55 protein-coding genes and 1 tRNA gene (2 of these 56 cut by a window edge) are annotated in these 55769 nt (G+C 69.0%); 29 read left to right on the plus strand and 27 right to left on the minus strand.

Annotated elements, in window-relative coordinates:
* On the plus strand, positions 1 to 177 hold the 3' end of the coding sequence (locus ACFP3H_RS00280; protein WP_378597925.1) for an SDR family oxidoreductase. Its footprint begins 627 nt before the window's first position; only the last 177 of its 804 coding nucleotides appear in the window; its start codon lies beyond the left edge, outside the window; it ends in the stop codon at positions 175 to 177.
* 94 nt (positions 178 to 271) lie between these two features.
* Positions 272 to 487: a hypothetical protein gene (locus tag ACFP3H_RS00285; protein WP_378597927.1), complete on the plus strand. Its 216-nt coding sequence runs from the start codon at positions 272 to 274 to the stop codon at positions 485 to 487.
* Between the two features lie 64 nt (positions 488 to 551).
* On the opposite strand, the gene ACFP3H_RS00290 is transcribed toward ACFP3H_RS00285, so the two are convergent.
* Positions 552 to 968 (minus strand): acyl-CoA thioesterase, encoded by a 417-nt coding sequence (locus ACFP3H_RS00290; protein ID WP_378597929.1) that lies wholly within the window; start codon positions 966 to 968, stop codon positions 552 to 554.
* A gap of 7 nt (positions 969 to 975) precedes the next feature.
* Positions 976 to 1908, minus strand: coding sequence for an AraC family transcriptional regulator (locus tag ACFP3H_RS00295; protein ID WP_378597931.1), 933 nt, complete (start codon positions 1906 to 1908; stop codon positions 976 to 978).
* A 159-nt stretch (positions 1909 to 2067) separates the two neighbouring features.
* Here ACFP3H_RS00295 and ACFP3H_RS00300 point away from each other — a divergent pair, with 159 nt between their 5' ends.
* The 4 genes from ACFP3H_RS00300 (at position 2068) to ACFP3H_RS00315 (ending at position 7033) form a co-directional block, all read left to right on the plus strand.
* Complete coding sequence (locus tag ACFP3H_RS00300) at positions 2068 to 2916, plus strand: NAD(P)H-binding protein (RefSeq protein ID WP_378597933.1); 849 nt, start codon at positions 2068 to 2070, stop codon at positions 2914 to 2916.
* Between the two features lie 136 nt (positions 2917 to 3052).
* Positions 3053 to 4207 carry an MFS transporter gene (locus ACFP3H_RS00305; protein WP_465263746.1) on the plus strand — a complete coding sequence of 385 codons (1155 nt, stop codon included), beginning with the start codon at positions 3053 to 3055 and terminating at the stop codon, positions 4205 to 4207.
* Between the two features lie 60 nt (positions 4208 to 4267).
* Positions 4268 to 5830: an MFS transporter gene (locus ACFP3H_RS00310; protein WP_378597935.1), complete on the plus strand. Its 1563-nt coding sequence runs from the start codon at positions 4268 to 4270 to the stop codon at positions 5828 to 5830.
* 66 nt (positions 5831 to 5896) lie between these two features.
* On the plus strand, positions 5897 to 7033 hold the full coding sequence (locus ACFP3H_RS00315; RefSeq protein ID WP_378597937.1) for an isochorismate synthase: 1137 nt from the start codon (positions 5897 to 5899) through the stop codon (positions 7031 to 7033).
* A gap of 155 nt (positions 7034 to 7188) precedes the next feature.
* On the opposite strand, the gene ACFP3H_RS00320 is transcribed toward ACFP3H_RS00315, so the two are convergent.
* From ACFP3H_RS00320 to ACFP3H_RS00330, 3 genes are read right to left on the minus strand one after another with little or no spacing between them, the layout of a single operon-like run.
* On the minus strand, positions 7189 to 8607 hold the full coding sequence (locus ACFP3H_RS00320; RefSeq protein ID WP_378599559.1) for an NAD(P)(+) transhydrogenase (Re/Si-specific) subunit beta: 1419 nt from the start codon (positions 8605 to 8607) through the stop codon (positions 7189 to 7191).
* A 17-nt stretch (positions 8608 to 8624) separates the two neighbouring features.
* A complete protein-coding gene (locus ACFP3H_RS00325) occupies positions 8625 to 8927 on the minus strand; it encodes an NAD(P) transhydrogenase subunit alpha part 2 (RefSeq protein ID WP_056818017.1) in 303 nt (100 codons plus the stop codon).
* Positions 8927 to 10045: a Re/Si-specific NAD(P)(+) transhydrogenase subunit alpha gene (locus ACFP3H_RS00330; RefSeq protein ID WP_378597940.1), complete on the minus strand. Its 1119-nt coding sequence runs from the start codon at positions 10043 to 10045 to the stop codon at positions 8927 to 8929. The genes ACFP3H_RS00325 and ACFP3H_RS00330 overlap by 1 nt, the downstream gene beginning before the upstream one ends.
* A 378-nt stretch (positions 10046 to 10423) precedes the next feature.
* Here ACFP3H_RS00330 and ACFP3H_RS00335 point away from each other — a divergent pair, with 378 nt between their 5' ends.
* From ACFP3H_RS00335 to ACFP3H_RS00345, 3 genes are read left to right on the plus strand one after another with little or no spacing between them, the layout of a single operon-like run.
* A complete protein-coding gene (locus ACFP3H_RS00335) occupies positions 10424 to 10873 on the plus strand; it encodes an HIT family protein (protein WP_378597942.1) in 450 nt (149 codons plus the stop codon).
* Positions 10870 to 11712 carry a maleylpyruvate isomerase N-terminal domain-containing protein gene (locus ACFP3H_RS00340; protein WP_378597944.1) on the plus strand — a complete coding sequence of 281 codons (843 nt, stop codon included), beginning with the start codon at positions 10870 to 10872 and terminating at the stop codon, positions 11710 to 11712. The genes ACFP3H_RS00335 and ACFP3H_RS00340 overlap by 4 nt, the downstream gene beginning before the upstream one ends.
* Positions 11712 to 12353: a Type 1 glutamine amidotransferase-like domain-containing protein gene (locus ACFP3H_RS00345; protein WP_378597946.1), complete on the plus strand. Its 642-nt coding sequence runs from the start codon at positions 11712 to 11714 to the stop codon at positions 12351 to 12353. The genes ACFP3H_RS00340 and ACFP3H_RS00345 overlap by 1 nt, the downstream gene beginning before the upstream one ends.
* A 69-nt stretch (positions 12354 to 12422) precedes the next feature.
* Here ACFP3H_RS00345 and ACFP3H_RS00350 read toward each other — a convergent pair whose 3' ends face one another.
* Both ACFP3H_RS00350 and ACFP3H_RS00355 read right to left on the minus strand, forming a co-directional pair.
* Positions 12423 to 12914: a GtrA family protein gene (locus ACFP3H_RS00350; RefSeq protein WP_378597948.1), complete on the minus strand. Its 492-nt coding sequence runs from the start codon at positions 12912 to 12914 to the stop codon at positions 12423 to 12425.
* A gap of 56 nt (positions 12915 to 12970) precedes the next feature.
* Complete coding sequence (locus ACFP3H_RS00355; protein ID WP_378597950.1) at positions 12971 to 13282, minus strand: hypothetical protein; 312 nt, start codon at positions 13280 to 13282, stop codon at positions 12971 to 12973.
* A 395-nt stretch (positions 13283 to 13677) separates the two neighbouring features.
* Between ACFP3H_RS00355 and ACFP3H_RS00360 the strand changes: the two genes are divergently transcribed.
* Positions 13678 to 15003, plus strand: a complete 1326-nt coding sequence (locus tag ACFP3H_RS00360; RefSeq protein ID WP_378599562.1) for an FAD-binding oxidoreductase — start codon at positions 13678 to 13680, stop codon at positions 15001 to 15003.
* Positions 15004 to 15092: 89 nt separating this feature from the next.
* On the opposite strand, the gene ACFP3H_RS00365 is transcribed toward ACFP3H_RS00360, so the two are convergent.
* Positions 15093 to 15872: a VOC family protein gene (locus ACFP3H_RS00365; RefSeq protein ID WP_378597952.1), complete on the minus strand. Its 780-nt coding sequence runs from the start codon at positions 15870 to 15872 to the stop codon at positions 15093 to 15095.
* Positions 15873 to 16046: 174 nt separating this feature from the next.
* Here ACFP3H_RS00365 and ACFP3H_RS00370 point away from each other — a divergent pair, with 174 nt between their 5' ends.
* Positions 16047 to 16331 carry a GNAT family N-acetyltransferase gene (locus ACFP3H_RS00370; protein WP_378597954.1) on the plus strand — a complete coding sequence of 95 codons (285 nt, stop codon included), beginning with the start codon at positions 16047 to 16049 and terminating at the stop codon, positions 16329 to 16331.
* 7 nt (positions 16332 to 16338) lie between these two features.
* On the opposite strand, the gene ACFP3H_RS00375 is transcribed toward ACFP3H_RS00370, so the two are convergent.
* From ACFP3H_RS00375 to ACFP3H_RS00385, 3 genes are all read right to left on the minus strand, one after another.
* A complete protein-coding gene (locus tag ACFP3H_RS00375) occupies positions 16339 to 17013 on the minus strand; it encodes a hypothetical protein (RefSeq protein WP_378597957.1) in 675 nt (224 codons plus the stop codon).
* A 247-nt stretch (positions 17014 to 17260) separates the two neighbouring features.
* Positions 17261 to 18418 (minus strand): acyl-CoA dehydrogenase, encoded by a 1158-nt coding sequence (locus tag ACFP3H_RS00380; protein ID WP_378597959.1) that lies wholly within the window; start codon positions 18416 to 18418, stop codon positions 17261 to 17263.
* 171 nt (positions 18419 to 18589) lie between these two features.
* A complete protein-coding gene (locus tag ACFP3H_RS00385) occupies positions 18590 to 19249 on the minus strand; it encodes a TetR/AcrR family transcriptional regulator (RefSeq protein WP_378597961.1) in 660 nt (219 codons plus the stop codon).
* 184 nt (positions 19250 to 19433) lie between these two features.
* Between ACFP3H_RS00385 and ACFP3H_RS00390 the strand changes: the two genes are divergently transcribed.
* Positions 19434 to 19892: a helix-turn-helix domain-containing protein gene (locus ACFP3H_RS00390; RefSeq protein WP_378597963.1), complete on the plus strand. Its 459-nt coding sequence runs from the start codon at positions 19434 to 19436 to the stop codon at positions 19890 to 19892.
* Complete coding sequence (locus tag ACFP3H_RS00395) at positions 19892 to 20449, plus strand: PIN domain-containing protein (RefSeq protein WP_378597965.1); 558 nt, start codon at positions 19892 to 19894, stop codon at positions 20447 to 20449. Before ACFP3H_RS00390 ends, ACFP3H_RS00395 begins: the two co-directional genes overlap by 1 nt.
* 40 nt (positions 20450 to 20489) lie before the next feature.
* On the opposite strand, the gene purE is transcribed toward ACFP3H_RS00395, so the two are convergent.
* Both purE and ACFP3H_RS00405 read right to left on the minus strand, forming a co-directional pair.
* Positions 20490 to 20996, minus strand: coding sequence for a 5-(carboxyamino)imidazole ribonucleotide mutase (gene purE / locus ACFP3H_RS00400; protein WP_378597967.1), 507 nt, complete (start codon positions 20994 to 20996; stop codon positions 20490 to 20492).
* Positions 20997 to 21137: 141 nt separating this feature from the next.
* The gene (locus ACFP3H_RS00405; protein ID WP_378597969.1) at positions 21138 to 22361 is read right to left on the minus strand and encodes a 5-(carboxyamino)imidazole ribonucleotide synthase; all 1224 of its coding nucleotides are present in this window, start codon (positions 22359 to 22361) and stop codon (positions 21138 to 21140) included.
* Between the two features lie 39 nt (positions 22362 to 22400).
* On the opposite strand from ACFP3H_RS00405, the gene ACFP3H_RS00410 reads away from it, so the two are divergent.
* Positions 22401 to 22943 (plus strand): GtrA family protein, encoded by a 543-nt coding sequence (locus ACFP3H_RS00410; RefSeq protein WP_378597971.1) that lies wholly within the window; start codon positions 22401 to 22403, stop codon positions 22941 to 22943.
* Between the two features lie 2 nt (positions 22944 to 22945).
* Here the strand turns inward: ACFP3H_RS00410 and ACFP3H_RS00415 are convergent, their stop codons facing one another.
* The 3 genes from ACFP3H_RS00415 to ACFP3H_RS00425 are packed head-to-tail and all read right to left on the minus strand — an operon-like array spanning position 22946 to position 25518.
* A complete protein-coding gene (locus ACFP3H_RS00415) occupies positions 22946 to 24253 on the minus strand; it encodes a sensor histidine kinase (RefSeq protein ID WP_378597973.1) in 1308 nt (435 codons plus the stop codon).
* 3 nt (positions 24254 to 24256) lie between these two features.
* Entirely contained in the window at positions 24257 to 24955 is a 699-nt protein-coding gene (locus ACFP3H_RS00420) for a response regulator transcription factor (protein WP_378597975.1), read from the minus strand.
* A gap of 29 nt (positions 24956 to 24984) precedes the next feature.
* A complete protein-coding gene (locus ACFP3H_RS00425) occupies positions 24985 to 25518 on the minus strand; it encodes a PH domain-containing protein (RefSeq protein WP_378597977.1) in 534 nt (177 codons plus the stop codon).
* A 128-nt stretch (positions 25519 to 25646) separates the two neighbouring features.
* Between ACFP3H_RS00425 and ACFP3H_RS00430 the strand changes: the two genes are divergently transcribed.
* Entirely contained in the window at positions 25647 to 26609 is a 963-nt protein-coding gene (locus ACFP3H_RS00430) for an acyl-ACP desaturase (protein WP_378597979.1), read from the plus strand.
* A 70-nt stretch (positions 26610 to 26679) separates the two neighbouring features.
* On the opposite strand, the gene ACFP3H_RS00435 is transcribed toward ACFP3H_RS00430, so the two are convergent.
* Entirely contained in the window at positions 26680 to 27465 is a 786-nt protein-coding gene (locus ACFP3H_RS00435) for a biotin--[acetyl-CoA-carboxylase] ligase (RefSeq protein WP_378597981.1), read from the minus strand.
* 170 nt (positions 27466 to 27635) lie between these two features.
* Here ACFP3H_RS00435 and ACFP3H_RS00440 point away from each other — a divergent pair, with 170 nt between their 5' ends.
* From ACFP3H_RS00440 to ACFP3H_RS00450, 3 genes are all read left to right on the plus strand, one after another.
* Positions 27636 to 29276 carry an acyl-CoA carboxylase subunit beta gene (locus ACFP3H_RS00440; RefSeq protein ID WP_378597983.1) on the plus strand — a complete coding sequence of 547 codons (1641 nt, stop codon included), beginning with the start codon at positions 27636 to 27638 and terminating at the stop codon, positions 29274 to 29276.
* Positions 29277 to 29414: 138 nt separating this feature from the next.
* Positions 29415 to 29738, plus strand: a complete 324-nt coding sequence (locus tag ACFP3H_RS00445) for an acyl-CoA carboxylase subunit epsilon (protein WP_378597984.1) — start codon at positions 29415 to 29417, stop codon at positions 29736 to 29738.
* Positions 29739 to 29740: 2 nt separating this feature from the next.
* Positions 29741 to 30376, plus strand: a complete 636-nt coding sequence (locus ACFP3H_RS00450) for a Maf family protein (protein ID WP_378597986.1) — start codon at positions 29741 to 29743, stop codon at positions 30374 to 30376.
* On the opposite strand, the gene ACFP3H_RS00455 is transcribed toward ACFP3H_RS00450, so the two are convergent.
* Positions 30302 to 31054 (minus strand): helix-turn-helix transcriptional regulator, encoded by a 753-nt coding sequence (locus ACFP3H_RS00455; RefSeq protein WP_378597988.1) that lies wholly within the window; start codon positions 31052 to 31054, stop codon positions 30302 to 30304. The two genes, ACFP3H_RS00450 and ACFP3H_RS00455, sit on opposite strands and share 75 nt — an antisense overlap.
* A 148-nt stretch (positions 31055 to 31202) precedes the next feature.
* Here ACFP3H_RS00455 and ACFP3H_RS00460 point away from each other — a divergent pair, with 148 nt between their 5' ends.
* The 4 genes from ACFP3H_RS00460 (at position 31203) to ACFP3H_RS00475 (ending at position 35828) form a co-directional block, all read left to right on the plus strand.
* Entirely contained in the window at positions 31203 to 32141 is a 939-nt protein-coding gene (locus tag ACFP3H_RS00460) for a sulfurtransferase (protein WP_378599565.1), read from the plus strand.
* Positions 32142 to 32329: 188 nt separating this feature from the next.
* Positions 32330 to 34129, plus strand: coding sequence for an acetyl/propionyl/methylcrotonyl-CoA carboxylase subunit alpha (locus ACFP3H_RS00465; RefSeq protein ID WP_378597990.1), 1800 nt, complete (start codon positions 32330 to 32332; stop codon positions 34127 to 34129).
* A 216-nt stretch (positions 34130 to 34345) separates the two neighbouring features.
* Entirely contained in the window at positions 34346 to 35317 is a 972-nt protein-coding gene (locus ACFP3H_RS00470) for a patatin-like phospholipase family protein (RefSeq protein WP_378597992.1), read from the plus strand.
* Between the two features lie 166 nt (positions 35318 to 35483).
* Positions 35484 to 35828: a hypothetical protein gene (locus ACFP3H_RS00475; RefSeq protein ID WP_378597994.1), complete on the plus strand. Its 345-nt coding sequence runs from the start codon at positions 35484 to 35486 to the stop codon at positions 35826 to 35828.
* Between the two features lie 16 nt (positions 35829 to 35844).
* Here the strand turns inward: ACFP3H_RS00475 and lat are convergent, their stop codons facing one another.
* Both lat and ACFP3H_RS00485 read right to left on the minus strand, forming a co-directional pair.
* A complete protein-coding gene (gene lat, locus ACFP3H_RS00480) occupies positions 35845 to 37185 on the minus strand; it encodes an L-lysine 6-transaminase (protein ID WP_378597996.1) in 1341 nt (446 codons plus the stop codon).
* Between the two features lie 66 nt (positions 37186 to 37251).
* Positions 37252 to 37704, minus strand: a complete 453-nt coding sequence (locus ACFP3H_RS00485; protein WP_378597998.1) for an Lrp/AsnC family transcriptional regulator — start codon at positions 37702 to 37704, stop codon at positions 37252 to 37254.
* Between the two features lie 126 nt (positions 37705 to 37830).
* On the opposite strand from ACFP3H_RS00485, the gene amaB reads away from it, so the two are divergent.
* Positions 37831 to 39354 carry an L-piperidine-6-carboxylate dehydrogenase gene (gene amaB / locus ACFP3H_RS00490; protein WP_378598000.1) on the plus strand — a complete coding sequence of 508 codons (1524 nt, stop codon included), beginning with the start codon at positions 37831 to 37833 and terminating at the stop codon, positions 39352 to 39354.
* Between the two features lie 52 nt (positions 39355 to 39406).
* Positions 39407 to 39480, plus strand: a tRNA-Met gene (locus tag ACFP3H_RS00495).
* Between the two features lie 41 nt (positions 39481 to 39521).
* Here the strand turns inward: ACFP3H_RS00495 and ACFP3H_RS00500 are convergent.
* A complete protein-coding gene (locus tag ACFP3H_RS00500) occupies positions 39522 to 40058 on the minus strand; it encodes a histidine phosphatase family protein (RefSeq protein ID WP_465263747.1) in 537 nt (178 codons plus the stop codon).
* A 145-nt stretch (positions 40059 to 40203) separates the two neighbouring features.
* On the opposite strand from ACFP3H_RS00500, the gene ACFP3H_RS00505 reads away from it, so the two are divergent.
* Together ACFP3H_RS00505 and ACFP3H_RS00510 are read left to right on the plus strand one after the other, a co-directional pair.
* A complete protein-coding gene (locus ACFP3H_RS00505; protein WP_378598004.1) occupies positions 40204 to 45171 on the plus strand; it encodes an Lhr family ATP-dependent helicase in 4968 nt (1655 codons plus the stop codon).
* A gap of 4 nt (positions 45172 to 45175) precedes the next feature.
* Positions 45176 to 45949: an Fpg/Nei family DNA glycosylase gene (locus tag ACFP3H_RS00510; RefSeq protein WP_378598006.1), complete on the plus strand. Its 774-nt coding sequence runs from the start codon at positions 45176 to 45178 to the stop codon at positions 45947 to 45949.
* A gap of 114 nt (positions 45950 to 46063) precedes the next feature.
* On the opposite strand, the gene glpD is transcribed toward ACFP3H_RS00510, so the two are convergent.
* Positions 46064 to 47854, minus strand: coding sequence for a glycerol-3-phosphate dehydrogenase (glpD, locus tag ACFP3H_RS00515; RefSeq protein ID WP_378598008.1), 1791 nt, complete (start codon positions 47852 to 47854; stop codon positions 46064 to 46066).
* A 335-nt stretch (positions 47855 to 48189) separates the two neighbouring features.
* On the opposite strand from glpD, the gene glpK reads away from it, so the two are divergent.
* Positions 48190 to 49686 carry a glycerol kinase GlpK gene (gene glpK, locus ACFP3H_RS00520; RefSeq protein WP_378598010.1) on the plus strand — a complete coding sequence of 499 codons (1497 nt, stop codon included), beginning with the start codon at positions 48190 to 48192 and terminating at the stop codon, positions 49684 to 49686.
* Positions 49687 to 49834: 148 nt separating this feature from the next.
* On the opposite strand, the gene ACFP3H_RS00525 is transcribed toward glpK, so the two are convergent.
* Positions 49835 to 50305, minus strand: coding sequence for a hypothetical protein (locus tag ACFP3H_RS00525; RefSeq protein ID WP_378598012.1), 471 nt, complete (start codon positions 50303 to 50305; stop codon positions 49835 to 49837).
* 133 nt (positions 50306 to 50438) lie between these two features.
* On the opposite strand from ACFP3H_RS00525, the gene ACFP3H_RS00530 reads away from it, so the two are divergent.
* Entirely contained in the window at positions 50439 to 50666 is a 228-nt protein-coding gene (locus ACFP3H_RS00530; RefSeq protein ID WP_378598014.1) for a type II toxin-antitoxin system VapB family antitoxin, read from the plus strand.
* The gene (locus ACFP3H_RS00535; RefSeq protein WP_378598016.1) at positions 50663 to 51097 is read left to right on the plus strand and encodes a PIN domain nuclease; all 435 of its coding nucleotides are present in this window, start codon (positions 50663 to 50665) and stop codon (positions 51095 to 51097) included. The genes ACFP3H_RS00530 and ACFP3H_RS00535 overlap by 4 nt, the downstream gene beginning before the upstream one ends.
* On the opposite strand, the gene ACFP3H_RS00540 is transcribed toward ACFP3H_RS00535, so the two are convergent.
* The 4 genes from ACFP3H_RS00540 to ACFP3H_RS00555 all read right to left on the minus strand — a co-directional run.
* Complete coding sequence (locus ACFP3H_RS00540) at positions 51094 to 52284, minus strand: aminotransferase-like domain-containing protein (protein ID WP_378598018.1); 1191 nt, start codon at positions 52282 to 52284, stop codon at positions 51094 to 51096. The genes ACFP3H_RS00535 and ACFP3H_RS00540 overlap by 4 nt on opposite strands.
* Positions 52285 to 52375: 91 nt before the next feature.
* Positions 52376 to 53347, minus strand: coding sequence for a DUF8176 domain-containing protein (locus tag ACFP3H_RS00545; protein WP_378598020.1), 972 nt, complete (start codon positions 53345 to 53347; stop codon positions 52376 to 52378).
* A 570-nt stretch (positions 53348 to 53917) separates the two neighbouring features.
* Positions 53918 to 54931, minus strand: a complete 1014-nt coding sequence (locus ACFP3H_RS00550) for a hypothetical protein (RefSeq protein ID WP_378598022.1) — start codon at positions 54929 to 54931, stop codon at positions 53918 to 53920.
* 285 nt (positions 54932 to 55216) lie between these two features.
* Positions 55217 to 55769 carry the 3' portion of an NAD(P)H-quinone dehydrogenase gene (locus ACFP3H_RS00555; RefSeq protein WP_378598024.1) on the minus strand. Its footprint extends 848 nt past the window's final position, so the window shows 553 of its 1401 coding nt (coding positions 849–1401); its start codon lies off the right edge, out of view; its stop codon occupies positions 55217 to 55219.

The raw sequence follows: 55769 nt of genomic DNA on the forward strand, positions 1-55769 counted from the left end.
GCGGGAGCGGTGTTGACGCCCGAGGAGGTCGCCGACACGGTGGTCGCCGCGATGGCCGAGGAGCACTTCCTGATCCTGCCGCACCCGGAAGTTCTGCAGATGTATCGCAACAAGAGCGGCGACTACGACCGGTGGATTTCGGGCATGCGCCGGTACCAGAGCATGCTCGGCGGGTGAGAATAGCTGCGCGATCGCTCGATTCCTGTCACGATGGTCATCAGCCGCCGATCACGATCCGCTGACCGGCGGAGGTCTACGCGGAGATCCGGCGATGGCGAAACTGATGTATTTCAAGAAAGTTCGTGACGAACGCACCGAAGTCGAATATGTCTGGGGTCCGAGCCGAGAACAACTCGACTACTCCCTGGTGATCGACAAGACCACCTTCGCCGCGCTACCCGGGCCACCGGGCTCCCCGGCGGGCCAGATCATCCTGCGCGCCCGCAGGGGAAGTGAGTGGCCCGAGGTGGGCGTTATCGCGTCCTGAGAGGCCGACAGACCGGGCCCGGACGAGACATTCCCCAGAAGTTGGAGTTATCGCGTCCTGAGCCCTATTCGGTGACGAGTTCCGCGGCTGCCGTGCGCACCACGTCGGGAATCGCCACCGGTTTGCGGGTCTCGGCGTCGACATAGACGTGGACGAACTCGCCCGTCGCGGCGAGTTCGAGACCCTCCGCGCCCGTGCGGAAGATCGCCAGGTCGTAGGTGATGCTCGAGGTGCCGAGGCGCGCGATGCGCAGGCCGACCCGCAGCTCGTCGGGGAAGCTCACCGAACCGTGGAATCGGCACGAGGTCTGGGCGACGACGCCGATCGCGGGCAGCGCGGTGATGTCGGTGCCGGTGGCGCGCATCAGCCAGGCGTTCACGGCGGTGTCGAAGTAGGAGTAGTAGGTCACGTTGTTGACGTGGCCGTACTGATCGTTGTCGGCCCACCGGGTCGGCATCGGCCACAGGACGGGATAGCTCATCGGGCCATCATGCCGCGCCGCGCTGTCGGTGATCGCGCGGACTCACACCGAAATGGCGCTTGAACGCGGTACTGAGGGCGAACGCGCTGCCGTAACCGACCTGGTGGGCGATGGCCTCCACGGTCGCGTCGGATTCGGCGAGCAGGTCCGCGGCCAGCGAGAGCCGCCATTCGGTCAGGAACGTCATCGGCGGTTCCCCGACGAGTTCGGCGAACCGGCGCGCCAGGGCCGCCCGCGACATGCCGACCGCCTCGGCCAGCGCCACCACCGTCCAGGGGTGGGCCGGATTGTGTTGCAGCAGGCGCAATGCCTTGCCGATGAGCGGGTCGCTGTAGGCGTGGTACCAGGCGGGGGCGTCGTCGCGGGCGAACCAGGCGCGCAGGGCGGCGATGAGCAGCAGGTCGAGCAGGCGGTCCAGGACAGCGGTCTGGGCGGGCAGGTCCTTGGTGGCCTCGTCGACGAGCAGGTCGAGCAGGCGGGTGTCGAGTTCACCGCGCGCCAGCACCGCCACCGGCGGCAGGGCACGCAGTAGTCGCCTGCTCACCGCACCGGCCGACTCGTAGGTTCCGGTGACCATGAGGGTCTCGCCGTCGGGGTCGGTACCCCACTGGCGCACGCCCAGACTCAGTGTCTCGCACAGGATCTCACCGTCGGGCGTGGTGGTGACCTGCCCCGGTCGGATCACGATCTGCGGCTCGGTCGCCGGGTCGTCGGCCACCGTGTAGGGCGCGGGCCCACGGAACACCGCGACATCACCCGCGCGGAGCTGGCGCGGCGGCCCGGAATCGGTACTGACCCAAGCGTTTCCACGAATCATCGCGAGCACCGTCAACGGCGCCTCGTCCTGCACGCGCAGTGACCACGGCGGGTCGAGCAAGGAACACATGAGGAACGCACCCCGTGCCCGTGGACCTTCGAGTAATGCCGCTAACGCATCCACTGGCTGTTCCGCCTCTCCGTGATTCCCGGCCGGACCACGTACCGCCGTCGTGTCGTGGGCGTCGGCGAGCCGCACCCCGAAATCCACGGTAGACGAAGGCGCATGTTCGTGAGCGTCGCGACGATGTTGCCGCGACCTTCCCGACGGTGTACTTATCTCATGACCAACAACGCTTCTGACCAGCAGCTTTCCCTCATCACCGGCGCGACGGGCAAGACCGGCGGCCGGGTCGCCGCCCTCCTCGAGGCCGGGGGCCATCGGGTCCGACGCGGGTCGCGCACCGCCGCGATCCCCTTCGACTGGACCGACCGCGACACCTGGGCACCCGCTCTGACCGGCGTCGACTCCGTCTACCTCGCCTTCCAACCCGACCTGGCCGTCCCCGGCGCCCCGGACGTGATCCGCGCGTTCACCGCCGCCGCCCGTGCCGCCGGGGTCGGCTCGGTGGTGTTGCTGTCGGGTCGCGGGGAACCCGAGGCGCTGGAATGCGAAGCGATCGTGCGGGATTCGGGTCTGAGGTGGACCATCGTGCGGTGCAGCTTCTTCGCCCACAACTTCAGCGAGGGCGCCTTCCTCGACGACGTGCTGGCCGGAACCGTCGCGCTGCCCAACGGCGAGGTGGGAGAGCCGTTCGTGCACGTCGACGACATCGCCGAAGTGGCGGCGGCCGCCCTCACCGACCCCCGCCACGCCGGCGAACTCTACGAACTCACCGGCCCGCGCGCCCTCACCTTCGCCGAGGCCGTGGGCGAGATCGCCGAAGCCACCGGCCGCGACATCGCGTTCGTCCCCGTCACCCGCCCCGAATTCGTCGCGGCCCTGACCGAATACCAGCTCCCCCAGGATGTGATCACCCTGCTCGACTACCTCTTCGGCACCGTCCTCGACGGCCGCAACACCCCCACCGCCGACGGCGTCCAGCGCGCCCTCGGCCGCGCACCCCGCGACTTCGCCCGCTACGCAAAAGAAACCGCCGCCACCGGCGTCTGGACCCCGCTGGACAACTGATCACCACGCTCTGGTGGCGCAATCCACCGGCATCTCGCGCCACCAGAGCGTGGTGATCTTGAACCCCCGGCCGGGAGCGGGATGCCGTTCGGCGTATCGCGGAATGGGGGTGGGGTGGGGCGGTAGCGTCGAATCGGTGAGTGGCGCGTGGGGGCTTCGGCTGAGTCGGGTGGCGGTGTTCGGGGCGTTCACGTTGAGCGGCATTCTGTTGGCGCTGTGGGTGGTGCACATTCCGGCGATCACCGCGCAGACCGGTGTATCGCCGGCGACGCTCGGGGTGCTCGTGCTGCTCATGGCGGGCGCGGCGCTGGTGGGGATGCGCGCGGCCGGGCCCGCGGCGGACCGGTTCGGCAGTCGGACGCTGGTGGGGGTGGCGGCGGCGACCGTGTCGGTCACCATCGTCGGGCCCGCGCTGGCCACGGATGCTGTCACGTTGGCGATCGCGTTGGCGTGCTACGGGATCGGCAACGGTGCGCTCGATGTGTCGATGAATACCCAGGCGGTGTTCATCGAACGGGCCTACGGGCGACCGATCATGTCCGCGTTCCACGCCATGTTCTCCGGTGGGGCGTTCGCCGGTGCGCTGCTCGGCGCCGCCACCCAGCGGGCGGGCTGGTCACCGCAGCTGACGTTGACCTGCGCGAGCGTCGCGGGGCTCGTCGTCACCGTGTTGCTCGTGCCGCGCTTGGTCGCGCACCCGGACGCCCCGGCACAAGCGCTCGACAGCGGGACGAAACGCCCCGATCGCAGCCGGAAAGTCCTGGCCTTGGGTGCCGTCGCGTTCGTGCTGCTGCTCGCCGAAGGCGTCGCGGCGGACTGGAGCGCCCTGCAGGCCCGCGACCACCTGGGCGTGTCCGAGTCCGATGCCGCCCTGGCGTTCGGGGCCTTCTCCGCCACCATGACCCTGGGTCGTTTCCTCGCCGATCGGGTGAGCGCCGCGATCGGTCCGGTGGCCGTCCTGCGGTACGGAAGTCTGCTCGCCGCAGGCGGATTCGCTGTGATCATCGCCTCACCGTGGCTGCCGCTGACGCTGCTGGGATGGGCGCTGTGCGGGCTCGGTCTGGCCGGTGGTGTGCCGCAGATCTTCACCACTGCGGGCAACCTCGGCGGCACCACCGCGGCGACGGACATGTCGCGGGTGTTCACCATCGGTTACCTGGGACTACTGGCCGGACCGGCGTTCATCGGCTGGCTCACCGCACTGGTCCCGCTCACCGCGGCGCTGACCGTGCCGCTGATCCTGACGCTGGCGTGCGCGGGCGCGGCGCACATCGTCACCCCCCGGGGGTAGGTCGCGCCGGGGCGAGAAACTCGCTGGCACGCCCGCCCGATTCGTCGGTACCTTCGTGGGGTGACCTCGACCGAGCACGAGCAGACCCCGTCGGAAGCCACCACGAGGGCAGGCGTCAAGGAATGGATCGGGCTGGCGGTACTGGCCCTACCGACCCTGCTGATCTCGATGGACCTGAGCGTGCTCTACCTCGCGATCCCCCGGATCAGCGAGGCGCTCGAGCCCAGCAGTTCGCAACTGCTGTGGATTCTCGACATCTACGGGTTCCTGGTCGCCGGATTCCTGATCACCATGGGCACCCTCGGCGACCGCATCGGCCGCCGCAAACTGCTGATGATCGGCGCGGTCGCGTTCGGCGTCGCCTCGGTGCTCGCCGCCTACTCGACCAGCGCCGACATGCTGATCGCCACCCGCGCGCTGCTCGGCGTCGCCGGCGCGACCCTGATGCCCTCCACCCTGGCGCTGATCCGCAACATGTTCCACGACGACCGCCAGCGCACCACCGCGATCAGCGTGTGGATGACCAGCTTCATGGTCGGCATGGTGATCGGCCCGCTGGTCGGCGGCGCGATGCTCGAGCACTTCTGGTGGGGTTCGGTGTTCCTGGTCGCGGTGCCTGCGATGGTGCTGCTGCTGGCGACCGGGCCGTTCCTGCTGCCCGAGTACAAGGACCCGAACCCGGGCAAGCTCGACCTGCTCAGCGCGCTGCTGTCGCTGCTGTCGGTGATGGCCGTCATCTACGGCATCAAGGAACTGGCCAAGGACGGCTGGTCGATCGAGGCGCTCGGGGTGCTGGTGGCCGGGCTCGTGCTCGGCACGGTGTTCGTGCTGCGGCAGCGCCGCCTGACCAATCCGCTGATCGACCTGCACCTGTTCGCGAATGTGCGCTTCAGCGGGTCGCTGGTGGCGTTGATGGTGGCGATGCTGGCGATGGGCGGGCTGTTCCTGCTGCTGTCGCAGTATCTGCAACTGGTGCTGGGGCTCTCGGCCTTCCAGGCGGGACTGTGGACGGTGCCGCAGGCCGTGGCGATGGTCGTCGCCGCGGGCCTGGTGAGCGCGGTCGCGCCCAAGGTCCGACCGGCGTATCTGATGACCGGTGGCCTGGTGCTGGCGATGGTCGGGTACGCGCTGTTCACCCAGCTCTCCGGGAAGGACGATCTCGCGCTGATCGTCACCGGCATGGTGGTGTTCTCGCTGGGGCTGAGCCCGATGTTCGTACTCGGCCTCGACCTGATCGTCGGCGCGGTCGACCCGGCCCGCGCCGGTGCCGCCTCGGCGATCTCCGAGACCGGCCAGGAACTGTCGACGGCCCTGGGCGTCGCGGTGATCGGCAGCATCGGCACCGCGGTGTATCGCGGTCAGATGGAAGGCAGCATCCCGGCGGGACTGCCTGCCGAGGCCGCCCATGTCGCGGAGGACACTCTCGCGGGCGCCCTGCACGTGGCCGCGTCGCTGCCCGAGGCGCTCGGCGCCGAGCTGACCACGGTGGCCCGACAGGCCTATACCCATGCGCTGCAAGTGAATTCGATCGTCGGCATCGGACTCACCGGGATCGCCGCCGCCCTCGTGATGGTGCTGCTGCGCCATATCCCGGCCCCCGACGAAGATACCGCCACAGAATGAAATCAGGTTAGGCTAACCTCCACGAGTCGACGCCGGGCGGCTCGACCCCTGGAGGAGTTGAACGCAATGTCGAGGACCAGCAACACCACCGGCGCGGACCCCGCGTTCGTGCTCTCGCGCCCCCAGCGGATGGTGTCCGCGTCGGCCGGGGCGACGATGTTCCGCTCCGCGCACGAGGCCGTCACCGCGCTGCGCAGCGGCCGGATCAGCCACATCGTCGGGGCCCTGCCGTTCACGCCGGGCGCACCGGCGGCCCTGTGGGCGCCGGATTCGGTGACCATCACCCAGACCCCGCACGAGCCCGGCGCCCCCGCCACGCCCCGATTCGACCTCGACGCCGCGCTACCGACCCCGCAGGAGCACCGGCAGCGGGTGGCCACCGCGGTCGAGCTCCTGGCCGACCCGGCCCATCCGGTGCGAAAGGTGGTGCTGGCCAGGGCGGTTCGCGCGGCATCGCCCGAACCGGTTCGCGCGCAAGACATCCTGGATCTCATGGTCGCCTCCGACCCGCTGTCGAACGGCTTCCTGGTCGACCTGTCCGTCGCGGGCGGACGCTATCGCGGCACCACACTGGTCGGGTCGAGCCCGGAGATCCTGGTGCGCCGCACCGGCAACGAGGTGCTCAGCCACCCGCTGGCAGGCTCCGCGCGCCGCGTCCTCGACGACCCCGCCGCCGACCGCGCCGCCGCCGAAGCCCTGCTGGCCTCGAGCAAGGACCACGCCGAACACCGCTTCGTCACCGACCAGGTCGGCGCCGTGCTGCGCGAGCGCTGCGCCGACGTCGACACGCCCGCACCGGAACTCACCTCCACCCCTGCCATGTGGCACCTGGGCACCCCCATCACCGCCACCGTCCCGCTGGCCGGTCCCTCGGCGCTGGAACTGGCCATCGCCCTGCACCCGACCCCCGCCGTCTGCGGCACCCCCACCGCCGCGGCAGCCAGGGTGATCGCCGAACTCGAGGGCGAACGCGGCTTCTACGCGGGCGCGGTGGGCTGGTGCGACGCCGACGGCAACGGCGAGTGGATGGTCAGCATCCGCTGCGCCGAACTGGCCGCCGACGGCACCGCGCTGCTGGCCTACGCGGGCGGCGGCATCGTCGCCGAATCCGACCCGGCCGCCGAACTGGCCGAGACCACCGGCAAACTCCAGCGCATCCTCGGGCCGCTTGGCATCACCGAACTGCCGGTCGGCGTCGGCTGAGAACACCCGCTATCGAATAGGGGCCGGTGCCGTCTACGGACGGTAGCGACCCCTATTCGTGTCTCGGCCCTACCCCGGAAACGACGACGGTCGCCGCAACCTCTCGGATCGAGAGTGTTGCGACGACCGCGTGTGCCGACGCTGATTCGCCTGTCCTACAGCGCTTTCAGTTCCTCGGTGACCGAGCTGACCGACTTCTTCGCGTCGCCGAACAGCATCGAGGTGTGGTCGGCGTAGAACAGCGGGTTGTCGATACCGGCGAAACCGGAGTTCATCGAGCGCTTGAGCACGATGACGCTCTTGGCCTGGTCGACGTTGAGCACCGGCATGCCGTAGATCGGGCTGGACTTGTCGTCGCGGGCGGCCGGGTTGGTGACGTCGTTGGCGCCGATGACCAGGACCACATCGGTGCGGTTGAACTCACCGTTGATGTCGTCCATTTCCTTCATGGCGTCGTAGGAGACCTCGGCCTCGGCCAGCAGCACGTTCATGTGACCGGGCATCCGGCCGGCGACCGGGTGGATCGCGTACTTGACCTCGACACCCTTGGCCTCGAGCAGCAGCGCCATCTCCTTGACCGCGTGCTGGGCCTGCGCCACGGCCATGCCGTAACCGGGGACCACGATGACCTGGTTGGCGTAGGCCATCTGGATCGCGGCGTCGGCGGCCGAGGTGGCCTTGGCCGACTTCGCCTCACCGTCACCGGAGGCCGCCGCCGCGCCGCCGCCACCGAAGCCACCGGCCACGATCGCGGGGATGGAGCGGTTCATGGCCTTGGCCATCAGGTTGGTGAGGATGGTGCCCGAGGCGCCCACGATCATGCCCGCGACGATCATCGCGGTGTTGTTCAGCGCCAGACCCGCCGCCGCGGCCGACAGCCCGGTCAGCGCGTTGAGCAGCGAGATGACGACCGGCATGTCCGCGCCGCCGATCGGCAGCACGACCATCAGGCCGAGCACACCGGCGAGCACGAGCAGCCCGATCATCCACAGCTGCGAGACGCCGCCGTTGTCGGCGCCGAGGCCGATCACCACGGCACACACGATCGAGCCGACGAGCAGGATCAGGTTCAGCGGCTGCTGCAACCGGCCGACGCTGATCGGCTTGCCCGACAGGATCTCCTGCAACTTCGCGAAGGCGATGATCGAGCCCCAGAAGGAGATCGAACCGATCACCGCGGCGAACAGCGAACCGATGATGATGTGGATCGTCGGCTCGGAGTGCAGCTCGGAAAAGCCCGCGCTGTCGACGAATTCGGCCCACGCGATCAACGCGACGGTGCCACCACCGACACCGTTGAACGCCGCGACCAGCTGCGGCATCTCGGTCATCTTGGTGCGCACGGCGGGCGGAACACCCAGTGCCACACCGACGATCAGACCCGCGCCGATCAGGATCCAATTGAGCAGGGCCGCGTGCCGCACCGAGATCAGGGTGGCGACGACGGCGATGGCCATGCCGACCGCGGCGATCTGGTTGCCGCGCACGGCGGTCTTCGGGCCGGTCAGGCCCATCAGACCGTAGATGAACATGGAGAAGGCCACGATGTAGAGGCCGTTGACCAGGTAGGTCATGTTGTCGACTGCGTGCATCACTCGGCCGCCTTCTTCTTACCCTTGAACATGCCGAGCATGCGGTCGGTGACCACGAAGCCGCCGATGACGTTCAGCGTGCCGAACACCACCGCGACGAACAGGATCACCTGCACCAGCAGCGACGGGTCCTTGACATTGCCCAGCGTCACCAGCGCGCCGAGCACGACGATGCCGTGAATGGCGTTGGTGCCCGACATCAGCGGGGTGTGCAGGGTGTTGGGGACCTTGGAGATGACCGCGAAGCCGACGAAGCCGGACAGGACGAGAATCGCGATATTGGCGAGAAGTTCGGTGTACATCAGGCTTCCACCTCACGGGTGACGCAGGAATCCGCCAGCACCTGATCCTCGAAGTCGGGCGCGAGCTTGCCCTCGACCAGCATCAGTTCCAGCAGCGCCGAGATGTTCTTCGAGTACAGCTCGGAAGCGTGCTCGGGCATCGAGGCGGGCAGGTTCAGCGGCGAGGCGATGGTCACCTCGTGCTTGACGACGATCTCGCCGGGCTCGGTGAGCTCACAGTTACCACCGGTCTCGCCGGCCAGGTCGACGATCACACTGCCGGGCTTCATGCCCTCGACAGCGGCGGCGGTGACCAGACGCGGCGCGGGACGACCCGGCACCAGCGCGGTGGTGATCACCACGTCGAAACCCTTGATGGCGTTCTCGAGCGCCTGCTGCTGCTGGGCCTTCTCCTCGTCGGTGAGTTCGCGGGCGTACCCACCCTCACCGGCGGCGTCGATGCCCAGGTCCAGCCACTGCGCGCCGACCGAACGCACCTGATCGGCGACCTCGGGTCGCACGTCGTAACCGGTGGTCCGACCGCCGAGCCGCTTGGCCGTGGCCAGCGCCTGCAGACCGGCGACACCGACACCGAGCACCAGCACGGTGGCCGGCTTGACGGTGCCCGCGGCGGTGGTGAGCATCGGGAAGAACCGGGTCGACTCCGAGGCGGCGAGCAGCACGGCCTTGTAGCCGGCCACGTTGGCCTGCGAGGACAGCGCGTCCATCACCTGCGCGCGCGAGATGCGCGGAATCGCCTCGACCGCGAACGCCTGCACACCGGCGGACTTCAACGCGCCGATCTGGTTCTCGGCATTACGCGGGGCGAGGAATCCGATCAGCGTCTGCCCGGCGGACAGCTTGGCCACCTCGGCATCGCTGGGCGGGGCCACCTTGACGACGACCTCGGCCGACCACGGATCACCGATGGTCGCACCCGCCTCGACATAGGCAGCGTCGGGAATGAGCGCGCCGAGACCCGCACCGGCTTCCACGATCACCTCGACACCCTGCTTGGACAGGGCGGGAATGATCTTGGGCACCACAGCGACTCGCCGCTCACCCGGGCCGGACTCGCGAACGACTCCGACACGCGCTCCGCGCGGCGATCCCTCGCCCACGTTTTGCGTTGTCTCCACTAGTCAGACTTCCTTCTTCGTGCTGGCTTCGAGCCTGGGAACAACGGGTCAGCCGACGTTACCCGTGAGTAGCTTCAGCTGAAATCCTGGCAACTGTACTCGGCTCGCGGTGAGCCTAGCCGAGATGCCCGTCACAACCGAGAACTGGACCGAGGACCACAAAACGGACACCTCGGACCTGATCAGCCGTGACAACGGGTTCTCTCGATCCGGCGGGCACCGATCAGTGCCCGCGCTCAGATATGTCGCCGCTGGTAGGGGCGCACAAGACCGGCTCCGGGTCGCGCTCGGTCGAATCGGACGATACGTGACCCGCCTCGGGAACCCAGCACCGTCAGGGCTGTTGCGCGACCCAGCTCACACCGTAGGGTCGAGGCCGTGAACGACTGCGTCTTCTGTTCGATCGTGGCGGGTACCGCACCGGCGACCATGATCTACTCCGATGACGCGGTGTGCGCGTTCCTCGATATCCGCCCCATCACCCGTGGTCACACGCTGATCGTGCCCAAGGTCCACGCGACCGAACTCGTCGATCTCGACCCCGATCTCGGCGCCCGACTCTTCCGCACCGGCCACCGCCTCGCCCGCGCGCTGCGGGTGAGCGGACTGGCCAGCGACGGCGCCAATCTCATACTCAACGACGGCACCGCCGCCTTCCAGACCGTCGGCCACGTCCACCTGCACGTGGTCCCCCGCCGCCACGGCGACAAACTCAGCTTCGCCAAGGGCTTCCTGCTGCGTCGCCCCCACGAACCGCGGTCGACCGCGGCGGCGATCCGCGCGGGCATCACCGCGCTCGAACAGAGCGATCAAGGAGCACAGGGATGACCGAGCCGACGCCGGGTCGCGAACAACTCACCGACCTGCTCGCCGAACAGTGGGAGGTCATCGGCCTACTCGTGGCCGACCTGGACGAGAAGGCCTGGCGCCGACCGTCCCCGCTGCCCGGCTGGACCCTGTTCGACGTGGTCGCGCACCTCATCGGCACCGAATCCTGGCTGCTCGGCGAGACCCCGCCGCCGCACGATCCGCTGCGCCCCAAGGCCGATGTGCGCACGCTGCCGCATGTGCGCAACGAGATCGCGGTGCTCAACGAGATCTGGGTCGACCGGTTGCGCCCGCTCTCGGGCAAACGCCTGCTCGCGCTGTTCGACGAGACCACCGACCGCCGCCGCGCCGCCCTGGCCGCCATGGACGACGACGCCTGGGCCGCCACGACGGTCTCCCCGGTCGGGCAGGTGGCCTACGGGCGGTTCATGCGGGTGCGGCTGTTCGACTGCTGGATGCACGAACTCGACCTCGCCGACGGGATCGGACGCAGCGTCACCGAGGGTGGGGCGCGGGCCGAGGCGGCGTTCACCGAACTCACGCTCGGGCTCGGGCGCGCGGTGGTCAAGGGGGCCAAAGCGCCCGACGGTTCGCTGATCACGCTGGACCTCACCGGGCCGGTGACCCGGCAGGTCCACCTCGCGGTGGCGGGCGGACGCGGGTCGGTGCTCGACACGGCGCCGGGTGAGCCGTCGGCGGTAATCCGGTTGGACTCAGGGCTTTTCGCGCGGCTGCGGGGCGGTCGAACCACGGTGGACGCGCATCCGGGCGAGGTGGTGCTCGAAGGCGATACCGTCCTCGGTGAGCGGCTCGTGCGGAATCTGGCGTTCACGATCTGATGCGCCTGTTCCTGGCGTCGTACCGGTTCGGGGAGTTCGCGGATCGACTGGCGGGACTGGTCGGGACGCCGGGGCGCGTCGCGGTGATTCCGAACGCGTGTGACGCGTGGCCGCGGATGTGGTCCTCGGCGGTGACCAGCGACGTGGTTCCCCTTCGGCAGCACGGGTATTCGCCGGAGGTGCTCGATCTGCGCGAGTACGTCGGGGAACCCGAACGCCTGGAGCGGGACCTGCGCGAGTTTCCGATGGTGTGGGTGCGCGGCGGGAACACGTTCGTGCTGCGGGCCCAATTCGCCCGCAGCGGAGCCGATTCCGTGCTGGCGCGGCTGGTGCGCGAGGACGCGCTCGTCTATGCGGGTTACAGCGCGGGAGCCTGTTTGCTCGGGCCCGACCTGCACGGGTTGGAAACCATGGACGATCCGGCCGAGGTGCTGCCCGCCACGGGGGTCGAACCGCGGTGGGACGGACTGGGATTGGTGGATCGACACCTCGTGGTGCACCTCGACTCCCCCACCGACCCCGACGGTGAGTCGGCCGCGATGCTGGCGCGCTACGTGGCCGACGGAACGCCACACTGGGCGCTCACCGACCGCGATGTCGTGCTGGTCGACGGCGACCGCACCGAGGTGCTGCGGGCCTGAACGGTCGCCGCAGCCCAGTGCGGGGGGATCGCGGCACTACCGGGTCGAACCGGCGCACTGAGCCGCGCCTTACCGCGAGTTCGCCGTCGACAGCGTGCGACCGAAGACGATCCAGCGCATCGCGCAATACATGTACACGGCCTCGCAACCCCCCGCGAGCACCCTGGCCAGGTGGTATTCCAGGCCGAGCGCGGTGAGTCCCGAGCCGACGCCGAGGATGAACGCCAGGTAGTTCACCACGATCACCACCGCGTACACCGCGGCCTGCTTGCCCATCGGCGCGTGCGAGTGGAAGTTGAAGGTGCGGTTGAGCACGAAGCTCAGCCCGAACGCCGCGATATAGGCGAGCGTGATCGACAACCACAGCGCCACCCCGAGGCCGCTGTGCAGCAGCGTGAGCAACAGCAGGTCCACGCCGAAGGTGAAGCTGTTGATCAGCGCGAACCCGAGGAACGTCGCGGGCACGTACCGGTCAAGGCCCCACGGCAGCCGGGCCACGACCGCTTCGCACCATCGCGTGAACCGGTCTGCCACCGACTCGGTGACGCTCGCATGTTCCACCCGGCCAGCCTGCCAGCGGCAGGTGACGCGCAGGTGAGCAGCGGGCGAAGTCGCCGCTAGCCGCCCACCGCGGCGATCGGACGGGTCTCGAAGGACGTCCACGCGGCATGACAGCGGCGGCGGGTGAGCTCGTCGGCGTCGGCGAGCAGCGCGTCACGCAGCAGGCGCGGGTCGGCGGCCCAGCTCTTCGTGATCTCGGCGAGGGCGCGCAGCCCGAACACGCCGGTCGTCTCCAGGGCCTGCGCCCATTCGTCGTGCGCGCCGAGGTAGACGCGGCGCATCGCCTCGATGTCGATGCCCGCGTCGGCGAACTCGGCGGCCAAGAGTGCGCCCACCAGCTCACTGCGGCCCTGCGGTTCCTTCATCATCCGGTCCTCCTTGCGAAAAACGGTGCGACGCATAGACGTCGCGGGATAAATGCGCAGGCACGCGCACCCTGGAGCGGAACTCGAAACGCGCTGGGCAGCGACGTGATTCACCGTCGAACACACCCTGTCCCCGCATCATGACGGATTCGACGCCGTATACACCACCCGAACGCGCCAGATCACAATCATGCGGAAATTGACTTGTTCGGATACACATCACACCTGGTCACTTGATCACCACGCGCTGGTGGTCGAATTTCCGGTCGATGCGTACCTGAGAGCGTGGTGATCACGCGACCAGCGCCGAGTGGCCACGGGAGTGGGGGTGCGGGAGTTAGCGTGGGTGGGTGGACGAATGCGGTGTGGACCTCGGGGGGTTGGTTTCCTGCGTATCGGTGGGGGCGGTGGTGGTGGATCCTGATGTGCTGGTGGGGTATCGGCAGGATTGGGCTCGGGATCCGGCGGCGGGGACGCCGGTGGCGGTGGTGCGGGCTCGGAGTACGGCCGATGTGGCGGCGGCGGTGGGGTGGGCGGCGGCGCATCGGGTGCCGGTGGTGCCTCGGGGGGCCGGGTCGGGGTTGTCGGGTGGGGCTACGGCGGTCGACGGCGGGATCGTGGTGAGTACCGAGTTGATGCGGGAGATCCGGGTCGACGCGGTGACGCGGACGGCGGTGGTGCAGCCGGGGTTGCTCAATGCCGAGGTGAAGCGGGCGGTCGCGGCGCAAGGGCTGTGGTATCCGCCGGATCCGTCCTCGTTCGAGATCTGTTCGATCGGCGGGAACGCGGCCACCAACGCGGGTGGGCTGTGCTGTGTGAAGTACGGCGTGACCACCGATTACGTGCTCGGCATGGAGGTGGTGCTGGCCGACGGGACCGTGGTGCGGCTCGGCGGGCCCCGGCTCAAGGATTCGGCGGGGTTGTCGCTGACCAAGCTGTTCGTCGGCAGCGAGGGGACGCTGGGGGTGATCACCGAACTGACCCTGCGGCTGCTGCCCGCGCAACCGCCGCAGTCGACCGTCGTGGCGAGTTTCGGCTCGCTCACCGCCGCGACCGACGCGATCCTCGCGATCACCTCGACCCTGCGCCCGGCCATGCTCGAGTTCATGGACAGCGTGGCGATCAACGCGGTCGAGGACGAGATGCGGATGGGGCTGGATCGTTCGGCCGCCGCGCTGCTCGTGGCCCGCTCGGACGCACCGGGCGAGTTCGCCGCGCACGAAGCGCAGGTGATGCTGGGGCTGTGCGAGAAAGCCGGGGCGACCGAGGTTTTCGCGACCGACGATCCCGACGAAGGGGAAGCGTTCACCGCCGCACGGCGATTCGCGATCCCGGCGGTGGAGAAGATCGGGCCACTGCTGCTCGAAGACGTCGGCGTGCCACTGCCCCGACTCGGCGACCTGATCACCGGCGTCGCCGCCATCGGCGCGCGCAATGACGTGCTCGTCTCGGTCATCGCGCACGCGGGCGACGGCAACACCCACCCGCTGATCGTGCACGACCCCACCGACCCCGACAACACCGCGCGCGCCCACCGCGCCTTCGGCGAGATCATGGACCTGGCCATCGCGCTCGGCGGCACCATCACCGGAGAACACGGGGTGGGGCGATTGAAGAAGGCGTGGCTGCCCGATCAGGTGGGGCCCGAGGTCATGGCGTTGACGCGGCGGATCAAGGACGCGCTCGATCCGGACGGGATTCTCAATCCCGGTGCGGTGCTGTAGAAGTCGACTCGGGGCACCGCCGCCGACGCGCCGAGGAGGTTGCCGCCTCGGCGCGACCGGCGGCGGCTACCCCGCCATGATGTACCGGTCTAGGAGGTCGTCGCCCGGTCCACCACGCTGAACACCTCGCCCTGCGGGGCGCGCAGCACACCCGCGCGACCGGTCGGGCTGGTCTTCGCGGGCAGCACGACCTTCGCGCCGAGCTCGGTCGCCGTCTTGATGGTGGCGTCGACATCGCCGACCTGGAACCAGGCCAGCCAGTACGGCGGAGTGTCGAGCTTCGGGGCCTGCGCGACGCCGCCGACGCGCTCCTTGGGGGCCTGCGGGATACCGAAGATCGAGTAGACGACCTCCTTGCCGTCGCCGACCTCGGTGTAGGTGTAGTCGTAGATCTTCTTGTAGAAGTCCTGCGCGGCCTTGTACTCGGTGGTGTGCAGGTCGTTCCAGGTCAGGGCGCCGTCGACATTGACGATCTCCACGCCGATGCTCTTGCCCGCCTGCCAGAGACCGAAGATCGCGCCACCGGGATCGGCGGCGATGGCCATGCGGCCGGCCTCGCCCACGTCCATCGGCGCCATCGGCACCGAGCCGCCCGCCGCGGCGATCTGGCCCGCGACCGCGTCGACATCATCGGCCGAGATGTAGGTGACCCAGGCCGAGGGGGCGGACGCGGACTGCTTGGGCCCGATGCCGGCGACCGCGCGCCCGTTCAGGGTTGCCATCAGGTAGCCACCCGAGTCGGGACCGGCGTCCTGGATCTCCCAGCCGAACAGGGTGCTGTAGAAATTGCGGGCGGCGGTGGTGTCGTCGACCTGGACGTCGACCCAACACGGCGTGCCCGACGCCCAAGCGCTATCACGGGTTGACATGAAAGTGTCCTCCTTGGCGATGCGTGGAAAGACCGGCCAGTCGACCGGCACATCGCCCATCTAAACACCGCGCACCGACAGACCTCGGCCCTCACACCCGCCCCGCCAACAGGAATATTGCTACTTCACAGCAACACTCCGGGTGGACCGCATCGACCCACTACCATCCCAACCATGACCACCAGGCTCGAGCACAACATCGCCGACACCCGCTACGAGATCTACCACGACGACGTCCTCGCGGGATACGCCGACTACGCCCAGCGCGACGACCTCGAGATCCGCGACTTCCACCACACCATGACCTTCCCCGAGTTCCGAGGGCGCGGGGTGGCCGCCGAGGTCGTGAAATTCGGGCTCGACGACTCCCGCGAACACGGCTTCAAGGTCATCCCGACCTGCTGGTACGTGGAGAAGTACATCGTCGAGCACCCCGAATACGCCGGGCTCGTACCGTAATTCGAAGTCACCGGGTCTCGGCGGTCAGCCGGTCGACCGCTATCTGGAAGACCCGGGCCAGCACGTCGAGTTCGGCAGCCAGACCCTGCTCGGGCATCGGTGAGAGCATCACCAGCGCCGAGAGGACGTAGTTGCCCACGCGGGCCAGGAAGCGCTGCTGGGCGATCGGGGTCCGCGTCGGCTCGGCATCGCCGACGCGCTTCTCCTGGGTTCCCGTCGTTCGGATCGCGATGCTTTCCGCCGCAACGGTTTTCGGCACGTTCGCCGGGGCCACCGTCATCCGCAGGGTGCTGTTGCCCGATGTCGCCTCGACGTCGGCGCACCGCCGCACGAGGTCGGTCAGCTCGGCGATCGCCAGGTCGGATTCGACGATCTGCACCAGGAACACCGCCGGATTGGTGCCGGAGGCGACCGATTCCCGCGCCCCCGCACCGACCGGATTCTCGATCACCGGCCGACACCGGTCATCGACGAACGTCAACGGCATCGCCGTCCCCGGATCCTCGGCACTGATGCTGCCCGGCTGCTCGAGCAGCGAATACCCCGCCGGGTACTCCGCCAACCGAGGCAACGACGTCAACGCGACGATCGCGGGCCGCTCCGCACCCCCCGAACACCCGGCGAGCGCGACCACCCCGGCCGACACCACCGCGAACCACCGACCACGCCCCACCACAGCCATCCTCGACCACCTCACGACCCGGAATCTCCGAACCACTCGGCCGAACGCTAGTGAGGCTTTCCGCCCCCGTCCGCGCCATGACCCCGACTTGGGTCATCTACCAACGTTTCCCGAGATTTCGACGTCAGCGGCCCAGCCGTCACCACCGGACGCCCAACTCAGACACGCCGTGCCTTGCCGGCTCGACAACGAGCGCGGCCCCCCGAACGAATTCGGGGGGCCGCGGAAACCGTTGCTGGAGAAAGGATCAGCGCAGGATCTGGCGGGCCATGACCAGGCGCTGGATCTGGTTGGTGCCCTCGTAGATCTGGGTGATCTTGGCGTCGCGCATCATGCGCTCGACCGGGAAGTCGGTGGTGTAGCCGGCGCCGCCGAAGAGCTGGACGGCGTTGGTGGTGACCTCCATGGCCACATCCGAGGCGAAGCACTTGGCGGCGGCGGAGATGAAGCCCAGGTTCTTCTCGCCGCGCTCGGCGCGGGCCGCGGAGGTGTAGACCATCAGGCGGGCGGCCTCGATCTTCATGGCCATATCGGCCAGCATGAACTCGGTGTTCTGGAAGCTGGCGATCGACTTGCCGAACTGCTTGCGATCCTTGGTGTAGGCGATCGCGGCGTCGAGGGCACCCTGTGCCAGGCCGACGGCCTGCGCGCCGATGGTCGGGCGGGTGTGGTCGAGGGTCTGCAGCGCGGTCTTGAAACCGGTGCCGGGCTCGCCGACGATGCGGTCGCCGGGGATGCGGCAGTTCTCGAAGTACAGCTCGGCCGTCGGCGAACCCTTGATGCCCAGCTTGTGCTCGAGCGGGCCGACCACGAAGCCCTCGTCGTCCTTGTGGACCAGGAACGAGGAGATGCCGTTGGCGCCCTTGTCGGCGTCGGTCACCGCCATCACGGTGTACCAGGAAGACTTGCCGCCGTTGGTGATCCAGCACTTGGAGCCGTTGAGGATCCAGTCGTCGCCGTCGGCCTTGGCGCGGGTGCGCATGGCGGCGGCGTCGGAGCCGGCCTCACGCTCGGACAGCGCGTAGGAGGCCATCTCGCCGTTGACGATGTCGGCCAGGACCTTGGTCTTGAGCTCCTCGGAGCCGTTGAGGATCATGCCCATGGTGCCGAGCTTGTTCACGGCGGGGATCAGCGAGGACGAGCCGCACACGCGGGCGACTTCCTCGATCACGATACAGGTGGCGACCGAGTCGGCGCCCTGGCCGCCGTAGGCCTCCGGCACGTGCACGGCGTTGAAGCCCGCGGCGTTGAGCGCGGTCAGCGCCTCCTCGGGGAAGCGGGCATTGCCGTCGACGTCCTTGGCGTAGGGAGCGATCTCCTTCTCGGCGAGGCCACGGATCGCGCCGCGCAGCTCGTCGTGGAAGTCCTCGAGCTTGAACAGGTCGAAATCGGGGTTTCCAGCCATCGGGGGCACACTCCTGGTCGTGGTCGTGATCGCTGCGGTCCTCACAGCGCGGTGTCCGTCGGCACGCAGTGCCAAGCTACGGAGGATTATACGCGCCGCACTCGGTCGCTACATGCGGATATGGGGGTGGCACTCAGTGTCACTGTTCGGGCGGGGTTGGGTGTGTGGCGCTCACAGGCTACCGAGGCGGGCGGCGAGGAGATCGGCCAGCTTGCGCGGCGGCATGTCGCGCGGGAACACGGCCACCACCAGCTCCTCCGGCTCGGTGCGAGCGGGTCTGCCGCGCGGGATCAGATCCAGTTCTGCACGCAGATCGACCACCGACGCACCCGACTCGCCGCGCACCATCCGACGCAGCAGGTAGTTGTGGGTGGCGGTCACCGCGGCGGTGAACTGCACCCGCGCCAGATCGGGCACCTCGGGCAGGCGCTCGCGCAGGAACTCGGTGAACAACCGCTCGTAGCGGAACACCGTGACGATCTCGCGCTCACGCAACGCGGGCACCCGCCGCACTACCTGATAGCGCCGCACCGCGATGTCACGCCACTGCGTGAACCGCTCGAACACCCCGATCACGGCCTCGCACACCGCATCCCACGCATCCCCCTCGACCCCGGCGAGAAACTCCTGCGCCGAGGCCAACTGGAACTCGTGATCAGCGAAGATCACATCCTCCTTCGACCGGAACTGCCGAAAGAACGTCCGCCGCGAAATCCCCGCCGCCACCGCGATCTCATCCACCGTCGTCGCCTCATACCCCCGCTCGGCGAACAACCGCAACGCCTGATCAACCACCGTAAGCCGAAACTGCGCCGCGTCATCGTGTGCCACGGGGGTCAACCGTAGTCACCTCCCCACCGCCCCTTCACCTGACGCCGAACAACACCCCATAGCCACCCGCGCCACCGAGCGCGGGCAATTCGATCCCACCCGCGATTTTCGTTTCGCTTGTTTCGAATAATTCGTATACTGCGAATAGGGTCAGCGCTTCACGGCACCCGAACAGGAGGCAACGATGTCTGGAATTCGATCGGCTAAACGCACCGAGCCCGGCGCGATCGACGCCGCCGTCGCCGACCGTGCCATGCGGCGGATCAAGGACTACCTCATGCGCCACCCCGACGAGGAGCTCATTCCGGTCACCGGCGAGATCGGCAGTGACGAGGCGCTGGCGCTGCCACGGGAAGCCGTCAGCCTGCTGGCGTTCATCCTGGCGCAGGCAGCGGAGGGGCGGGGTGTATCGGTCGTTCCCTCACATGCCGAAATGACCACCCAACAGGCTGCCGACATGCTGAATGTCTCACGGCCATATCTGGTCAGTCTGTTGGAAAACGGCGAGCTACCGTTTCGCCTGGTCGGTCGGCACCGCCGCGTCCGCTTCGACGACCTGAAGACATACGCCCAGCGCAGCGAGGCGACCAGCCGAGCAGCCGCCGACGAACTCACCCGCCTCGGACAGGAACTCGACCTCTGATGGCGTTCATCGTCGTCTATGACGCGAATGTTCTCTACGGCAACGTAGTTCGAGACCTGTTCATCCGCCTCGCCCGCGCCAAGGTCGTCCAGGCGAAATGGACGGACCAGATTCTCGACGAGGCCCTGGGCAGCCTCGCAGCCAAGCGACCCGACATTCCGACCGAGAAAATCGAGCTGCTTCGGCGAATGATCGTGGCCGCTGTTCCCGACTGCCGGATCGAGGGCTACGAACCGCTGATCGAAACTCTGAAACTGCCCGATCCCGGCGACCGCCACGTGCTCGCCGCCGCGATCAAGTCCGGCGCCCAGGTCATCGTGACGTCGAATCTCAAAGACTTCCCCGCCGAGTACATCGCAACCTGGAACGTCGCCGCCAAGAGCCCGGACGACTTTCTGCTGGACCTCATCGACCTCGATGATCGAGTCGTCTGGGGATGCGTCCAGGAGATCGCGTACGCCCGCCGCAATCCACCCGAAACCGCTGAAGACGTACTCGACGAACTCGAGCGTGCCGGGCTGGTCGAGACCGTGGCGGCGCTGCGCGAAGGCTGTTGAGGTGATCCGGCGGGGCGGTCAAGAACTACCAGGCGACCTACTAGCCCAGGAGTTTGTTGCGTAGGGCCTCGTCCTTTTCCAGGACCATCTGCTCGAGCCCCGCTTGGAACTGCTCCATGCGGGTGCGCAGGGCGGTGTCGGAGGTGCCGAGGATGCGGGCGGCCAGGAGGCCGGCGTTGCGGGCGCCGCCGATGGAGACGGTGGCTACGGGGACGCCTGCGGGCATTTGGACGATGGAGAGCAGGGAGTCCATGCCGTCGAGGTATTTGAGGGGGACGGGGACGCCGATGACGGGCAGGGGGGTGGCGGAGGCGACCATGCCGGGGAGGTGGGCGGCGCCGCCCGCGCCGGCGATGATGACCTTCAGGCCTCGGTCGGCGGCTTCGCGGGCGTAATCGAGCATGCGCTGGGGGGTGCGGTGGGCGGAGACGACGCCGACCTCGAAGCGGATGCCGAATTCGGCGAGGGCCTCGGCGGCGGCTTCCATGGTGGGCCAGTCGGAGTCGCTACCCATGATCAGGCCGACCTGGGGTCCATTGGTGCTCATGCTCTACCTTTCTGCGGCTGGCGCCGCGGGGGTTTCGGCCCTGGGGGCCTCACCGCCGAGGGGCGATACTTCGCCTTCGGCGTTACGTCTCGCCCCTCGCCGGCGAGGCGGCCGAAACCCCGTGGTGGTTAGGTGGTCGGGCTATTCGCCGTGGGGGTCCCAGCCGTCGGTCCAGATGGCGGTCGACATCCAGGTGGCGGCGCGTTCGGCTTTCTCGCGGACCTCGGTGACGTCGTCGCCGAGGATGTTGATGTGGCCGATCTTGCGGTCGGGGCGTTCGCCCTTGCCGTAGAGGTGGACCTTGGCCTCGGGGAGGCGGGCGAACAGGTGGTGCAGGCGTTCGTCCATCGACATCGTGGGCGCTTCGGCGGCGCCGAGGATGTTCGCCATCACGGTGACGGGGGCCAGCGGCGTGGTGTCGCCGAGGGGGTAGTCCAGGACCGCGCGCACGTGCTGTTCGAACTGGCCGGTGCGGGCGCCGTCCATGCCCCAGTGCCCGGAGTTGTGCGGGCGCATGGCGAGCTCGTTGACGAGCAGTTCGCCGTCGTGGGTCTCAAAAAGTTCCACCGCCATGACGCCGACCACACCGAGCCCGGCGGCCAATTCCAGTGCCATGGTCTCCGCGCGCGCGGCCAGGTCCTCGTCGAGGTCGGGGGCGGGCGCGAGCACCACGGCGCACTGGCCGTTGCGCTGCACGGTCTCCACCACGGGCCAGGTCGCGGCCTGCCCGAACGGGGACCGCGCGACCATCGCCGACAGCTCACGCTTCAGGTCGACCTTGGCCTCGGCCAGCAGCTGCACACCGTGGGCGAGCTGGTCGGTGACCAGGCGCTCGGCCTCGGCGGCGTCGGCGGGCATCCACACGCCACGGCCGTCGTACCCGCCGCGCACGGCCTTGAGCACGAACGGCCAGCCGTGCGCGTCACCGAAGGCGACGGCGTCGGCGGGCGCGGTGACCTCGACGAACGCGGGCACGGGCAGACCCAGCGCGGACAGCTTGTGCCGCATGGCCAGCTTGTCCTGGGCGAAGATCAGCGCCTGCGGCGGCGGCGCCACGTTCACGCCCTCGGCGACGAGCACCTCGAGGTGCTCGGTCGGCACGTGCTCGTGGTCGAAGGTCAGCGCGTGCGAACCGCGGGCGGCCTCGCGCAGCGCCGCCAGGTCGTCGTGGCTGCCGAGCACCACGTCGGGGCTGACCTGCGCGGCCGGGTCGTCGGGGCTCGCCGCGAGCACGCGCAGACGCTGACCGAGGGCGATCGCCGCCTGGTGCGTCATGCGCGCGAGCTGGCCCCCACCGACCATCGTGAGGGTGGGCATGGCGGACGGATCGAATGAACGTGCACTCACGTCGTGCAATGTTGTCATGTCGAAAGCGAATGTTCGCGACCGGTACACTCAGAACCCGTGTCAATCGTCGACGACGTGGTCAACGTCTTACCCCCGCGCCTGCGTGCGAGCGCGATCACGCATACAGAGCTGATCAAATTCGCCCTGGTCGGAGCGACGACGTTCGTCATCGACAGCGGCCTGTTCTATCTGCTCAAGCTCACGGTGCTCGGCGACAAACCGCTGACAGCCAAGATCATCTCGGGCGTGGTGGCGGTGATCGCCTCCTACATCCTCAACCGGGAGTGGTCGTTCAAGAATCGCGGCGGCCGGGAGAAGCACCACGAGGCGCTGCTGTTCTTCGGGGTGAGCGCGGTCGGGGTGGCGCTGAGCAACTTCCCGCTGTGGATCTCGATCTACGTGCTGGATCTGCGCCCACCGCATGTGAGCATGCTGGTCTCCAATGTCGCCGACTTCTTCAGCGCGTTCATCATCGGCAATCTGTTGCAGATGGCGTTCCGGTTCTGGGCGATGCGCCGGTGGGTGTTCCCCGACGAGATGGCCGAGATCGAGGCCGAACTCGAAGACCTGGTCGAGCAGGAGCGCCTCGACCGCGCCTGACGTCAGCGAGGTTCGGTCAGGGTCGCGTTCTGCGGGCGGTGCAGTTTGGAACCGAGGAAGACCGCGAACAGGGCCGGACGGCGGCGCTGGAGTTCGAGTCGACCGCCGTCGGCCTCGACCAGCGCGCGGGCAAGGGCGAGCCCGACACCGGTCGAGCCGCCCGCCGAGAAACCGCGATCGAAGATGTGCGGGGCGAGTTCGTCGCGCACGCCCTCGCCCTCGTCGGCCACCTCCACGCAGATCAGCGGATCGCGTGAACTCATCGTGGGGACCGTGCGGACCGAGATCGTGCAGGTGCCGCCGCCGTGCATGAGGGCGTTGTCGATCAGCACCGCGACCGCCTCGCGCAGGCGGGAACCGGTGATCGGCGCGCGCAGGGACTCGTCGCCGATGAGCTCGAGTTCGCGGCCCGCCTCGTGGAACGGGTGGGTCCACTCGGTGACCACCCCGCGCAACTCCCCCATCACCGGCACCGGGTCGCGGTCGGCGGCGTCCTCGTCGCGCGAGGCGCGGACCAGGTCGTCGATGGCCTCGGTGAGCCGGTCGACCTGCGCCATCGCCTCCTCGGCCTCGTGCACCACCTCGGGATCGGCGTGGGTGGACAGTTCGTCGAGGCGAAGGCGAACGGCGGTCAGGCGACTGCGCAGCTGGTGGGAGACGTCGGCGACCAGCGCGTGCTCGCGTTGCAGCCTGCCCGCGATCTCGACGGTGGCCGAGTCGAGCACATCGGAGACGCGGTCGAGTTCGGCGATGCCGTGGCGGCGCGGGTCGGGGCGGAAGTCGCCCATCGCCAGGCGGGCGGCGCGCGCGGCCACATCACGCAGGGGGTCGGCGACGCGACGCGCGGTCACCACCGCGACCGAGAACGCGGCGCCGAGTGAGGCCAGTACGGCCAGGGCCACGGCGGCCACCGCCTGGGCCTGGCGGGTGTGCATCGGCCCGGCCGGGACCTCGAGCCGCAGCGAGCCGGAGGTGCCCATCGACAGCGATTCGACCAGCGGATCGTTCACCCGCTCGACGCCCACGTCGGCGCGCGCGGCATTGTCGTGCGGGGCCGGGTAGACGATCGTGAGGCGGCCCCCGTCGGGGACCAGCGCCCGGATCGAACGCACGTCGAGACCGTCGGGCACCACACCGTTGCCGACCTCCTGGCCGATCACCTCGTCGGCGATCTGCTCGAGGCGACCCTGCAGGTCGTTGCGGGTGATGTCCTCGACCCACAGCCACGCGGTGTAGATCAGCGGCACGCCGAGCACGATCGTGGTGATGGTCAGCACGGTCAGGATCGAACGCAGGATGCGGCGGCGCACCCGTCAGCCCCGGTGCGCGGCGGGACCGTCGGTGTTGAGCCGGAACCCGACACCGCGCACGGTCACGATGCGACGCTCGGCCATCTGGCCCTCGTCGCCGATCTTGCGACGCAACCAGGACATGTGCATGTCGAGGGTCTTGGAACCGCGCAGATCCGCGTCGCCCCAGACCTCGCGCAGGATGGTCTCGCGCGGCACCACCTGACCGGCCCGGTCGATGAGGACCTTGAGCAGCTCGTACTCCTTGTTGGCCAGGTTCACCTCGGCCCCGTTCACCAGCACCCGCCGCGCGGCCGGTTCGAGCCGGATCGCGCCGACCTCCACCGCGTCGTCGCCGATTCCGCTGCGCCGCAACAGGGCTCGCACCCGGGCCAGCAGTTCGGCGAGGCGGAAGGGTTTGCCCACGTAGTCGTCGGCGCCCGCGTCGAGCCCGACGACGAAGTCGACCTCGTCGGTGCGGGCGGTGAGCATGAGCACCGCCAGATCGGCGCCGCTGGCCCGCACCTGCCGACACACCTCGAGCCCGTCCATGCCGGGCAGGCCGAGGTCGAGGATCAGCAGATCGTGATCGCCCTCGAGGGCTCGGCGCAACACCGCCGGGCCGAAGCGTTCGACGGTGACGGTGTAGCCCTCACGTCCCAGTGCGCGCGACAGGGGTGCGGCGATCGCCTCGTCGTCTTCGGCCAGCAGTACTGCGGTCATGTGCACAGGTTAAGCGTTTTCCGGGCAGCTCACCGGTAGCCGCCGCCCCAGTACTGCTCGTTGGCGGAGCGGCCCGCCTCGAACACCTGGTGGTAGAGCAGCGAGTGGACCTGCTGCACCTGGGGCACGTCGTCGTATTCGAGGGGCTCCTCGGAGGAGGAGCCGATGATCAGGGTGCCGGTGCCGAGCATGCGGTCGAGCAGCCCGTGCCGGAACTGCACGCTCGAGATGCGACTGAGCGGAATGTCGATGCCGGTGTGGGTGATCACGCCCTGGCGCACCAGCACCCGCCGCCCGGTGACGATGAAATGCGTTGACTTCCAAGCGATCACGCGCGCGACGACCCGCCAGGCGATCAACCCGAACCAGGCCAGCCCGAGCAGGATCAGCAGCACCGTGCGCACGTGGCCGTCGGTATTGCGCCAGATCACCCCGCCGAGGAAACCGGCGACGGCGGTGACGACGATGAGGAGGACGATCGGCCACACCAGCATCTTCCAGTGCGGATGGCGGTGCAGGAGCAACTGCTCGTCGGGCGCGAGGACATCCTCCGGGTAACCCATGGCTGCGACAATACCGCGCTGTCACACCGCATTTCTCGATGCCACGGCCGAAGCGATACTGTCGACGCCGCGCTAGAAGCCAGGTTCTGCTCATATCTGCTTGCTCGACACCGACAGTGGAGGCACGCGTGACCGAAGATCTGACTCAGCTCGATATCCTCACGGCCCTCGAACCTGTGGCCGAACAGAATCTCAACCGTCACCTCGCGATCGCCAAGGACTGGAATCCGCACGATTACGTGCCGTGGGAACTCGGCCGAAATTTCGCCGCGATGGGCGGAATCGATTGGGAGCCCGAACAATCCGGGCTCACCGAGGTCGCCAAGGCGGCGATGATCACCAACCTGCTCACCGAGGACAACCTGCCCTCCTACCACCGCGAGATCGCCGAGAACTTCTCCCTCGACGGCGCCTGGGGGACCTGGGTGGGGCGCTGGACCGCCGAGGAGAACCGCCACGGCATCGTGATCCGCGACTACCTCGTCGTGACGCGCGGGGTGGACCCGGTGGCGCTGGAACAGGCGCGGATGATCCACATGACCCAGGGTGCGCACGCCCCAGCGAACTGGGGCGGGTTCCTGGTGAACGTGGCGTACGTGACGTTCCAGGAGTTGGCCACCAGGGTCAGCCACCGCAACACCGGCCGCGTGTGCGACGACCCGATCGCCGACAAACTGCTGGCCCGCGTGGCCGCCGACGAGAACCTGCACATGATCTTCTATCGAAACCTGTGCGCGGCGGCCCTCGACCTGGCCCCCGATCAGGCGATGCCCGCGATCACCAAGGTGCTCACCCACTTCCGGATGCCGGGCGCGGGCATGCCCAACTGGCGGCGCAACGGCGCGCTGATGGCCAAGCACGGGATCTACGACCTGCGCCAGCACCTCGACGAGGTGGTGCTGCCGGTGCTCAAGCAGTGGAACATCTTCGACCGCAACGACTTCGGACCACGGGGTGAGGCGGCGCGCGACGAGCTGGCGCTGTTCCTCGACAAGCTCGGCAAGGACGTGCTGCGGTTCGAGGAGCAGCGCGATCGGCTGCTGGCGCGGGAGCGCGAGGTGGCCGAGCGGCGGACCGCGGCGGTGCGCTGACCGCACGCGGGCCCGGCACGCGGTCGGGCCCGCTACGGTCGCACCACCGCGACGGCCGACCGCGCCGAGGTCAGTACTGGCCGCGCAGGTGGGTCACATCGCCCGCCGAGACCGCGCGCTCACCGATCAGCAGCCGCCCGGTGTCGTCGACCCCACCGGCCACCCCGGTCAGCACCGTCCCGCCGGGCAGTTCGGCACGCACCTCGATCCCGATGGTGGCGCACCGATTCCGGTACTCGGCGATCAGATCGGTGGTGTCCCACCCCGCGCGCTCCCACGCGGTGAAGCGACGGGCGAACTCGGCCAGTATCGCGGCCGACAGCGCGGTCCGATCGGTATCGCCCCCCGCCAGCGCCAGCGAGGTCGCGTGCGCCACCGGCAGTTCGGACTGGTCCAGATCGACATTGAGGCCGATGCCGACCACCACCGCGGGCGCGATGCCGGTCACCGCCACCTCGGCCAGGATGCCCGCCAGCTTGCGGCCGTCGAGCAGGACATCGTTGGGCCACTTCAGTTCCGGGGCCACCCCGGCCGTGCCGCGCAGCGCGTCGACCACCGCGATCCCGGTGAGCAACGACAACCAACCCAGCGCCGAGGGGTCGATGCCGGGCAGTCGCACCAGGATCGACAGCGAGATCTGCGCGCGCGGCGGACTCACCCACGCGCGGGCGTGCCGACCGCGACCGCTCACCTGTTCCTCGGCGAGCAGGGCCTGACGGTCGACGGCGGGGTCCTGCGCGCGGGCGACGAGGTCGGCATTGGTCGAACCGGTCGACTCCACCACGTCGATCCGCTCGTAGAACGACAGCCCCGGCGAACCGCGCAGACTCGATACATCGATGGGTGCCCTTGTCATCCCGGTCACGCTACCGGGGCGAGCACAGTGAACCGTCACGACGGCGCGCGACCACCGCTGTCGGTGGTGACCGTCGCGGCCGCAGCCGCACCTAGCTGCGGTTTCTCTCCTGCCTCGGAAATCCGACTTGCCGTGGTGCGCGGCGGTGGCACTCGTTACACTCGCAACCCATGACGAGTGTCCAGCAGCAGCCCGCATCGGATTCGGCGGGCGCCCCCGATATCCACACCACCGCCGGGAAGCTGGCTGATCTGCGGAATCGGCTGGAAGAAGCGCAACACCCGATGGGTGAGACCGCGGTCGACAAGGTGCACGCCAAGGGCAAGATGACCGCGCGTGAGCGCATCCTCGCCCTGGTCGACGAAGGCTCCTTCGTCGAACTCGATGCCCTCGCCAAGCACCGCAGCGTGAATTTCGGCCTCGAGCACAACCGCCCGCTCGGCGACGGCGTCGTCACCGGCTACGGCACCATCGACGGCCGCGACGTGTGCCTGTTCTCCCAGGACGTCACCGTGTTCGGTGGCTCCCTCGGCGAGGTCTACGGCGAGAAGATCGTCAAGGTCATGGACCTGGCGATCAAGACCGGCCGCCCGCTGGTCGGCATCAACGAGGGCGCGGGCGCGCGCATCCAGGAGGGCGTGGTCTCCCTCGGCCTCTACGGCGAGATCTTCCACCGCAACGTGCAGGCCTCCGGCGTGATCCCGCAGATCTCGCTGATCATGGGCGCCGCCGCCGGTGGGCACGTGTACTCCCCCGCGCTCACCGACTTCGTGGTGATGGTCGATCAGACCTCGCAGATGTTCGTCACCGGACCCGACGTGATCAAGACCGTCACCGGTGAAGAGGTCTCCATGGAGGACCTGGGTGGCGCGCACACCCACATGGTCAAGTCCGGCGTGGCCCACTACGTGGCCTCCGGCGAGCAGGACGCCCTCGACTACGTCAAGGAACTGCTGGGCTACCTGCCGAGCAACAACCGCGCCGAGTCCCCCCGCCACGCCCCCACCGACCCGATCGACGGCGCGCTCGAGGACTCGCTCACCGAGGAGGATCTCGAGCTCGACTCGATCATCCCGGACTCGCCGAACCAGCCCTACGACATGCACGAGGTCATCCGTCGCCTGCTCGACGACGACGAGTTCCTCGAGGTGCAGGCCGAGCGCGCGATGAACATCATCATCGGCTTCGGTCGGGTGGACGGGCGCAGCGTCGGCATCGTCGCCAACCAGCCCACCCAGTTCGCCGGCTGTCTCGACATCGACGCCTCGGAGAAGGCCGCGCGCTTCGTGCGCACCTGCGACGCGTTCAACATCCCGATCATCACCCTGGTCGACGTGCCCGGCTTCCTGCCCGGCACCGGCCAGGAATACAACGGCATCATCCGCCGTGGCGCGAAGCTGCTCTATGCCTACGGTGAGGCCACTGTGGGAAAGATCACGATCATCACCCGCAAGGCCTACGGCGGCGCCTACGACGTCATGGGTTCCAAGCACATGGGCGCCGATGTGAACCTGGCGTGGCCGACCGCGCAGATCGCCGTGATGGGCGCCTCGGGTGCCGTCGGGTTCGTCTACCGCAAGCAGCTGGCCGAGGCCGCGAAGAACGGCGACGATGTCGACGCCCTGCGCCTCGAGCTGCAGAACGAGTACGAGGACACCCTGGTGAACCCGTACGTGGCCGCTGAGCGTGGCTACGTCGACGCGGTCATCCCGCCCTCGCACACCCGCGGTCAGATCGTGTCGGCGCTGCGCCTGCTCGAGCGCAAAATGGTGACGTTGCCCCCCAAGAAACACGGCAACATTCCGCTCTGAAATCGCGATATTCCCGAAGAGCCGCGCACACTGATTGTGGCGGACAACTATTGCCGGGCGCGGCTCGACCGGGAATGATCGCGGCAACCGCGCTGTGAAGCGAAGTAAGTGCAGGAAGGATCTGGCACTGTGACAACTGTGGCAGAAGAAGACGTTCTGACAGTCGCCGAGCTCGAGCTCGTCGTCGAACCACTCGTCGAACAGGTCGACCTCACCATCGACGCGGTGGTCGAAGCGCCCGTCGACGCCGTGGGCGAACCGTTGTTCCGCATCGTCAAGGGCTCGCCCACCGACGCCGACATCGCGGCCCTGGTCGCGGTGCTCACCGCCGCGGCGGCCAACGCGCCCGCCGACAGCGGTCCGAGCGGCCCCGCCGACGCGTGGGGCAACTCGACACTGCTGCACCGGGGCACCAACCCGTTCTCGCCGTACGTGTACCCGATGCTGTCGCATCTGCGCTGACGGTGACCAGGCTGGTTCTCGCATCGGCCTCGCCCGCCCGCCTCGAGGTGCTGCGCACCGCGGGGGTCGACCCCGTGGTGCGGGTCTCGGGCGTGGACGAGGACGCGGTGGCGGCGGCACTGCCCGCCGACACCTCTCCCCGCGACGTCGTCGTCGCCCTGGCACGTGCCAAGGCGCTCGACGTCGCCGCGACGATTCCCGAATTCGCCGACGACTGCGTGGTGGTCGGCTGTGATTCGATGCTGCTCGTCGACGGGCAGTTGCAGGGCAAACCGCACACCCCCGAGGTGGCGCGGCAACGCTGGGCCACGATGGCGGGCCGCAGCGCGGAACTACTCACCGGGCACTGCGTGCTGCGGTTGCGCGACGGCCAGGTAGTGGCCGATTCGGCCGAATGCAGCGGCACCACAGTGCATTTCGCGAAGCCGACGGACGCCGAGATCGAGTCCTACATCGCCACGGGCGAACCGCTCCAGGTCGCCGGGGCCTTCACGCTCGACGGGATGGGCGGCTGGTTCGTCGACCGGATCGAGGGTGACCCGTCCAGCGTGATCGGGATCGGGCTACCGCTGTTGCGCAGGCTGCTCGAAGATGTCGGTGTCGGTGTCACGCAGTTGTGGCGGAACGCGGGGCGCTGAGGCCTGCTGTTCGCTGGGCTCGTCGAGCGCGGCGCGTTCGGGCGGCATGGTCAGATCCAGCCGGGCGGTACACAGTTCCGGCTCCACGAACGGGTGCAGCTGCACCCCGACACGCCCGCGCGCGCCGTTGCGTTCGAGCACTTCGCGCATGAGGCCCATGTGCACCCCGCACACCACCTCGGCGTGCGAGCGGGCCAGTTCGCGCAGCGGGCACGCGGTGAGGTTGATCTGCACGTGTTCGGGCGTGTCGCCTGCGGGGTCCTTCTCGGGCGCGAACCCGAGTTCCGACATCAACGACATGGTGATGTCCCTGGCGTCGGCGAGGGTCTCCACCGGTTTGGCGCCGATGTCGACGCGCGAACCCCAGGCGCGACCGGCGGCCACGGCGGCGGCCGAGCGGGTGACGGGGTCGGGGCCGAGGTGGTCGGCCAGCACCTGCGCGAGCTCCTGGTACCCCACCGAGCGCTGCACCGCGCGATAGCCGATGCGGGGGCGACCGCGGCCGCGCGGGGGTTGCTGGAACTGGCGAACCAGCGATTCGCGGGTGAGCACGTCGAGGTGGAATCGCACCGTGGTGACGTGTTGGCCGGTCATCCGCGCGAGTTCCTGGGCGTCGAGGGGCTCGGTGGCGGCACGTAGGATCGCGAGCAGTCGCCGTCGCGGCCAAGAATCCGACATAGCTCACCCCTCCTCTCCAGAGACTTTATCGGACATCCGTGCGCTTTATTCGCCCATTGTGTCGATTCGTGATGTGCCACCACACACTTACCATCGGCTGCGAGTACACACTGATCGCACCCATCCCACTCGCGTGAAGGACCACAACGTGCCCGTCGCCCCGGATCCGCACCCCGCCTTCGGTTCCTACGCCGTCCCGCATCGATTGGTAACCACAGAATGGCTGTCCGCAAACATCGGCGTGCGCGGTTTGCGAATCATCGAGTCCAACGATGACATCCTGCTCTACGACATCGGCCATGTCCCGGGCGCGGTCAAGATCGATTGGCGTGGCGACCTGAGCGACCCGGTGACCCGCGATTACATCGACGGTCCGCGCTTCACCGCGCTGATGCGCGCCAAGGGCATCGAACGCGACGACACCCTGGTGATCTACGGCGATCGCGGCAACGCCCAGGCCGCGCACACCGCCTGGATCTTCACCCTGTTCGGCCACGAGGACGTGCGCCTGCTCGACGGCGGCCGCGACGCCTGGATCTCCGAGGAACGCGACACCACCTTCGACCAGCCCTACCCGATCCCGAGCGAATACCCCGAGGTCGTGCGTGACGACACCGTCGCGCGCGCGTTCCGCGATCAGGTGCTCGCGCGGCTGGGCGATCCGCTCGTCGACGTGCGGTCCGAGCCGGAGTACGCGGGCGAGCACGACGACACCCCGGCCGAGCCCGACGCGGTGCGCGGGCCCGCGTGGTTGCGCTCGGCCGCGTCCTCGGGCCCGGCGACGACCCTGCGCGGCGGACACGTGCCCACCGCGGTGAACATCCCGTGGACCCGGGCGCTCACCATCGACGGCCGATTCCGTCCGCGCGCCGAGCTCGACGAGGTCTACGCGGCGATGCCCGCCCAGGATCTGGTGGCCTACAGCCGGGTCGGTGAGCGATCCAGCCACACCTGGTTCGTCCTGACCTTCCTGCTCGGCCGCAGGTCAGTGCGCAATTACGACGGTTCGTGGATCGAATGGGGCAACTCGGTGCGGCTGCCGGTAGCGGCGGGATCCGAGCCCGGCACAGCGAATCAGTTCATGTGAAACATGTTCACAACTACCGACGCCGCGTAGTGTGACCTGCGACCTACCCGACAGTAGGGCTAGCCGAGTGCCAACAGTGTTGACACACTGCCTACACTCGCCCGAGACGAAAGTTGTCGATACCGGGCACGGGGCCTAACCGGCGACCCGTTCCCCGACGCGACAAAAGATTGCACACAGGAGGCTCAGTGCCCAGCCATGCCAGCGCACGGATCACGAAGGTACTCGTTGCCAACCGCGGCGAGATCGCGGTTCGCGTGATCCGGGCTGCCAAGGACGCGGGAATCACCAGCGTCGCGGTGTACGCCGAGCCCGATGCCGACGCACCCTTCGTGAAGCTCGCCGACGAGGCGTTCGCCCTCGGCGGTCAGACTTCCGCCGAGTCGTACCTCGTGTTCGACAAGATCCTCGACGCCGCGGCCAAGTCCGGCGCCGACGCGATCCACCCCGGCTACGGATTCCTCTCCGAGAACGCCGACTTCGCCCAGGCCGTGATCGACGCCGGGCTCATCTGGATCGGCCCCTCGCCGCAGTCCATCCGCGATCTGGGCGACAAGGTCACCGCGCGCCACATCGCCGAGAAGGCGCAGGCGCCGATGGCCGCGGGCACCAAGGACCCGGTCAAGAACGCCGACGAGGTCGTCGCGTTCGCCAAGGAGTACGGGGTTCCGGTCGCCATCAAGGCGGCGTTCGGTGGCGGTGGTCGCGGCATGAAGGTCGCCCACACCATCGAGGAGATCCCCGAGCTGTTCGAGTCGGCCACCCGTGAGGCCATCGCGGCCTTCGGTCGCGGCGAGTGCTTCGTGGAGCAGTACCTGGACAAGGCCCGCCACGTCGAGGCCCAGGTCATCGCCGACCAGCACGGCAACGTGGTCGTCGCCGGTACCCGCGACTGCTCGCTGCAGCGTCGGTTCCAGAAGCTCGTCGAGGAGGCGCCGGCGCCGTTCCTGTCCGACGAGGTCCGCGCCAAGATCCACGATTCCGCCAAGCGCATCTGCCGTGAGGCCGGCTACTACGGCGCGGGCACCGTGGAGTACCTCGTGCAGGGCGAGACCGTGTCGTTCCTCGAGGTGAACACCCGCCTGCAGGTGGAGCACCCGGTCACCGAGGAGACCGCGGGCATCGACCTGGTGCGTCAGCAGTTCGCCATCGCCAACGGCGAGGAACTGACCATCACCGAGGACCCCACCCCGCGCGGGCACTCCTTCGAGTTCCGGATCAACGGTGAGGACGCCGGTCGCGGCTTCCTGCCCGCCCCCGGCCCGGTCACCGTGTACCGCGAGCCCTCGGGTCCCGGCGTGCGCGTCGACTCCGGCGTGGTGCAGGGCAGCGTCATCGGCGGTCAGTTCGACTCGATGCTGGCCAAGCTGATCGTCACCGGCGAGAACCGCGAGCAGGCGCTGCAGCGTGCGCGTCGCGCGCTGGCCGAGTTCGACGTCGAGGGTCTGGCCACGGTCATCCCGTTCCACCGCGCGGTGATCGAGGATCCCGCCTTCATCGGTGACGGGGAGAAGTTCGACGTCTACACCAAGTGGATCGAGAACGAGTGGAACAACACCGTCGAGCCCTACACCGCCGGTGCCGTCGCCGAGGACGACGATGAGGATCTGCCCCGGCAGAAGGTCGTCGTCGAGGTCGGTGGGCGTCGCGTCGAGGTGTCGCTGCCGGGCCAGTTCAGCCTCGGTGGCGGTGCGGCCGGTGCGGCGGGCAACGGTGTGATCCGCAAGAAGCCGAAGCCGCGCAAGCGTGGCGGGGCCGCGAACGGTGCCGCCTCCGGCGACGCCGTGACGGCGCCGATGCAGGGCACCGTGGTGAAGGTCGCCGTCGAGGAAGGGCAGTCCGTCGAAGCGGGCGACCTGATCGTGGTGCTCGAGGCCATGAAGATGGAGAACCCGGTCAACGCGCACAAGGCCGGTGTGGTGACCGGACTGTCGGTGGCCGCCGGTGCGGCGATCACCCAGGGCACTGTGCTGGCGGAGATCAAGTAACACGTCAGACGTACACGGGCGCCGATCGAGTGCGATCGGCGCCCGTTGTCGTCTGGGTGGTCGATACCGGAGCCGGAGGCTGCCGCGCGGGGGTTCGGTTGGTCGTCGCCGCGGCGGTGATCGTGCCGGACGAGTGGGCATAGCCCCGGTTAACGAGCGGCGAAGAACGCGTTCGGTCCCCGGTTCACGCGCGGGGCCTGTCGTATCGTGGATCAGGTGACCAGCAGCGCGCACACCGAGCAGGGCCCGTCCGCACCGCCGGGGTCGGTCCCGGTGGCCGAGGTCATCCGAAGTCGCCGAGCGGCCGGGCATCGCGACGACGGGCATCGGCTGGCGCTGGTGATCGAGGGTGGCGGTAGCCGGGGGGTGTATTCCAGCGGGATGGTGCAGGCGCTCGAGGAGATGGGGTTGTCGGCGGTGTTCGACGCCGTCTACGGGACTTCCGCCGGGGCGATCAACGGGGCGTGGCTGCTGTGTGGGCGGGCGGCGACGGGGATGCGGTCGTGGACCGATCCGGTGATCATGCGCCGCGTGGTCGACCCGGTGCGGATCGTGCGCGGGCGGCCCGTGTTCGATCTGCGCTATCTCGTGCACCGGGTGTACGACGGGATCGAGCCGATGGACTTTCCCGCGATCCTGGCCAATCCGACCACCTTCCACCCGATCGCGACCGACATTCGGACCGGTCGGTCCGTGGACCTCGCGCCCTACATCACCGATAAACGCACCCTCATGACCGCGCTGCGGGCCTCGGCGGGCCTCCCCCTGCTGGCAGGGCCGCCCGTGCGCCTCGGCGAGGGCAGCTACTTCGACGGCGGTCTCACCGAAACCGTCCCGATCCGCACCGCGGTCACCGCGGGCGCCACCCACGCCCTGGTCCTGCGCACCCGCCGCACCGACGAACGGCGCCCGCCCGCTCCCCTGCTGCACCGCGTGATCGGCGGCGGCTATATGCGCGCCATCGCCCCCGGCGCCTTCCGCGCCTGGAACCAGCGCCCCGCCCAGCAGGCGATCGAGGACGGCTTCCTCGCCGACCTGGGCGAACAGGTCCTCCAGATCCACCCACCGGCCGGCTCCCCCGCGATCGACAGCGCCGCCCGCGACACCGACCTGCTCACCCGGGCCCTCGACATCGGCCGCACCGCCGTCCACGCGATACTCGGCACCAGCACACCGCGCACCGCCTGAACGTCCACCCGGGGCGTGGCCGACTGTCGGCTCGACCCGAACGCTCGGGGCCACAGGTTCTGGATCAGGTCGACCTCGCGCAGTTCCTTGCGGGTGTCGCGCGGGTTCCACCGGGTCCAAGCCACGCCCTACGACCGGTAGCGGCGACCGCCACTATGCTCGCCGGGTGGAACCGATCGAGATCAACGCAGGCTCCTGGTACCTGCGCGCCCTGCGCGCCGACGAGCGCATCGACGACCGTCCCGCACTGGCCGACGGCGGCATCACCGATCCCGACTACGTCGCCACCCGCTCGGCCCAGTGGGCCGACGAAACCCACTTCTCATGGGCGGTCTGCGTGCCGACGACCGCGGAACTGGTCGCCGAGATCGGCGTGACACCGGGCCCCGACGACACCGCCGAGGTCACCGGCTGGGCGCGGCCGGGCGAGGACGAGGCACTGTCCGCCGGCCTCGCCTCGGTCCACCGCTTCGTCGCCGGCGCGCTCGGCTTGACCGTCACACCGGACTGACCGAGCCGCCCGGCGACTAGCCGAGGTCGCGCGACAGCACCGCGTCCAGGGCGTCGACCGCCTGATCCAGCTCGTCCTCGGTCACCGTCAGCGCAGGCCGGAACCGAATCCCCTGCTCACCGGTGCCGAGCAACAGCACCCGCTCGCTTTCACGCAGTTCCGTCACCACCCGGTCACGCAGCTCGGGGCTGGTCAGGGTGATCGCGCACATCAGACCGCGCCCGCGCGGCTCGCTCACCTTGTCGGGGTGCGCGGCGGCCAGCTTCTCGAGCCGGTCGAGCAGGTAGGCGCCCAGTGGCACCGCGCGCTCGACCAGCTGGTCCTGCTCGATCACCTCGAGAATGCGGCGGGTGCGCACCATGTCGGTGAGGTTGCCGCCCCAGGTGGAGTTGAGCCGTGAGCTCACCGCGAACACATTGTCGGGCACCTCGTCCACGCGCCCACCGGCCATGATCCCGCAGACCTGGGTCTTCTTCCCGAAGGCCACCACATCGGGCTGCACGCCCAGCTGCTGGAACGCCCAGGTGGTGCCGGTCATGCCGACGCCGGTCTGCACCTCGTCGAGGATGAACAGCGCGTCGTTGGCGTGACACAGCCGCTGCATGGCCGCGAGGAACTCCGGTCGCAGGTGGCGGTCACCGCCCTCGCCCTGGATCGGTTCGGCGATGAAGCAGGCGATGTCGTGCGGGTTGTCGGCGAAGGCCTGTTCGGCCTGGGCCAGCGCCTCGGCCTCGAGCGCGTCGAGGTCGGGCCCGGCGAAAGTATGCGGTGTGTCGATGCGCGGCCAGGAGAATTTCGGGAATCGGGCGGTCTTGACCGGATCGGTATTGGTCAGCGACATCGTGTAGCCGCTGCGCCCGTGGAACGCGCCGGTCAGGTGCAGGACCTTGGTGCCGAGTTCGGCCGGTCGACCGTGCGATTCGTTGTGTCGACTCTTCCAATCGAAAGCGACTTTGAGCGCGTTCTCCACCGCCAACGCGCCGCCGTCGACGAAGAACAGGTGCGGCAGCCCCTGATCGCCGAGTACGCGCGCGAAGGTGTCGACGAACCGCGCCATCTCGACGGTGTAGATGTCGGAATTGCTCGGTTTGTTGAGCGCGGCGACGGCCAGTTCGGCGAGGAAATCCTCGTCGCCCGCCAACGCGGGATGGTTCATTCCCAGCGCGTTGGAGGCGAAGAAGCCGAACATGTCGAGATAGCTGGTGCCGTCACGCTCGTCGACCAAGGTGCGGCCGTGCGACGCGCGTAGGTCGAGCACTAGCTCGAAGCCGTCCGCGAGGATGTGCGAGGACAAGGTTTCGTGGACCCGGTCGGCGGGGATGACCGCGGTCTGTGGGCTCTCGAGTTCGATGGTCACGAGACCGACGATACGCAAAGATTTACGGAAGTTCTAGCCAACCCCGGATCAATTTACGGAGGATCACTACTTGTCATAGAATGTCTGCAGGATGATCGTGCTGCGGGTGTGGACGTTGGCCGTGGCTCTGATCTCCTGCAGCAGATGTTCCAGATGCCGCGGCGAGGCCACCCGCACCAGCAGCACGTAGCTCTCCTCGCCCGCGACGGAGTGGCATCCCTCGATGCCAGGAATGTGCTGCAACAATGCCGGCGCGTCATCGGGCTGGGATGGGTCGAGAGGAGTGATCGCCACGAACGCCGACAACAGGTGCCCGAGTGCCTCGGGGTCCACTTGCGCCGCGTACCCGCGGATCACCCCGCGCGCTTCGAGTCGGCGCACTCGCGATTGCACGGCCGACACCGAAAGGCTGGCCTTCTCAGCCAGATTCGACAAGGTCGCGCGACCATCGCTCATCAGTTCTTTGATCAATAGTCGATCGATGTCGTCGAGCTGGGGTCGAGCCGGTGTATCCGCCATCAGCGAAGGCTAACCCAGTGCGGGGGCTGCGCGGGGAAAACTACTTTCCCGTTCCCCACCGAATTGCCCCGAACTTTTCCGTGAGTCGTACCAACGAGCAGACAGCAGAAGGTGAGTCGAGAACCGATGACCCAGACCGTGACCGAGAACTTCTCCGAGCAGCTCGCCCTGCGTGCCGGGGCCCTGCTGCACAGCCTCGGCGCCACCCTGCCCGACCCGGGCCCGCTGGTGGCGCGCACCCCGATCTCCGGCGGCGCCCTGCTGCCGCTGACCGTCGACACCCCCGCCGAGGTCGACGCCGCGATCGGCCGTGCCGCAACGGCTTTCGAGTCGTGGCGCACGGTGCCCGCGCCCGTGCGGGCCGGCCTGGTGCGCCGGTTGGCCCAGTTGCTGGTGACCCACAGTGACGAATTGGCCGAGCTGGTGAGCCTGGAGGCGGGCAAGATCGGGCCCGAGGCGCTGGGCGAAGTGCAGGAGATGATCGACGTCTGCGAGTTCGCGATCGGCCTGTCGCGCCAGCTCTACGGCGCCACCATGCCGTCGGAGCGTCCCGGCCATCGCCTGATGGAGACGTGGCATCCGCTCGGGGTGGTCGGGGTGATCTCGGCGTTCAACTTCCCGGTCGCGGTGTGGGCGTGGAATACCGCGATCGCGCTGGTGTGCGGTGACACGGTGGTGTGGAAGCCCTCGGAGACGACGCCGTTGACGGCGCTGGCCTGTCACACGTTGCTGCGTCGCGCGGCGGCCGAGGTGGGCGCCGATCCCGAAGTGCACCAACTGATTCAGGGCGACGGCTCGGTCGGTTCGGTCCTGGTCGACGACCCCCGCGTCGCGCTGCTCAGCGCCACCGGTTCGGTGCGGATGGGCGCCACGGTCGCGCCGAAGGTCGCCGCCCGGTTCGGCCGCTGCCTGCTGGAACTGGGTGGCAACAACGCCGCGATCGTCGCGCCGAGCGCGGACCTGGAACTGGCGGTGCGCGGCATCGTGTTCTCGGCGGCGGGCACGGCCGGGCAGCGGTGCACGAGTCTGCGCCGGTTGATCGTGCACTCCTCGATCGCCGATCAGCTGGTGGATCGACTCGCCGCGGCCTATGGCCAACTGCCCGTGGGCAATCCGCTCGATGACGGCGTGCTGGTCGGCCCGCTGATCAACGAGCGCGCCTTCACCGCGATGCAGGACGCGCTGTCGGGCGCGGTCGCGCAGGGCGGCGAGATCGTCTGCGGCGGCGAACGCGTCGACGTGCTCGGCCCGGAGTCCTACTACGTGCGTCCCGCCCTGGTTCGCATGCCCGCCCAGACCGAGCTGGTGCGCGAGGAGACCTTCGCCCCGATCCTCTACGTGCTCACCTACGACGAGATCGACGAGGCCATCGCACTGAACAACGGTGTGCCGCAGGGTCTTTCCTCGTCCATCTTCACCCTCGATCAGCGTGAAGCCGAGCAGTTCCTCACCCATTCCGACTGTGGCATCGCCAATGTCAACATCGGCACCTCGGGCGCGGAGATCGGCGGGGCGTTCGGCGGGGAGAAGAACACCGGCGGCGGGCGCGAGTCCGGTTCGGATTCCTGGAAGGCCTACATGCGCCGCGCCACCAACACGATCAACTACTCCACCGAGCTCCCCCTCGCCCAGGGCATCCATTTCGGCTGATCAGAGGGCGATTTCGCATTCTGCCCACCTGCGTGTAAAGTTGTCTTTGCAACGCGGGATGGAGCAGCTCGGTAGCTCGCTGGGCTCATAACCCAGAGGTCGTAGGTTCAAATCCTGCTCCCGCTACTACGAAGAAGGCCCCGAAGTTCTCACTTCGGGGCCTTCTTCTATTGTCCCAGCCGCAGCGTCCAGTTCCCTCGGTAGTGCAGCCGGGTCACACTCGCCGGCGCGACATCCAGGCGCCAGAACGACTTCGCCGGTGCGTCGAGCACACACAGCAGCGCCGCGCGCACCACGGCCGGATGGGTCACCGCGACCGTGTCGCGCCCGGCCGAGGCGATCTCGGCCAGCCAGAACCGCACCCGTTCGACCAGGTCGGTGATCGATTCGCCGCCGTGGCCACGGAATTCGGGATCGGTCAGCCAGGCGAACAGTTGATCCTGATCGAGTTGGCCCATCGCGCTGCCCCGCCACGCACCGGCGTCGAGGTCTCGTAATCGCACGTCCTGCTCGCCGACCAGCCCCAACTCCTGCGCGGTCTCGCGCACCCGTCGTTCCGGGCCCAGCCGTACCAGCGCGTCGACCAGCGGCGCGCACGCGCGCACCGCGGCCCGCCCCGACTCGTCCAGGGGTTCGTCAACAGGAAAACGCGCCTTACGTACCGCCTCGGTAAGGCCATGGCCGACAAGGTCGACTCTCAGCACCGTTTGCACGAGAGTCGAGGGTAACCTCGCCTGCGACCTACGCCACACGCCGGGCCGCGCACCGGGCCGGTCATCGCGACATTCGCGCTGGTCGGCGTCTGCGAGGTCGGCGAAGTTGTCGGTGGGTCGGTGCACACTTGGTGACATGGACCGGTTCTCTCCCGCTACCGCGCAGTGGTTCGACGGTGCCTTCCCCGGCGCGACGTCGGCCCAGCTCGGCGCGTGGGAGGCGATCGCGGCCGGGGAGAACACGCTCGTGATCGCGCCGACCGGGTCCGGCAAGACCCTGTCGGCGTTCCTGTGGGCGATCGACCAGCTCTCGCAGCGGGAGCCACCGGAGAAGGGGGCCGCACGCGGCACCTCGGTGCTGTACGTGTCGCCGTTGAAGGCGCTGGCGGTGGATGTGGAGCGCAATCTGCGCGCGCCGCTGGTGGGAGTGACGCAAACGGCGAAACGGTTGGGGCTCGATCCGCCGGAGATCTCGGTGGGTGTGCGCTCCGGCGATACTCCGCCCGCGGTGCGTCGCGCGATGCTGCGCACCCCGCCCGACATTCTCATCACCACACCCGAATCGCTGTTCCTGCTGTTGACCTCGGCCGCGCGGGAAACGCTCGCGCGGGTGAACACGGTGATCGTCGACGAGGTGCACGCCATCGCCGGGTCCAAGCGCGGGGCGCACCTGGCGTTGTCGCTGGCTCGCCTCGATCAGCTCACCGCGCGGCCCGCGCAGCGGATCGGCCTGTCGGCCACGGTGCGTCCGCCCGAGGAGGTGGGCCGGTTCCTGGTCGGGAACGCGCCGATCACCATCGTGCGCCCGCCCGCGCCGAAGACCTTCGACCTGTCGGTGCGGGTGCCGGTGGCCGATATGACCGACCCCGGCGGCGATTCCGATCAGCCGGGCTCGATCTGGCCGCATGTGGACGAGGCCATCGTCGACCTGGTGCTCGAGCACCGCTCCTCGATCGTGTTCGCGAACTCGCGGCGACTGTCGGAACGGTTGACCGCCCGGCTGAACGAGGCCTACGCGGTCCGGTTGGGCGAACCGGTGCCGACCGAGCACGCCCCGCCCGCGCAGCTCGGGCCGAGCACCGAGGTGATCCACGGCGCCGATCACCTGTTGGCCCGCGCCCATCACGGGTCGGTCAGCAAGGAGCAGCGCGCCATCATCGAAGACGACCTCAAGACCGGTCGGCTGCGCTGCGTGGTGGCCACCAGCAGTCTCGAGCTGGGGATCGACATGGGCGCGGTGGACCTGGTGGTGCAGGTGGAGGCGCCGCCGTCGGTGGCCAGCGGGTTGCAGCGGGTGGGTCGCGCGGGCCACCAGGTCGGTGAGGTCTCGCGCGGAGTGCTGTTCCCCAAGCACCGCACCGACGTGATCCACTGCACCGTCGCCGCCGGGCGCATGCTCGCGGGCGAGATCGAGAAGCTCCAGATCCCGGCCCATCCGCTCGACATCCTCGCCCAGCAGACCGTCGCGGCCTGCGCGCTGGAACCCCTCGACGTCGATGCCTGGTTCGACATCGTCCGCGCCACCGGCAGCTACGCGAGCCTGCCCCGCTCGGCCTACGAATCGGTGCTCGACCTGCTGGCCGGGCGCTACCCCTCCGACGAGTTCGCCGAACTGCGCCCCCGGGTGGTGTGGGATCGCGACGCGGGCACCATCACCGGGCGTCCCGGCGCCCAACGGCTGGCGGTGACCTCCGGTGGCGCGATTCCCGACCGTGGCATGTTCGCGGTGTTCATGGTGGGCGAGAAGGCTTCTCGGGTCGGCGAACTCGATGAGGAGATGGTCTACGAATCCCGCGTGGGTGACGTGTTCGCGCTCGGGGCGACCAGTTGGCGGATCGAGGAGATCACCTTCGACCGGGTGCTGGTGTCACCGGCGTTCGGGATGCCGGGGCGGTTGCCGTTCTGGCACGGTGACGGGTTGGGGCGGCCTGCCGAATTGGGCGCGGCGCTGGGCGAATTCGTGCGAACGGCGGGTCAGGTACCCGCGGACGAGTTGAGCCGGATCGTGGCGAATATGGGTGTCTCGGAGCCGATGGCGCTGGGCGAGGTGATGGCGGAAGTTTCCGCGGCCGGGCCTGAGACGCCCGCGAAGAAGGGCGGGCGGAAGAAGGCGCCGGCGAAGGCGGCCGAGCAGGGCAAGGCCGCGGCACGGCTCGAACAGCTGGTGCGCACCGCCGGGCTCGATCAGAACGCGACGGCGAATCTGGTCAGCCTGCTCGACGAACAGCGCAGTGCGACAGGGCAATTGCCGACCGACCGGACGCTCGTCGTGGAGCGGTTCCGCGATGAGCTCGGCGACTGGCGGTTGGTCCTGCACTCCCCCTACGGCACCCCGGTCCACGCGCCGTGGGCGCTGGCGGTGGGTGCGCGCCTGCAAGAGCAATTCGGCATCGACGCCGCCCCGACCGCCTCCGACGACGGCATCGTGGTGCGGCTACCCGACACCACCGACCAACCCCCCGGCGCCGAACTGTTCGCCTTCGAGCCCGACGAGATCGACGACATCGTCACCGAACAGGTCGGCGGCTCAGCCCTTTTCGCGTCCCGGTTCCGCGAGTGCGCCGCCAGGGCGCTGCTGCTGCCGCGCCGTGATCCCGGTAAGCGCGCGCCGCTGTGGCAGCAGCGTCAGCGTTCGGCCCAATTGCTCGATGTGGCGCGCAAGTTCCCGCAGTTCCCGATCCTGCTGGAAACCGTGCGCGAGTGTCTGCGCGATGTGTACGACCTGCCCGCGCTGCGCGATCTGCTCACCAAGGTCGCCCGGCGCGAGATCCGCCTGATCGAGGTCGAGACCGCGTCCCCGTCGCCGTTCGCGGGCGCCCTGCTGTTCTCCTACATCGGCCAGTTCCTCTACGACGGCGACAGTCCCCTGGCCGAACGGCGCGCCGCCGCACTGGCGTTGGACTCGAGCCTGCTCGCCGAACTCCTCGGCCGGGTGGAACTGCGCGAACTGCTCGACCCCGCCGTGCTCACCCTCACCGAGCGAGAACTTCAACGCCTCACCCCCGACCGCCAGGCCCGCGACCCCGAGGGCCTGGCCGACCTCCTGCGCCTGCTCGGCCCCCTCACCCCCGTGGAAGCCGCCGCCCGCTGCGTGCCCCGCCCCGCGTCCGGGCGCGCGCTGTCCGAAGACGGTTCACCAGACAGCGACAACACCTCCGACAGGGAAGCGCTCGATGTGTCGGCCGACTCCGACGCACCCGATTGGTTCGCCGAACTGCGGGATTCGCGTCGGGCGCTGGAGGTTTCGTTCGCCGGGCGGACCTGGTGGGTGGCGGTGGAGGACGCCGCTCGGCTGCGGGACGCGCTGGGGGTGCCGCTGCCGATAGGGGTGCCCGCGGCGTTCATCGAACCGGTGCCCGATCCGCTCGGCGACCTCGTCGGCCGCTTCGCCCGCACGCACGCGCCGTTCACCACCGCCGATGTCGCCGCCCGCTTCGGCCTCGGCACGGCGGTGGCCGCCACCTCCCTGCACCGCCTGCTCGCCGAAAAGCGCGTGGTGGAGGGCGAATTCACCCCCGACACCGCCGGTGGGGAATGGTGCGATGCCCAGGTTCTGCGGCGCCTGCGCCGACGTTCGCTGGCAGCCGCGCGCCACGAGGTCGAGCCGGTCTCGACCGCCGCGTTCGGGCGCTTCCTCCCGTCCTGGCAGCACGTCGGCACCGGCGAACTGCGTGGCGTCGACGGGGTCGCGACGGTGGTGGAACAGCTCGCGGGCGTGCCCGTTCCGGCCTCGGCGTGGGAGTCGCTGATCCTGCCGATGCGCGTGCGCGACTACTCCCCCGCCATGCTCGACGAACTGATGGCGACCGGCGAAGTGGTGTGGTCGGGCCACGGCGCCATCACCGCCCGCGACGGCTGGATCGCCCTACACCTCACCGACCATGCCCCCTTCACCCTCCCCCCACCCGACGACATCGACCCCACCGACACCCAATTCAACCTCCTCGTAGCCCTGGGCGCCGAACTCGAACCCTGGCCACCAGGAACCGACCACCAGGTGATCGACCTGGACGCGATCGCCGCTGGCAGCCCGATCACGCCCACCGACCCTGCGTCCTCACTCAACGACGGCGCAGACACCCCCGGCGCACCCATCGGTCCCACCGCGGTGGCCGGGGCCGACCGAACCACTCCCGCGTCCCGAGGCGGAGGCGAGTCCGCTCGGCGACTGCCGACGAACCTGCGGGGTGGCGGGGCGTACTTCTTCCGGCAGCTCTCCGATGCCACCGGGCTGCTGGACGACAAGGCGGCGGGTGCGGCGTTGTGGCAGCTGGTGTGGGCCGGGTATGTCTCCGGCGACACCTTCGCTCCCGTGCGGGCCCTGCTGGCGGGGACGGCCCGCAGCACCACGGCCCATCGCAGCCCTCGCCGCGCACCTCGCGGTCGCGCGTATCTTCCGCGCCCCTCGCTGCCGACCCGCGCGGGGCCGCCGAATCTGGCCGGGCGGTGGTCGATCCTGCCGGAGCGCGTGCAGGACAACACCGTTCGCGCCCACGCCACCGCCGATCAACTCATCGAGCGCTACGGCATTCTCACGCGCGGGTCCGTGCAGAACGAGGGGATCGCGGGCGGTTTCCAGCTGATGTACCGGGTGCTCACCGAGTTCGAGGATCGGGGTCGGGCGCGGCGCGGCTATTTCGTCGACACCCTCGGCGGCGCCCAGTTCTCCACCACCGACACCGTCGACCGTCTGCGCTCCTTCGACACCGACCGCGACAGCACCCGAACGGGCGTCGCCGTCGCCCTGGCGGCCTGCGACCCCGCGAACCCCTACGGCGCCGCCCTGCCGTGGCCCAAGGGCGACGCCGAGGGTGGGCACCGACCGGGGCGCAAAGCCGGGGCGCTGGTGGTGCTCGTCGGCGGTGAGCTGGTGCTCTACCTGGAACGTGGCGGCAAGACGCTGCTCAGTTTCACCGAGGACATCGGTCTGCGCCGGGTGGCCGCCGTCGCCATGGCCGCGCTCGTGCACGACCGCCGGGTCGACCAGCTGGTGATCGACAAGATCAACGGGGAGACCGTGCACGGCAACCTGTTCGGCGATGTCCTCGTCGAAGCCGGCTTCTCGATGACCCCGAGTGGTCTGCGCCTGCGCAGGCAGGTGTGAGCCGATGCCCGAGGGCGACACGGTCTTTCGCACCGCCGAACGACTCCGCACCGCACTGGTCGGTAAAACCCTGACCCGCAGCGACTTTCGTGTGCCCCGGTACGCGACGGTCGATCTCGTCGGTGAGCCGGTGACCGAGGTCGGCAGCTACGGCAAGCACCTGTTCATCCGCACCGAACGGTTCAGCATCCACACTCATCTCGAGATGGAGGGCGAGTGGCGGGTGTTCCACTGCGGCCAACGCTGGACCAAACCTCGGGTCACCGCGCGGCTGGTGCTGGCCAACGACGAGGTCGAGGCGGTCGGCTTCGCGCTGGGCAAGGTCGAGGTCGTGCCCAGCGCCGACGAGCACACCCTCATCGACCACCTCGGCCCCGACCTGCTCGGCCCGAACTGGGACCCGACCGAGGCGCACCGCCGGCTCACCGAATACCCCCGCCGCACCATCGGCGCGGCCCTGCTCGACCAGCGCAACCTGGCGGGCATCGGCAATATCTACCGCAGCGAGATCTGCTTCCTGCGCCGCGTCCACCCCGCCACCCCCGTCGCCGACATCCCCGACCTACCCGCCCTGATCGACGAATCCCACCGCGTCCTGAACAAGGCAGCCCACCAACCCCCGTGGCGCCCCATGGTCTACGGCCGAACCCGCCGCCCCTGCCCCCGCTGCGGCACCGCCATCGCCTCCCGCCTCCTCGACGACGACCACCCCACCGACCGCATCACCCAGCGCGAACGCGGCATCTACTTCTGCCCCCGCTGCCAACCGGACCCCTGATCGAACGACCGAAACCTCACAGCACAAAGACCCGTGCCTGGCCGAAGGGCTCCCACACGCGTGCCCACGCCTCACCGACCGGGCGCGGCTCGACCCCCGCACGAGGACCCGCACTCACCGCTCTTGCGGCACCGGTTCCAGCAACTGCGGACGCGGCTCGGGTGCGGCCACTCGCAGCGCGTCGGCCGACTTGTCGTCCGGTTGGGTCTGCGATTCGATCTCGGCGCGCACGCGGGCCTGATACGTCGACACCTCGCGCTCGATATCGTCGGCGTCCCAACCGAGTACGGGCGCCACGAGGTGGGCGACCTGTTCGGCGCTGTGCGCACCGCGGTCGGCGTATTCGATGGAGATCCTGGTGCGTCGGGCCAGGATGTCCTCGAGGTGCAGCGCGCCCTCGGCGGCGGCCGCGTAGACCGCTTCGACCTGGAGGTAGGCGGGGGCGTCGGTGATCGGTTGCAGCAGTTCGGGTTTGCCCGCGGCCAGGTCGAGGACCTCGTCGACGAGGGAGCCGTAGCGGTCGAGCAGGTGGGTCATCCGGTAGGGGTGGATGCCGTAGTGCTCGGCCAGTTGCACGGTCTGGTTGACCAGGGCGAAGTAGCCGTCGGCGCCGAGCAGCGCGACCTTCTCGGTGATCGAGGGCGATACCCGCGCCGGAATGTCCTGTGCCGCTTCGTCCATCGCGTCGGCGGCCATCACGCGGTAGGTGGTGTACTTGCCGCCCGCGATACTCACCAGGCCGGGCGCTACGCGCGCGACGGCGTGTTCGCGCGAGAGCTTGGAGGTCTCGTCGCTCTCCCCCGCCAGCAGCGGTCGCAGGCCCGCGTAGACCCCGTCGATATCGGCGTGGGTGAGTGGGGTGACCAGCACCTCGTTGACCCGGTCGAGCAGGTAGTCGATATCGGCCTTGGTCGCGGCGGGGTGGGCGAGGTCGAGGTTCCAGTCGGTGTCGGTGGTGCCGACGATCCAGTGCGCGCCCCACGGAATGATGAACAGCACCGAGGTGGTCGTGCGCAGGATGATCGCGGCGTCGCTGACGATGCGGTCGCGCGGCACCACGATGTGCACGCCCTTGGACGCGCGCACATGGAATCGCCCGCGCTGCTGCGACAGGCCCTGCACCTCGTCGGTCCACACGCCGGTCGCGTTGATCACCACGTTCGCGCGCGCCTCGGCGGTGCGCCCGTCCTCGGTGTCGCGCAGTTTCACCCCGACCACCCGGTCGGCCTCGCGCAGCAGCCCGACGACCTGCGTGGAGGTGCGGATGACCGCGCCGTAGTGGGCGGCGGTGCGGGCCACGGTCATGGTGTGGCGGGCGTCGTCGACGACGGTGTCGTAGTAGGTGACGCCGCCGATCATCGAGTCCCGACGCAGGCCCGGCGCCAATCGCAGGGCGCCGTGCCGGGTCAGATGATGCTGGCCGGGAACGGATTTCGCGCCGCCCATGGTGTCGTAGAGGGTGAGCCCGGCGGCGACGTACGGGCGTTCCCACACGCGATGGGTGAGCGGGTAGAGGAAGCGCAGCGGCTTGACCAGGTGCGGCGCCAGCGTCGACAGGGCCAGCTCGCGTTCCTTGAGCGCCTCCCTGACCAGGCCGAATTCGAGCTGTTCGAGGTAGCGCAGGCCGCCGTGGAACATCTTCGAGGACCGGCTCGACGTGCCCGACGCGAGATCGCGGGCCTCGACCAGGGCGACCGAGAGCCCGCGCGTCGCCGCGTCCAAGGCGATCCCGGCCCCGACCACGCCACCGCCGACCACCAGGACGTCGAACTGTTCCTTGCCCAGCTTCTCCCAGGCGGCGCGCCGATGTTCGGGGCCGAGGTCGGCCGGTCCGAGCCGGTCACGCTTGCCGCCCGCGACCAACTCCCCGGGATACAGGAACGGAAACTCCGGTGTCTGCGACATGCTCGACTCCTCGCCGCCGACCGAATCCGGCCGGTCCCAGCCGACAGTGGGCGGGCACCGCGTTCCGGCGCCGCTGCGTACACGCTAACCGCAGACTCGGCTGCGCGCGCGGGACGTGCTCGGCGGGGCGCGCGACCGAATCACGGAATCGGACGCGCGATGCGCGGAGCCGGGTCACCACACCTCGGCGTAGTCGGCGGGGCGAACTTCACGATCGTTCTCGCCGCCGCGTGTCGTCCGCGTCTTCGCGGCGCTGGGACGACACCGCCCCGGCGCGGTTCGTCGCCGACAACGAATCGCGCAGGCGCACGCCGAGCGTTCGGTAGCCTGCATCAATGCGTCGGTATGTGGCTGCCATCGATCAGGGGACGACATCGAGTCGGTGCATCATCTTCGATCGGCAGGGTCGGATCGTGGGGACCGCGCAGCGCGAGCACCGGCAGATCTTCCCGAACCCGGGCTGGGTGGAGCACGATCCGGCCGAGATCTGGCGCAATACCGAGTGGGTACTCGGGGCGGCGCTGGGCAACGGGCGGTGTTCGGCCGGGGATCTGGCGGCGGTCGGGATCACCAATCAGCGGGAGACGACCGTGGTCTGGGATCGAGCCACCGGGGAGCCGGTGTACAACGCGATCGTCTGGCAGGACACCCGCACCGATCGGCTGTGCACCGAACTCGCGGGTGATCAAGGGCCGCAACGCTATGCGGATCGCACCGGACTGCCCCTGTCCACGTACTTCGCGGGTCCGAAACTGCGGTGGATCCTCGACAATGTCGACGGTGTACGGGAACGGGCCGAGACCGGTGAGCTGTGTTTCGGCACGATGGACAGCTGGGTGCTGTGGAAGCTGACCGGGCAGCACCTCACCGACGTCACCAATGCCTCGCGCACCATGCTGATGGATCTGCGTACCCTGCAATGGGATTCGCGGATCTGCGCCGATTTCGACATCCCGATGTCGCTGCTGCCGGGGATCCGCAGTTCCTCGGAGGTCTACGCCGACATCGTCTCCGGGCCGTTCGAGGGCGTCCCGGTCGCGGGCATCCTCGGCGACCAGCAGGCCGCCACATTCGGCCAAGCCTGCCTGAACCCCGGCGAGGCCAAGAACACCTACGGCACCGGCAATTTCATGCTCCTCAACACCGGCACCACGCCCGTGTTCAGCAAGCACGGCCTGCTCACCACCGCCTGCTACCAGCTCGGCGACACCCCGGCGGTGTACGCACTGGAGGGTTCCATCGCCGTCACCGGCTCGCTGGTGCAGTGGCTGCGCGACAACCTCGGCATCATCTCCTCCGCCGAGGAGGTCGAGCCGCTGGCCCGCAGCGTCGACGACAACGGCGGCGCCCACTTCGTGCCCGCCTTCTCCGGCCTGTTCGCCCCGCGCTGGCGCCCCGACGCCCGCGGCGTCATCGCCGGCCTCACCCGCTTCGTCACCAAAGCCCATTTGGCAAGGGCCGCACTGGAATCCACCGCCTTCCAGACCCGCGAGGTGGTCGACGCCATGCGCGCCGACGCCGCCGCCCAACACCTCGACCTCGAACTCACCACCCTCAAGGTCGACGGCGGCATGACCGGCAACGACCTGCTCATGCAATTCCAAGCCGACATCCTCGACGTCCCCGTCGTCCGCCCCGTAGTCCGCGAAACCACCGCCCTCGGCGCCGCCTACGCCGCGGGCCTGGCCGTCGACTACTGGTCCGACCTCGAAGACCTCCGAGCCAACTGGACCGCCGACCGAACCTGGACCCCCACCATGCCGGACCCGGAACGCACCCAGCGCTACACCGACTGGAACAAGGCCGTCGAACGCACCTACAACTGGGCCTGAACCCACCGAATCACTACCTCCGCCACGGTTTCAGTGACTACCGAGGTCGATCGTCAGAATCTTGACGACCGCGTGCGAGTCACCTCGATCACCCTCGGTCGTCTCAGCGCAGTACTGATAGTCGATGCGGCCCGCACCCGGCTCGGGGTCAGCCATCGTCGCTCGACCGGGGCGCGACCACCTCGACGAACGCTGAATCCTGCACCGAACCGATGTGCACGGCACGGCGCGCTTCGTCGCGCATCACCGCCGCCGTCGTCACCCATGCGTGTAGAGCTTCCCGCAGCGGCGCCGGATCTTCCGAAGCCACTGTCAGCACCACGGCGTTGCGGATCTCGGCCAATGCCTCGGCGCGATCGTCGGGATCGAATTCCGCGAGCCAGGCCAGGCCACCGAGTTCGACAGGCGTCGGCGACGAAGTCCGCGCCAGCACAGCCTCCGCGGTGAACAGCTGTGTCGTGACGGCGACGGCCTCGTGCAGAGCCGCGATGCGCTGGGCGGCGAGCATTATCAGGACGGATCCGTCGGTGTCGCGCAACGACGCCGACGACCGCTTCGCCTCATCGAGGAACTCGCGGCGCCGCGCACCCGCTAGGTCACTGACCTGGAACATCACCATGCCACGATTCTAGCAGGATCATGGCATATACCGGTCGGGGCCACGTCACGCAAGGCCGAATGCACCTACAGCGAACACAGCATGCACACAATCGATGTATACACGCGATGCACACAGCGCGTACACTGTCGCTATGACTCGCACGATGATCGATTTGGACGATGACCTCCTCGACCGTGTCGCGAAAGAACTCGGCACCTCCACGAAGAAGGAGACGGTGCACGCGGCGCTGCGGGCTGCCCTTCGGGCCAATGCGGCGCGGAGACTGATGGATCGCATGTCCGATGATTCGGACGCGCGAACGGCCGAAGCGTTGACCAATGAGATGTGGGCCGGAGGCGACCGGGCGTCACGCGGATGACCGTCCGGTATCTGCTGGACAAGTCCGCGGCTTACCGCAGCCATCTTCTGATGGTGCGCGCCCGCATCGAACCCTTGATGGAACGTGGACTTCTGGCGACCTGCGGTGTCGCCGACCTCGAAGTCGGCGTGTCCGCGCGCTCACAGGCCGATCACGCCGAGCTCGGACAACTACGTCGCGACGCCCTGGAGTACCTGTCCACACCGGACGAGGTCTGGGACCGCGCGTGGCAGGTGCAGGAGCTCCTGTGCGCGGACAGTCTGCATCGCAGCGTGAAGATCCCGGACCTGATCATCGCCGCGGTCGCCGAACACCACCGCGTCTCGATACTCCACTACGACCACGACTTCGACCGCATCGCCGAGATCACCGGCCAACCTGTCGAATGGGTCGTGCCACCAGGATCCGCCGATCGCCTCGATCAGGGTTAGACCCCCGCGCTGACCCGTAGAGCCTTCGACAATCGGGCGACCGCTTCGACGAGGGTCGCCTCGTCGGAGGTGGTGAAGCACAGGCGCAGGGTGGTGGGGGTGGTGTTCGTGACGGCGAAGGCGGCGCCGGGGACGTAGGCGACGCCGGTGTCGAGGGCGGTGGGGAGCAGGGTGGTGGTGTCGGTGGTGTCGGTGAATTCGGCCCAGAGGAACATGCCGCCGGTGGGGTCGGTGCAGTGCAGGCGGTCGCCGAAGGTGGTGCGCAGGGCGGTGACGAGGGTGCGGGCCCTGGTGCCGTAGGTGGTGCGGATCGTGTCGATGTGGGTGGTGAGCCAGGGGGTGTCGCAGAGCAGGTCGGTGGTGATCTGCTGGGTGAGCGACGAGCCGCAGAGGTCGGCGCCCTGCTTGAGGAGTTCGACTGCGCGACAGACGTTTTCGGGGGCGATCAGCCAGCCGACGCGCAGGGCGGGGGCCAGGATCTTGGAGACGCTGGACAGGCGGATGACCTGGGGTGAGTAGGAGGCGACCGGGGCGGGGGCGGGGCGGTCGAACCAGAGTTCGCCGTAGGGGTCGTCCTCGATGATCCAGAAGCCGTGCGCCTCAGCGAGTTCCGCGAGGCGTCGGCGACGCTCGGGGGTGAGGGTGACGCCGCCGGGGTTGTGGAAGGTGGAGACGGTGTGGACGACGGCGGGGCGTTCGCCGGCCGCCAACAGGTCCTCGAGGATGTCGAGGCGCATGCCCTCGCTGTCGAGGGGCACCGCGACGATGCGCGCACCGGCGGCCCGGAACACTTGCAGCGCACCGACATACGCGGGATCCTCGACGATCACCAGGGCGCCGGGGTCGAGCAGGACCTCGGCCAGCAGTGACAGTGCCTGCTGGGAACCGTGAGTGATGAACACTTCGGCACTCGACACCGCGCGGCCGATCTTTGCGGACTCGCGCGCCGCGATCACCTCGCGCAGGGCGGGCCAGCCCGACGACTCGGTGTACTGCAACACCGCCGAGTCACGCAGCGCGGTCTCGGCCGCGGCGGCGATCCGTTCGTTCGGCATCAGGGCGGCATCGGGCAGCCCGCCCGCCAGGCTGATGATGTCGTCACGGGCGGTGAGTTCGAGCAGATCCCGAATGGCCGAACTCTGCAAACCCGCGAGCTTGCCCGCGAGGGCGGGAGTGGTCAGCGACATGGGAACCTCCGGGAACGCCAAGGGGACGCGATAGCCCACGATCGCATATCACTGACCAGAGTATGAAATTCTTATCCCAGATAGCGAGACGCTAGCGCGCGTCGATGGACTTGACCTGCCATTTTCCATCGGTGTTCGACGTGACGATTTCCTGCTTGTAGACCACCGAGGAACCCGACGGGTGCTGCTCGCGCAGTTCCACGTCGTAGCGGCCGATCGCGGTTTCGCGCATCTTCACGCAGTGCGTGGTGCCCACCGGGATCGCGTTGTCGATCGCGTCCTGGATCACCTCGGCCGACATGATGTTCACCGCGTCGGGCGCGGTGTACTCGCGCACCTTCGCGCCGGACCGATCGACGTAGAAGGCGTACTGGAAGCCGAGAATGGCGCGCGAACCGGAGGTGGTGTCACCCGGCCCGTTGCCGACCGTCACGGATTGCTCTGCGACAGCACGACATTCGGCACCGGAGGCGGCCGAGGTGACCGGCGCGGCCGTGACGGCGGGATCGTCGCCGCCCCCGCGCTTGACCACCGCGATCGTCAACACCAGCGCGACCACGAGCAGCACCGCCGCGCCCGCGCCGCCGACGATCCAGTACAGGCGCTTCTTGTCGGCCTCGTCGCGCTGGGGCGCCACCGGCACGGGATTCTTCGGGGCGAGGCGCCGCGCGATCGGGTCGTCGGCCCACGACAGGCCCGGCTCGGCGGGCGGCTTGGGGATCGCGCCGTCCTCGTCGGGCTGGTCCCACCACTTGTCGCCGGCGGGTTTCGGCTTCTCGGCGAACAGCGGCGTGCGGGTACCCTCGGGCGGTCGAACCACCTCCGGCAGCGATTCGGGCGAAGGGGGCTGCGGCACAGCGTCTTTGGTGACGGGGCGACCGCGCCGGATCACCTCGGTGAGTTCGCGCCCGGAGGTCACCGGAACGGAATCGCCGAAGACCGAGGACTCCGCACGCGCCGGTTCGGCCCCGAAACGCACGGTCGGATCGGCGGCGGGTGAACCACCGACCGGGCCACCGAAGGCCGACGGTCCCGGCGGCGCGACGGGGGGCGGGGTGGCCACGGCGTCGCCGAAGACCGAGGTGGGGGCGGAACGCTCGGGAAGTCGGGGCGGCGTCTGGCCGACAGCGGGCCCTGGCGGGACCGAACCACCGAACGGCGCGGCCGACGGACCGGAAGCGGGCGCGACAGGGGCTACCGGCGGCTGATCCGCGACCGGCGCACCGAAGGGACCGGCGGGCGGACCGAACGGACCGGGCGCGGCAGTGGGCGGACCGAACGGTCCCGGCGCGGCGGAGGGAGCACCGAACGGTCCCGGCGCGACACCGGACGAACCGGCAGGAGCCGACGCACCGGACGGACCGGCAGGACCAGGCGCACCAGCCGGACCAGCCGGCCGCCACCCCCGCTCGGGCGCACCGTTCGGCACCGGCGGCGGCGTCGCGGGAACAGGCGCACCGAACCCGGAATCCCCGACCGGCGGACCGAAATCGCTTGTGGGCGGACCGAAATCCGCAGCCGGACGCCGGCCGCGTTCGTTCTCGTCACCTTCGGTGCCCAAGTTCTATCCCTTTCCCCTCCGACACACGTGTGGGGCGGTCGTAGGCGACCGCCCCACACAAGGTACTGCGTGTCAGTACTGGAGCGAGCCGCCCCATTGGGTATTCACACCCGCGACGTTCAACGACTGCAGGACCTCGCCCGGCACCGGCAGCGTGGCCTTGGCGGCGGCGTCGAGTGCGGCGGTGCCGCCCGGCTGCGCCTTGATCCAGTTCTCGACCGCGGCCTTGGCCAGGTTGGCCTGGGTGGTGTCGAGCACGGTCACCGTGGTGTTGTCGGCGCGGCCGTCGCCACCGTTGAAGGTGGTGACCTTGACCGAGTTCTCGCCGATGTACTCGACCGAGACACCGGCGTCACCGAAGCCGCCGTCGGGCGTGCGGTAGCCGATGGTGCCGACGTAGCCCGAGGCGTTGTTGTAGTGATGGGTGTTGGCCAGGAAGCCCGCACCGTCGATGGTGGCGCCGACTTCCTGACGCGGGCCCTCCATCTCGACGACCGGCGCGGCGGGCGCGTTCTCCAGGCGCGGGGCCTGCCAGGCAGGTTCCTTCGGCGTCTGGACGAGCGTGTCCGGGGACTCGACCTCGGCCTGGCTGCCCTGACCCGACGGAACCGACGGCTGGGTCTGCTGCGGGGTGGCGGTGCCCGGCTGGCTCGGCGTGGCCACGGGGGTGTCGACACCCGGGGTGTCGGTGCCCGGCGTGGTGGCGCCCGGCTGATCCGGGGTGGCGCGTTCCGGCTGCACCGCGGGCTGGTTCTGACCGGGCACCGGCAGCGGCGCGACACGCGGGCTGGTGACGCCCGGCTGGCTCGGCGTCGGCGTGGTCGGCGTGCTCTCCGGCGTGCCCGGTGCGGGGCTGGTGACGCCCGGCTGGACCGGGGTCGGCTTGGTCTGACCCGGCTTGTTCTCCCCCGGCTTGACGTTTTCCGGGGTTTCCGGAGTTTCCGCTTCGCCCGAAGGCTGACCCGGCTGCGCAGGAGCCGGTGTGGCGGGCGTGGAGGGCTGGTCACTGGGGACCGCGCCTGCCGGTGCCGCGAGGAGGGTTGCCACTGCCGCCGCGGCGGCCAACGGCAACGACGTGCTGGCCATCGCTCGCTGCGCCCGACTCGGCTTACGATGCTTCACTTTTCGTATCCCTTTCCCGGAGGGAATCCCCCACTGCTCCCACACGATCGCAACTGATCGCGTCTCGGCGGTGAGTCAACCACATGAGCGCGGGACAGGCAACGCAGCAGTAGGTTTCGCGCCGTCTGGGCTCCGCCTGCGGAAACGCCGATGTGAGGACAGCCCAGGATCGTCGAGCGTCGTTGTCGAACAACACAATTCGAAACCCGCGAGACCGGTGATTCGTTTCACATCGGCGTGGCCCGTAGCTCAGTCCAGGTCGTCGTGGCGCATCAGCAAACGTCCCGCTTCGGTGAGCGAGCCGGTGAGCGAGGGATACACCGAGAAGGTCTGTGCCAGATCGGTGACCGTCAGATTGTTCTGCACCGCCAGCGCCAGCGGCTGGATCAATTCCGAGGCGATCGGCGCGACGACGACACCGCCGATCACCACGCCGGTGGCCGGGCGGCAGAAGATCTTGACGAAGCCGCGCCGCAGCCCCGACATCTTCGCGCGCGGATTGGTGTTGAGCGGCAACATGACCGTGCGGGCGGGGACCTCACCGTTGTCGATGGCGGTCTGGCTCACGCCGACGGTCGCGATCTCGGGCCGGGTGAACACCGCGGAGGCCACGGTCTTGAGCCGGATCGGGCTCACGCCCTCGCCGAGTGCGTGATACATCGCGATGCGGCCCTGCATGGCGGCCACCGAGGCCAACGGCAGCAGGCCGGTGCAGTCGCCCGCGGCGTAGATGCCGGGCACCGAGGTGCGCGAAACCCGGTCCACGCGAAGGTATCCGCCGCGATCGAGTTCGATGCCGACC

It is taken from the genome of Nocardia lasii (assembly GCF_042658545.1).
GTDB classification, from domain to species: Bacteria; Actinomycetota; Actinomycetes; order Mycobacteriales; family Mycobacteriaceae; genus Nocardia; species Nocardia lasii.

Excerpts from the sequence above, each read along its gene's own strand:
- ACFP3H_RS00285 (WP_378597927.1), top strand. The coding sequence starts at position 272 with ATGGCGAAACTGATGTATTTCAAGAAAGTTCGTGACGAACGCACCGAA.
- ACFP3H_RS00290 (WP_378597929.1), bottom strand. The coding sequence starts at position 968 with ATGAGCTATCCCGTCCTGTGGCCGATGCCGACCCGGTGGGCCGACAAC.
- ACFP3H_RS00300 (WP_378597933.1), top strand. The coding sequence starts at position 2,068 with ATGACCAACAACGCTTCTGACCAGCAGCTTTCCCTCATCACCGGCGCG.
- ACFP3H_RS00315 (WP_378597937.1), top strand. The coding sequence starts at position 5,897 with ATGTCGAGGACCAGCAACACCACCGGCGCGGACCCCGCGTTCGTGCTC.
- ACFP3H_RS00320 (WP_378599559.1), bottom strand. The coding sequence starts at position 8,607 with ATGACCTACCTGGTCAACGGCCTCTACATCGTGGCCTTCTCCATGTTC.
- ACFP3H_RS00325 (WP_056818017.1), bottom strand. The coding sequence starts at position 8,927 with ATGTACACCGAACTTCTCGCCAATATCGCGATTCTCGTCCTGTCCGGC.
- ACFP3H_RS00340 (WP_378597944.1), top strand. The coding sequence starts at position 10,870 with ATGACCGAGCCGACGCCGGGTCGCGAACAACTCACCGACCTGCTCGCC.
- ACFP3H_RS00345 (WP_378597946.1), top strand. The coding sequence starts at position 11,712 with ATGCGCCTGTTCCTGGCGTCGTACCGGTTCGGGGAGTTCGCGGATCGA.
- ACFP3H_RS00355 (WP_378597950.1), bottom strand. The coding sequence starts at position 13,282 with ATGATGAAGGAACCGCAGGGCCGCAGTGAGCTGGTGGGCGCACTCTTG.
- ACFP3H_RS00365 (WP_378597952.1), bottom strand. The coding sequence starts at position 15,872 with ATGTCAACCCGTGATAGCGCTTGGGCGTCGGGCACGCCGTGTTGGGTC.
- ACFP3H_RS00370 (WP_378597954.1), top strand. The coding sequence starts at position 16,047 with ATGACCACCAGGCTCGAGCACAACATCGCCGACACCCGCTACGAGATC.
- ACFP3H_RS00375 (WP_378597957.1), bottom strand. The coding sequence starts at position 17,013 with ATGGCTGTGGTGGGGCGTGGTCGGTGGTTCGCGGTGGTGTCGGCCGGG.
- ACFP3H_RS00380 (WP_378597959.1), bottom strand. The coding sequence starts at position 18,418 with ATGGCTGGAAACCCCGATTTCGACCTGTTCAAGCTCGAGGACTTCCAC.
- ACFP3H_RS00390 (WP_378597963.1), top strand. The coding sequence starts at position 19,434 with ATGTCTGGAATTCGATCGGCTAAACGCACCGAGCCCGGCGCGATCGAC.
- ACFP3H_RS00395 (WP_378597965.1), top strand. The coding sequence starts at position 19,892 with ATGGCGTTCATCGTCGTCTATGACGCGAATGTTCTCTACGGCAACGTA.
- purE (WP_378597967.1), bottom strand. The coding sequence starts at position 20,996 with ATGAGCACCAATGGACCCCAGGTCGGCCTGATCATGGGTAGCGACTCC.
- ACFP3H_RS00405 (WP_378597969.1), bottom strand. The coding sequence starts at position 22,361 with ATGACAACATTGCACGACGTGAGTGCACGTTCATTCGATCCGTCCGCC.
- ACFP3H_RS00420 (WP_378597975.1), bottom strand. The coding sequence starts at position 24,955 with ATGACCGCAGTACTGCTGGCCGAAGACGACGAGGCGATCGCCGCACCC.
- ACFP3H_RS00425 (WP_378597977.1), bottom strand. The coding sequence starts at position 25,518 with ATGGGTTACCCGGAGGATGTCCTCGCGCCCGACGAGCAGTTGCTCCTG.
- ACFP3H_RS00435 (WP_378597981.1), bottom strand. The coding sequence starts at position 27,465 with ATGACAAGGGCACCCATCGATGTATCGAGTCTGCGCGGTTCGCCGGGG.
- ACFP3H_RS00440 (WP_378597983.1), top strand. The coding sequence starts at position 27,636 with ATGACGAGTGTCCAGCAGCAGCCCGCATCGGATTCGGCGGGCGCCCCC.
- ACFP3H_RS00455 (WP_378597988.1), bottom strand. The coding sequence starts at position 31,054 with ATGTCGGATTCTTGGCCGCGACGGCGACTGCTCGCGATCCTACGTGCC.
- ACFP3H_RS00485 (WP_378597998.1), bottom strand. The coding sequence starts at position 37,704 with ATGGCGGATACACCGGCTCGACCCCAGCTCGACGACATCGATCGACTA.
- amaB (WP_378598000.1), top strand. The coding sequence starts at position 37,831 with ATGACCCAGACCGTGACCGAGAACTTCTCCGAGCAGCTCGCCCTGCGT.
- ACFP3H_RS00505 (WP_378598004.1), top strand. The coding sequence starts at position 40,204 with ATGGACCGGTTCTCTCCCGCTACCGCGCAGTGGTTCGACGGTGCCTTC.
- ACFP3H_RS00510 (WP_378598006.1), top strand. The coding sequence starts at position 45,176 with ATGCCCGAGGGCGACACGGTCTTTCGCACCGCCGAACGACTCCGCACC.
- glpD (WP_378598008.1), bottom strand. The coding sequence starts at position 47,854 with ATGTCGCAGACACCGGAGTTTCCGTTCCTGTATCCCGGGGAGTTGGTC.
- glpK (WP_378598010.1), top strand. The coding sequence starts at position 48,190 with ATGCGTCGGTATGTGGCTGCCATCGATCAGGGGACGACATCGAGTCGG.
- ACFP3H_RS00525 (WP_378598012.1), bottom strand. The coding sequence starts at position 50,305 with ATGGTGATGTTCCAGGTCAGTGACCTAGCGGGTGCGCGGCGCCGCGAG.
- ACFP3H_RS00530 (WP_378598014.1), top strand. The coding sequence starts at position 50,439 with ATGACTCGCACGATGATCGATTTGGACGATGACCTCCTCGACCGTGTC.
- ACFP3H_RS00535 (WP_378598016.1), top strand. The coding sequence starts at position 50,663 with ATGACCGTCCGGTATCTGCTGGACAAGTCCGCGGCTTACCGCAGCCAT.
- ACFP3H_RS00540 (WP_378598018.1), bottom strand. The coding sequence starts at position 52,284 with ATGTCGCTGACCACTCCCGCCCTCGCGGGCAAGCTCGCGGGTTTGCAG.
- ACFP3H_RS00550 (WP_378598022.1), bottom strand. The coding sequence starts at position 54,931 with ATGGCCAGCACGTCGTTGCCGTTGGCCGCCGCGGCGGCAGTGGCAACC.